Origin of the sequence: Salinisphaera sp. G21_0 (genome assembly GCF_017744115.1) — a bacterium.
Classification (GTDB): domain Bacteria; phylum Pseudomonadota; class Gammaproteobacteria; order Pseudomonadales; family Endozoicomonadaceae; genus Endozoicomonas.
In genome coordinates this window covers 57125-107685 of record NZ_JAGHQW010000016.1, presented here as the reverse complement: position 1 = coordinate 107685, position 50561 = coordinate 57125, and the positions used below count along the sequence as shown (strand labels likewise).

Below are 50561 nucleotides of genomic sequence, written 5' to 3'. Positions count from 1 at the left end.
TTTTAGTGAGATAGAATATGGCATTCAATATCAGACGATAACTCCAGTCACGTGGTCGACCATTTTTTGGAGTATCATAGCCAGGGTCAGGGAATAGAGGCTTGAGGGTTGCCCACTCGTCATCAGTAAGGTCGGATGGGTACATAATTATCCTCCTTCTTCAGCTAATCAGATACTGTAGTTATAGACGACTTTGAGTTTTTATCCTGAGTTAATGATCAGTAACTTTTACAACAGTCTCTCATCAAAACGATGTCCCAGTGCAGCCAGGCACTATCAGGTCAATTTATTGAATAAAGTCGAACATAACGTGTAAAGGGAACTTATGTTAATGAAACCCGACTAACTTGTTCCACGTAACAACTTAGTGATGGGGGCTTTAACATGAATCCAATGACGCGTTCTTCCGGTCAGCTTCCGGTACATCCACAGACTCGTTCACGCAATACCGAGTCAAGTGATGACAGCAGAGTAGCGGATCTGCAAGAGTCACTCAGCCGTGTGAGTATTCTTGATGACCAGCCAGGTGCTGGCAGCGCACCAAGGCCGGTTAACATTGCTGACCGATCGGCCAGTATTCCTGCCAGTCCGACGACCTACGACTATTTCTGTGATACTGATGGTAACACTTACAAGGTGCTACCTAAGCAATTTACCCATAGTGATGGTTCTTGCGGCCTTAGGTTAAAGTTGGAAAATGGCGAAAGGTTTATGCAGTGCTCAATACGATTTTCCAGTTTTTCTCAGGATGTTCGCAGTTATACCGAGCCTGATTTTGATGAAGATCAACATATAGTAAAATTGATGCTGATCAAGGACTATGCAGAAAACGAGGGATGCCTGGATTTTCTGATAAAGAACGATATCGTAAAAGTAGTGGGCAAGGTGGAGTCCGGGCTCGTTGACTTTCCCATAGTTCAGTTAACAGCAGATAGAAAGTTAACTAAAAAAAGTATTGCATTTGGTTCGGCTGATTCTTTATCGGTCCGAATTGCTGCCTTTTCCAGCAGAGTTCTTGTTCCCCGATCCAAAAGATTTCAGCAATTTCTTTCAGAAGGAGCGAAGGCTAAGGAAGTATTGTCTGAATTACAGTCGAAAGTGCTTAGTAATTACATTCGTGAACCTAAGCTGAAAACACTTGAGAGCTCTTCTTTTAAACACATTGCTATCTTTGTGGATAGTGGTCAACAAACACCCAGACTTGACGTTGCCTGTTGTGATTTCGGCTACACGTTACAAGAACTGAAACAGTTTCGTCTGGAAAATAAAAGTCCAGTGGATGTTGCTGTTGATGCGCTATCAAGGTAGTGGCTTTTCGGCCTTGAATTATCTTCTTTTCATCTTCCGGGAGTGACGGGATATTCAACGTTTTAAGTTGGCCTGATAGGGCATGGCCGCTTTTCTGTCGTTAATTGCAACAATGATTTTTCTGAATCGATGCTCAGAATTAGAATAAAGAGGCTGTTATGACTTACGGAACTATTGCTGATAGATACGCTTATGAATCACCCTGGTTAAGGAGCCGGGCGAAGGAAGCATGCCCTGATAATGACCAAAAGTCGCACATGGGGGCACGTTCTACTGAATCCGTCGAGCCTGATAGTTATTTATCCCTGGCTAAGGATCTTATTTGTTCTGTCCCCGGAACCTGCTATTCAATTTTATCAAGATCTGCGGTTGTCCTGACGCCTTTTCATTGGATGATTGAAAACAGGCTGGGGGTTGCCAAGGTTGTTGGTGTTGCCCTGGTGCGATCGCAAGTGTTTCCATGGCTTGGAAAGACTTTTCCTGATAAGTTCCCGGGTCTCCAGAAATTTCCGGGCTTACAGGAAAGCCGTGAGATTGTTAAGGAAGCCTGTGATGCAACCAATACCAGTGGCTTTCGGTTTGAGCAGCTCCCAATTAAACATGATTCGGGCATATTGCACGGCGTGATTTGTTATCCCCCCGACTGGGACCCGAGTAATAGTCAATGCATTCTTTATCACAATCCAAATGGTATGGTTCTTTCACAGCTACTGGGTAGAGGTTGTCTTCATCCGGGGTCAGCACCCGGCCGAATACAGTCAGAAAAGAAATGCCCGGTCATTCTTTATGACTATAGGGGGACGGGGTTAAACCAGAGTGATGGAGTGTCGGGTTATCTGCCTTTCTCAACCTATGAAACCATTGTTCAGGATGGTGCTGCTGCCCTGGGATATGCGTTGGAAAATTTTGAACATGTATACGTAGCTGGCACTTCTCTTGGCGGAGGTGTGGCAACCGTCTCGCTTGCCAGACACCTTGAAGCCAGCGGAGGGCAGGATGATTCAAGGGTCGAGTTACTGTCCCATGACTCTTTTACCACAGCGCCAAGAGTTGTTATGCCAGACAGGCCCCGACTTGCCAATTTTCTGGGGTGGCTGGTAGGTGGGAATCTGGATGCTGAAGCCTCTATGCGTAAACTGATTGATCGTAAGATTTACATTGTGTCACTGAACCATCGTGATGATCCGGTTATCCCGAAAGGGGCTCGTATGTCAGAATTTATTAAGTCGCTTCATCCTGGTGAGATGGATCCCAAGCGGGTATTTGCCAAAGAATTTTCCGGCAATAGCCACGCGGTAATGACTTATGAAATGGTAAAGTACCTTTGAGTGAATCAATGTTACTATGTCTGCACCCTAAGTAGCTAACCATATGAAATCACATATTTCTGACTACTTATAATTAGTAACCCGATTGGGTTGGAGTCTTATGAATCGAATTCCCCTGACTATTTTCTTGCCTGAAGCCAGCAGAATCGCCGCAGGCTGTATGGGGTTGGGTGGAGGCTGGGATAATAACCCGGTTTCAAAGGGTCATATGATGCAGGCGCACCAGTTTCTGGATAGTGCCCTGGAGAGCGGCATAAACTGCTTTGACCACGCCGATATCTATACCTTTGGCAAGGCTGAACAGGTATTTGGTGGCGTGCTGGGTGATCGACCAGAGCTGAGGGAGAAGATATTCCTGCAAGGCAAGTGCGGCATTCGCTTCGCCGAAGGGAACATTCCCAATCGCTACGATTTCTCCCGGGATTGGATTCTGCACAGTGTGGAAAAGAGTCTTGCCCGTTTAAACACCGACTATCTGGACCTTCTGCTTCTGCACAGACCGGATCCGCTGATGCAGCCAGAGGAGGTTGCCGGGGCGTTTCATCAGCTGCAGAAAGATGGCAAGGTCAAACATTTTGGTGTGTCAAACATGAATGGCCACCAGATCAAATACCTTCAGTCATTCCTTGATCAACCTATTGTGGTCAACCAGTTGCAGATGAGCCTGACCCATCTGGACTGGCTGGATGAAGGTGTGCTGTTCAATCACCCGGAAGGGCCGGCGGTCAGCTTTACCCCTGGCACCGTTGAATATTGTCGCAGCCACAATATTCAGCTGCAGGCCTGGGGCTGCCTGAGCAACGGTGTGTTCACCGGGAAAGATACTCATGGTGAGCCCGAGGCTATTCAGAAAACGGCTGAGCTGGTCAAAGCGTTTGCAGAGCAGCTGGGTGTTTCCAGAGAGGCTATTGTGCTGGCCTGGCTGATGCGCCACCCCGCAGCTATCCAGCCGGTGATTGGCACAACAAATGCCGAGCGTATCAGGGCTTGTAGCGAGGCTGAGACTATTCAGTTAAGTCGTGAGCAGTGGTATCAGCTGTACGTGAGTGCCCGGGGCCGGGCGCTGCCGTAGCCTGAAACGATTGGGGGAAAATCCCTGGATGTGATAATCCCCTAGTTCATTCAGGGATAAAAACAGTATTCACTGTCTAAAAAACACGCTAGACTAGCAGACCTTTTTCTATCCCCATGTGCAGTCCTACTTATGGACACAGGGGTTTGTTGGGAAGTCCTGGCACTTCGTTTCCTGCATTTAATCCGGCAACTGTCCGCTCCTTTGAAAAGCCTATGGCAATCAAGAGCTCAGCCACTGGAAGATCAATAGATCTTATTATCCTCTGCCAATGCAGGCCAAGCTTGTTCATCAAGCCTCTCCAAACGCAGTCGTGGACCTCACAGGCGATTCGGTAACGTCTTTCTGTATTCGATCAGAGGGGAGTTCCGGATAGCGGCACCAGGAAGTCCATGGCTGCAAATTTTCCGAATGCTACTGGAACAGCGTCGGAAAAGTATACTGCCATCCTATTTCTGTTTGCTCCAAACGTCGCCAGCACCAAGCAGCCATGAGCCGGTTTACCGGACGATCAAATGCCGTCTGATCCTGACAGCTTTTGACAGCAAAATGGCGGCATTTTTATGGCAAAGAATGAATTTACGGAGTATCAAATGACTGATACCAACAACGCGATGACTTTTGCGGACCTGCCCCTGTCGGAAGCGGTAATCAAGGCTGTTCAGGATGTCGGCTATGAGAGCCCGTCACCCATCCAGGCACAAAGTATTCCTCACCTGCTGGAAGGTCGTGACCTTCTGGGTCTGGCGCAGACCGGTACAGGTAAAACAGCCGCATTTGCATTGCCATTGCTGTCAGCCATTGATTTGAAGCAGCGCGATCCGCAGGTTCTGGTCTTAACGCCGACCCGTGAGCTGGCTATACAGGTGGCAGAAGCCTTTCAACGTTACGCCCGTCACATGAAAGGATTCCATGTGTTGCCTGTTTACGGTGGTCAGGATATGCGCGGCCAACTGCGCAGCCTTCAGCGTGGAGCCCATGTGATTGTGGGCACGCCGGGCCGGGTCATGGATCACCTGCGTCGTGAAAGCCTGAAGCTGGATAGCCTGAAAACCGTGGTTCTGGATGAAGCGGATGAAATGCTGCGCATGGGCTTCGTGGATGACATCGAATGGATCATGGAGCAGACGCCCGCTGACCGTCAGGTGGCCCTGTTCTCTGCCACAATGCCTTACCAGATTCGCAAAATTGCAGATACTCACTTAAAAGAGCCTGCTACGGTGGAGATCAAAGCCAAAACGGCGACGGTTGACACCATTACCCAGAAGGTCTGCATGGTCAGCGGTTTCCACAAGCTGGATGCCCTGACACGCATTCTGGAAGTGGAATCATTTGATGCCATGATCATTTTCGTGCGCACCAAAACCGCCACGGTGGAACTGGCGGAAAAACTGGAAGCCCGTGGTTTCGCTGCGGCGGCGCTGAATGGTGATATGAGTCAGGCGCTGCGTGAGAAAGTGGTGGATCGTCTCAAGAAAAAATCCCTGGATATTCTGATTGCTACCGACGTAGCGGCCAGGGGCCTGGATGTTGAGCGTATGAGTCACGTAGTGAACTACGACATACCGTACGATACAGAAGCCTACGTTCACCGTATTGGCCGTACCGGGCGTGCTGGCCGTCAGGGCACTGCGATCCTGTTTGCCACCCATCGTGAGCGCAGGATGCTTCGTGCCATCGAAAGTGCTACACGACAGCGTATTGATACCATGCGATTGCCTTCCATGAGTGACGTGCGTGATATTCGTATCCGTCAGTTCAAGGAAGATGTCATCAAAGCGATTGACATGGGCGAAGAGCTGGATGTGTTCCGTGAGATTGTTGCCGAGCTTGAGCAGGAAAATGCCCTGAGCTATGAAGACATGGCAGCAGCGCTCTGCTTTATGGCCCAGAAAGAACGCCCGTTCCCGGATGCCAAAGAACCGGAGCAGCCCCGTCGTGAAGGCCGTGATCGTGGTGATCGTGATCGTGGCGAAAGACGTCGTGATGGCGAAAGGCGTGGTGAGCGTGGCCGTGAACGTAACAATGATGGCATGGTGCGTTATCGTGTCGAACTGGGTCGTGACCAGGGCATCAACCCGGGTGACCTGGTGGGAGCCATTGCCAATGAAGGCAAAATTTCCGGACAGAGCATTGGCCATATCCGACTGTTTGATAACTGCTCGTCAGTCTACCTGCCAGAAGGGATGGACAAGAGCGTTATTGAAGCCCTGAAAGGTGCCAGGATTCGCAACCGGCCAATGGAGTTGAAACTGTGGACCGGTGACGAGCCTCAAACAGAGCGCCGTGGCCGACGTGATGGTGGCCGTGGCCGCCACGAAGGTGGTCGCCGTGAAGGCGGTGCCCGTCGCGAAGGTGGCCGTGGTGGCGATCGTCGTCCACGTCGTGATAATAGCGGCACTCGTTAATAGCATTCCGGGCTATTGGTTCTTCCAGTAGCCCGGACTTTCTGAAACCGGGAATTTATCAGTTTGCTATCCGCTGTTTCACCTGAATGGCGTCTTTATCCCAGGATGTCTTAAAAGCATCCCGGCTGATCTCAACTTCCCAACCGTGGTATGGGTCTCGAATAAGAACAGATGTGTCTGTAACCGCATCAACAATAATGTCATGCATTCCCCCTTCCAAACTACTTACTGTGACTATTGCAGACCCATCCCGATTAACTGCAATGGCCAGATCTTCAAGATTTGAATGCCGGGTTTTAAAGGGGGATAGGCCTGCCGTAGATAATGCTTGAAATATCAGCTTGTCATTGCCAAGGTTGGTTGAGCGTAAGTCACTAACCGAAAAAGTGCCGTGATGCTGATGTATCAGCATTGCTGCAACAGCGTAACTACAGCCTCTGGTTGCCTGTTGTTGAATGATGGGTCTGCCATTACAGGTGTATTTGACTTCAATCGGTTTAAACTTCCCAGACTCCTGAATATGTTCTTTTCTTATCGGTTGATGCACTGTCAAGATTTCATGGTCAAGATATGTGAGCACATAACCATGCGCTCCAGAAAACGATATATTTTTGAGAACAGGGTCAAACCGGAAAGTATAATGGACAACAATTTCCAGAAGAGAGGCCGGTCTATTCCACATAAAATGATTTTTATCAAACATCTCCTCTCTCAGTCTTTTCGCTGCCAGATATTTTTTAAAACCTCTATCCTCAAGTAACTTGTAGGAGGCAATAATATCTTCAACCGTCTTTTTGGTTTGTTCACAGGTTGTATCGTCGCCCCCACGAACGGTGTCAACATTGGATACTGGTGGGTATTGTCTCTGGTAAACGGAAGAGGGGATGCCAGCCAATTTTAACAGTGTGGCCAAAAGTTCCGGCGTTGGTTTATAAAAGGGGTTACTACTCTTGCCAGAGGGAGAATTAAGCGGCGTACGCCGACCGGGTGATGTCAGTTCTGGCATTTGTGAGGCAGGCTTGCCTGACAGCCCACTGGCCTTAATTTGAATAATGGGAAGCCTGGCATTGTGTAGCCTTGTTTTTTCATGAAATGGTTTTCGGCCATTGGAGGAAAATGACGGACCTTGTTTCAGGGTAGAAGATATTGGTGGAACCTGTTTGACCAGATGGCCACTGGAATCTGCTGTTTGCTTACATGGAGAAATAACTTCGTCTTTCAGAGCGATATCTGTTTTCGGAGCAGTATAGCCGGATGAGGGCTCATTCAAGGGGATCATAAACCAGTATCTTCAAAAAGTGCTTTGTTACCAGTACACGGTTTCGATGCAATTGACAGGCTCCTTCATAGAACTCAAGGCTCCATTCACCCTGAGTGGAGTCGAAAGACGCTCAGGGTGAACAGAGATTATACACATCAAACTCATCGAAATGGTTTGATGACTTTGATTGATTAATCGCCAAATAGTTTCCAGAGAAGCTGAAAAAATTTATTTTTCTTCAGGCTGGCGGTAATACATGGAATAAAACCGAAAAGAAGTGACAGGCCGACCCACCTAATACAAAGAGATGCCAGATTGCGTGATTGAAAGGCAGCTTTTTCCATAAATAAAAGATCACGCCAACGGTATAAAGCAAGCCACCGGCAACCAGCCAGTATATGCCATTGGTTGACAAGTTCTCTGCCAGCTCTTTGGAGGCCGCCAGAACCAGCCAGCCCATCAGAATGTACGTGGTTAACGACAGTTTTTTGTACCTGGACCCAAACACCGCCTTGAAGATAATGCCCAATGCAGCCAGGGTCCAGATGACAGCAAAAAGAATCCAGCCAGTCACACTTCTCATGCTAACCAGAAGAAAAGGCGTGTAGGTTCCGGCAATCAGCAGATAGATGGAGCAGTGATCCAGTATCTTGAAGACGCGCTTGGTTTTTGGATGTTGAAAACTGTGGTAAAGCGTAGAAGCCAGAAACAGCAGAATCAGGGTGCTGCCGTAGATGCTGAAACTGACCACCCGCCAGACATCAGCCTGATGGGCGGCATAGGTGACCAGTAGCGTCAGACCGGCGACACTGAGCAGAGCCCCCAGACCGTGAGTAATACTGTTGGCAATCTCTTCAGCCAGGCTGTAGCCACGGCTGATCAGTTGGTTTCCTGCGGTAGATTTCGGGGCCATAAAACGTTTTTAATCAGTGCCAGTGCTGATCATACTGAATCTTATGCCCTGATGCATGGGAATTATCAGGTCATCCTGAATGTAGCCCGGGTACCAGGTCCGGGTGGAAAATTAGAATGGCAGCAATACCTGATGATCGACTACTTTAACACTATCAGTTTCTGCTTTGCTGGCTGATCAAAGGTTTTTTTTCCAAGGTCATCTGCCCCCGGCAGTCACCCTCTACAGGCTATCGCTGATGGCTGTGCCGCAGGAGACTCTCGAACTTAGACGACTCTTGCCACACACGCTTAAGTTCGACAGCCTGCAAGTTTATCTTTATTCCCGTTGCTGGAGTATGACATGAAAAGGTTGATTCACTCTTGTATTGTTTTGGTCACAGGCGCTGCCCTGTTTGGGTGCGGATCCCACAAGCTGACCAGTGTAGACCCCCAGTTGGTTGAGAACAAAACCTGGGTGTTGACGACAATGAACAGTCAGCCGGTATCGGGCCCGAGAGTCACCATGGAGCTTCGCCCTGCCACTGCCCTGGATGGACGTATTGGAGGCCAGGCACCCTGTAACCGCTACTTTGGTAACTATCAGGTTGCCAGCCATAAAATTCACTTTACCTCAATGGGGAGCAACAGAATGGCCTGTCCGCCACCATTGATGACCAGTGAAGCTGAGTATCTGGCAATGTTCCCAAAACTGGACAATATCACCATAAAAGAACATGGACTGGTATTGAACAGCGCAAGCGGTGACCAGGAACTGACCTACGTGACCGAATCAGCCAATGTGAGCGGTCAGATTACTGCCAGTGAAGGCACTTTTGCACCAGGCTCTGAAGTTATTGTGGTTCTGCAAGATAGCGCCATGCCCGATGACCCGGCTGGCATCATTGGCATTGAGCGAATCCGCGTAGGCAGGGCGGTGGATGTCGTGGATTATGTGGTCTACTATGCACCTGAGCTGGTGAAACCGGGCAGCAACTATGAGCTGTTGGCGGAAGTGATCCAGAATGGTCAGGTGATGTTTGCCACTGCGGTGAAGCCCTCTGTTCAGCTTAAGACTGCTCCGGCAAATCACTGAATCGTTTGCGGGTAAAGTGCGCCCTGTTAAGGTGCGCACTTCACTGCATCAAGCCATTTCCAGCACTTCTGACTCCTTCTCTGCCTTGATATGGTGCGGAGTCGGAGTGCCCATTTCGTCAACACAGACAAACACAATACGATCAACGACGATAATCACCTGTCTGTTGACCTTATTGCGTACCACACAACAGATGGTCAGTGAGGTCTTACCGGTACTGACTACTTCAATACCGAACTCCAGAATATCACCGCAGGCGGCTGAGCTGACAAAGTCGATTTCTGACATATATTTTGTCACCAGCAACTTGCCAGGGCCCATTTTGCAGGAAGCATAGATAGCGGCTTCCTCATCAATCCAGGCCAGCAGTGTGCCACCAAACAGTCGGTATGCAGGGTTGAGGTCACCGGGTTTTACCGCGCGGCGTGAAAAATACTTCATTCTGATGCTCCTTGCCTGGTTATTATGAAAACAGATTTATTGTGAATAATTTATATGACATTAATAAGGCAATTCTCACGCCATAAATAACGGACACTATTTTTGCTGGTGATAACAGCAGAGCCTTCACGGCAATGATATAATCCCCGCCCGCTTTTATTGCCGGACAGGCTCATGGTTAGAATAGGTCGCATGAACCACCTGAAGGTGGTCAATCTTCTGGATTTTGGTGCATTTCTTGACGGGGGGATGCTGGACGACATCCTGCTGCCCAAACGCTTTGTGCCACAAGGGTGCCAGGTTGGGGATGAGCTGGATGTTTTTATCTACCTGGACTCTGATGATGTCCCCATTGCGACGACACTCCGCCCCAAGGCTCAGGTAGGGCAATTCGCCTGCCTGAAAGTCACCGATGCCAACCGTATTGGTGCTTTCCTTGACTGGAATATGCCAAAAGAGCTGCTGGTGCCTTTTAGTGAACAGAAAGAGCGCATGGTCAAAGACCAGTTTTATGTCGTGTATATCTATCAGGAACAGCAGAGCTATCGGATCGTTGCGTCGTCAAAAATAAGCAAGTTTCTGGCTACCATCTCGTCCAAAACACCCCATCGGTACAGTAATGGTCAGGCAGTTTCTCTGATGGTTTGTGACCGTACGGATATTGGCTATACGGCAATTGTCGAGAATAAATACCTTGGGGTTATTTTTGACCAGGATATCGACCAGCCAATCCGGATGGGCATGAAGTTTGACGGATTTATCAAACGGGTCCGGCCCGATCAGAAACTGGATTTATGCCTGAAAAAGCCCGGCTTTGATAAGCAGGAAATGAGCGACCTGGGTACGGTGATTGTTGCCAGGTTAAAGGCTGAGAAGGGCTTTTTGCCGTTTAATGACCGTACTGACCCTGCGATTATCAAAAGAGAATTTTCGGTCAGTAAACGGGTATTCAAAATGGCGATTGGTGGGCTATACAAAGAACGCCTGATTAGCATTGATGAAGATGGCATTCGTCTTTTATAAGCTAGGAGGCTGTCCGAGAATAGCGCCCGTAGCGAGGATGGCAGAAAATTGAGGATAAAAATTCCGTTTTGTGAGGTGAATAGCGGGGCTATTTGCCGAACAAAACGGAATTTTTAGACCAATTTGCTGCCACCGCAGTAGGGCAGTCTATTCTCGGACAGCCTCCTAGGTATGCCGGAAAGAATTGGTCGGTGGCTAATGACAGGCACTTCCAGTAAACTGCTCCGGTTTTGCATTTCCCTTTTGCTCTCGTTCCGAGAGGTCAACATTTTCCAACTTAACAGGTGATCAAATGGGCAAATTTTATACCCAGACCAATCTTCAAATTGACGATAAACAGGCCTACCGGGTTTTCGACGGTAAAAAACAAGCCCGTCTCGGAACAGAAAAGAATCCTGCCGTTCTTACTGTGCAGACCGAAGAACGCCGGGCTGAGCTGGAACAAGAGTTTCTGGAGAATGGCTGGTTCTGCCAGATTCACGTGGATGAAGAAGCCGCAGAGGATATCTCTGCCCTGCAGTTGTTGAAGGATACGCCCAAAACTACGGTACTGGAAAAAATGCCGGGCCGGAATGATCCTTGCCCTTGTGGTAGCGGGAAAAAATATAAAAAGTGCTGCGCTTGATAGCCAGGGTCTATTAAGGGTTTGCTGCGAGCTCTATAGGCCCCCGGGTCAACCCCCCTTCAGATTTCTGGCAAAAACACCTGATAAGTAGAAAAAATTCTAATTCAGTCCATTATTAGTACTGGCAGGTTATTTATAGAGCCATGTTGTCGATCTATTTTATATAAGTTTCCCACTTTCAAAAGCCACTTTTAGTGGCTTTTGTTTTATCAAACAGGTGGACCGAATATGAAAAGTCAGACGTTGGGTAGCAGCCTTCTGGTCGCCGGTACTTCCATTGGTGCAGGCATGCTGGCATTGCCGCTGGTGTCCGCACTGACCGGTCTGGTCTGGGGCGTATTCCTGATGTTTTTGATGTGGGGGTTATCAACCTACGGCGGTCTGTTAATTGCCGAGGCCTGCAGGGCCTGCCCGGAAGCAGAGAATCTCCATGGCGTTATGGGGCGTTTAATGGGGCCGGTTGGTCAGGGTATTGCCGTCGTCGCCATGCTGTTTCTCTATTATTCCCTGTGCGCAGCTTACATTTCCGGTGGTGCCAACGTGCTGGGCAGCCTGCTGGCCAAAGAGGGGATTCACCTGCCTTTTCGCATCACGGCAACGGTGGTGGTGTTGCTGGTTGCCATTCTGGTGGTGACCGGTACCCGGGTGGTTGATGTGGCCAACCGGGTGATGTTCGCACTGATGCTGGCCCTGCTGCTGTATATCGTGGTGTCACTGTTGCCCGAGGTCAGTTTGAGTAATCTTGGGTTGGAGAACAGTACCCCTGGCATTTTATTCGCGGCGCTGCCGGTGTTATATACCTCATTTGGCTATCACTGTGCGGTACCCACCGTGGTTCAGTATGTGCAGGGAAAACCCCGGCGGTTTCGCTATGCCCTGATTGGTGGCAGTGCCCTTCCGTTCAGCATTTACGTGATCTGGATGGCGGTGGTGATTGGTGTGGTTTCCTCTGCGGTGGTGGTGACCATGGCACACCGTCCGGACGGTGTAACATCGCTGATGGATGCCATAGGCAACCATTCCGGAACATCCAGTTTTGATTATATGATCAGTGCCTTTGCTGCCTTTGCCCTGGGCACGTCATTCCTGGGTGTGGCTCTTGGGTTATTTGACTATCTGGCAGAAGTGTTTGGTCGCTCTCACGGTATTTGGGGGCGTATCGAAACCATCACACTCACGCTATTGATTCCGCTGCTGGCGGCTATTTTTATGCCGGGGAGTTTTGTCACTGCCCTGGGTTACGCCGCTGTGGCCCTGGTGATTCTGGCGGTATTTATTCCCGTGGCCCTGGTCTGGAAGGTTCGCAAGCTCCATATGGAAGAACCCTATCAAGTGGCTGGTGGTATTCCGGCCCTGGCCATTGCCATTATTGCGGGACTTTTGGTGATCGTTGCCCAGTTTGGGGTGATTGGTGGTGTGTTGCCCTCTATTGGCTAAAAGGCTTTCTGAGAATAGACTCACTATTTCAGTAGCCCCGGACAGCCTCCTGCCGTGGTCAATTGGATCAAGAAGCAACTCGGAATCGTTCAGGAAGAGCAAAGAATGTCGGATGGATGTTGGTCGGTTTACATTATTCTTGCCAGTGATAGCAGCCTTTATACTGGCATCACCACGGATATTGAACGGCGCTGGCGTCAGCATTGCGGTACTGCTGGGGGAGCCAGGTATTTCAGGGGGCGGAAGCCACAGCAGTTGGTCTATCTGGAAGGTAATCATGACCGTTCTTCGGCCAGCCGACGGGAAGCGGCCATCAAAAAGCTGACTCGCCCTCAAAAGCTGAGTTTGCTTGCCTCACCGGAAAATTGCTGTGATCTTTGGACCGTAAAGCTGGTTAATACCAATCACTAAGGCATTGCCCCTGAAAAACTTCCTCTTTTTGCCACGGAGACACGGAGTCACAGAGGAAAAGATTTTTCTTTTCTCCGTGCCTCCGTGGCAGGATTTGCATCTCGTTCCCACGTAGAGCGAGGGTGTGCATTGTATGGGGACTAGCGCTTTCCTGCACTATCGTCCCGAGCAGCTCATGGCTTTTTAGCACAAAAAGAAGCATAAATTATCATTTTTGGTTCAAGGTTGAACGTTTAGATAGTATGATCCTCAGAAATAGATGAAGCAAAAAGGATTTTTGTAAGACACCTGCCTCATAAAAAGCAGGCCAGGGAAATATAACTGTTTCATCGCCTTCCGATAACAACAAAAAATAAGTATGAGGTGTTCATGGAAGCCAGTTTTTGGGATGGCAAACGCGCCCCAGGCATTGCAGACCAAATTGATCTTGAAAAGTTCAAAAACCTGGGCGAAGTCATTGAACATGCAGTCCATCAATACGGCGACCGGCCAGCCTACACCAGCATGGGCAAAACGGTTACCTACAACGAAATCGATCAGCTAAGCACCCGGTTTGCTGCCTATCTCCAGAACCATACGACACTGAAGCCCGGTGACAGTATTGCTATTCAGCTGCCGAACCTTATTCAGTACCCCATCGTCGCTTATGGCGCAATCAAGGCTGGTCTGGTTATTGTTAATACCAACCCGCTCTACACCGCCAGGGAGATGAAACATCAGTTTACCGACTCAGGAGCCAGGGCGCTGGTCTGCCTCAATGTGGTTGGCCACCTGGTGGAGGAAATTATTCAGGATACGCCCATCAAGCACCTGATTGTCACTGAGCTGGCCGACCTGCTGCCCTGGCCGAAGCGGTCACTGATTAATCTGGCGGTAAAGCACGTCAAGAAGATGGTTCCCTCTTACCAGCTGCCCCAGGCGCTGAGTTTCAATCAGGCCATGAAGCTTGGGGAAAAATCCCGGTACAGCAAACCGCTGCCGGCCAATCCTGATGATGTGGCGGTGTTGCAGTATACCGGTGGCACCACCGGCGTGGCCAAAGGCGCTATGCTGACTCAGCGTAGCCTGGTCAGTAATGTACTGCAGACTGCCGGTACGTTGTCTCAGACCGATGATAATGGTGTGCCGCTGTCAAAGCCCGAAGGCAATACCGCAGTTGCGCCCCTGCCTCTTTATCATATCTACGCGTTCACCGTGCATCTGATGGCATTCTTCCATCAGGGTGGACACAGCATTTTGATTGCCAACCCACGGGATATGGATACGTTTGTCAAGTCCCTGAAGCCCCACAAGGTGAATATCTTCATCGGCCTGAACACACTGTTTGTTGGCTTGATGAATCACCCGGAATTTAAAGACCTGGACTTTTCCGAACTGCAGTCAACCATGTCCGGTGGTACTGCCTTGCAGGCGGCGGTTGCCAACCGCTGGCAAACGATCACGGGATGTTCGATTTCCGAGGGTTATGGCCTCTCTGAAACCTCGCCCGTGGTATCCCTGAACCCTGCAGGCAGTTACGCCAGGCTGGGCACTGTCGGCTTGCCAATGTCCGGCACGGCCCTGAAGACCATTGATGATGAGGGCAATGAGCTGCCATTGGGAGAGCGTGGGGAACTCTGTGTCAAAGGCCCGCAGGTGATGAAAGGCTATTGGCAGCGCCCGGAAGCAACGGCAGAAGTGATTGACAGCGAAGGCTGGTTTAAAACCGGAGACGTGGCCATTATCGATGAACAGGGTTATGTGCAAATCGTCGACCGGGTTAAGGATATGGTGCTGGTCTCAGGCTTTAACGTGTACCCCAACGAAGTGGAAGATGTGGTTTCCAAGCACGATAAAGTGCAGAACTGTGCCGTTATTGGTGTACCCGATAAGAAAACCGGCGAGGCCGTCAAACTCTTTATTATTCCACAGGACAAAAGCTTAACGGCGGAAGAGGTCAAGGAGTACTGCCGACTGAACCTGACCGCGTATAAAGTGCCAAAGCAGGTTGAATTCAGGGATGTTCTGCCAATGACGCCAGTGGGTAAAATTCTGCGGAAAGATCTTCGCGCCGAAGAGATGAAGAAGCACGAAACGGCTGCCTGATTTTAGGCATCAGCAAAGCCCCGGTACGTGTTCCGGGGCTTTGTAATTAAACTGACTTTTAATATGCTTGAAACTTATTGCTTCAATCCATTGATTCAGTTTCAGCCAGAATTCCGTTTTTTTGGCGTATTTTTGAATATGAATTAAACTCAGTAATCAGGCTTTCATGAAGTAAGCAGGCGGCCACTTTTTGTTTTTTACCTGAAATGCGAGTAAATGATTATGTTGGCAGTGTTTTGATCAGTATTCTGGCTTTAATTAATCTTCCCTGTTTCATGCTGCTGATTTCTACCTTAACTGTTAACCTTTGCTGACTCCCCAAACCATGTGATGAGGAACCTGATTCTTCGTATTACCTTATGATTCATAGCTTCGTTGTAATGTAATTGGCCGTTACGCTTAACGATGTCTGAAAACACATTTTTGCGAGGTGATGGGAAAATATGCTCATTTTTTATCAACAATGCACGGGCTTTTGTCTATTTACAGGCAGAATTGTCAATGTTAAGTTTTTTACCAATTTTAAACCCTGCGTTTAATGGATCCTTTGATTTACCAGATTGGTTCAAACCATGAATATTTTTGATGAAGCTCTCGGTGTTCTGAAGTCTAAAGTTCAGGTGCGCAAGCTCTTTCACGATATGCACGCTGAAGACCTTCAGCGCGTCATCGGTCGCATTGAAGCCATTTACGAAGAAAAGGTGATGGCTCAAATGGAGGTTGAAGAGGAGCAGGCCCGCAAAAAAGAGGCGCTGGATGCGGTGGTTAAACAGATGAAAGAGCTGGGTCTCTCCCTGGGTGATATCAAAGACCTGTCAGAAGAGAAAAGCAGTGGTGGCCGTAAAGGAAAAACACGCCAGCGTTATTTGTTTCGCTACGAAGCCGTTGATGGTTCATCAGTGGATTGGGAAGGGGCAACAACCGGACGTATTCCTGCGGACTTCTCAGACTATCTTGAGCGAACCGGTAAAAATCGCAAGGCCTGTATCGTTTCTGAACTCTGATTGTTTAAATCCTTGCTGAAAAAAGAGCTTCTTACGTTAGACATTAAGCATCTTCTATTTAAGTGGTTCTGTGTTTGAACCACAAAGGCACAGAGGAAAAGAAAAGCTTTTCTTAGTGTCTTTGTGCCTTTGTGGTTCCAATGCAAAACCAGCAACACCGATCAACCAACCGCCAGCACCCCTCGTCAGACCCAGGGGCAGGTTGGTTTCACTCCTGCCTACCTGGTTTGCCTGAGCCTTTTATCAATCATCTCCTTCAGAACATTTTCCTGGTTAAACCCCCTAACCACTTCATCGGGGAACACCAGTGCCGGAGTACCGGTAATGCCCAGCCTCTGGGCCAGCATGATATTACGGTCCAGCTGTTTGTAAATCTCATCATCTACTACAGCGTTTTTCAGAGCCTCCAGATCCAGCCCCTGTTTTCTGACAATACTGGCAATGGAATCCGAGTCATGCCGGGCACGATGAGACATCAATTCTTTATGCAGCGCAAGATAGGCGTCATTCCCTTCAGCCCTGGCTGCTAATAAGAGCGCAGCCGCCTCTCTTGAACTTGGCCCGAGGATTGGCATGTCTTTATAGATAATTTTCAGGTCAGGGTAACTGTTGACCAGCACTTCCAGAATCGGGTCCTGCCGTTTGCAAAATCCACAGTTCACATCACCAAAGTAGGCAATGGTCAGTTTGGGGGTTGAGGAACCGGCAAAGGGATCATCACCGTGAAAAAGCTCAGCCATATTGCTGGTGAGCACCGAGTTTTGCGCCTGTGATTTGGCTAACTCTTCCCGTTTTTTCAACTCATTGACAACATCGATAAAAATTTCAGGGTTTTCCATCAGGGCTTCACGCACCAGCTCTTTGACCTGTTGTTGCTGTTCCCGGTCCAGCGGTGCGGCCTGACTGCTGATTGGCAGGATAAGTGCGGTAGCGGCAATGGCCAGCAGCTTTTTCATGGTTCACGTCCAATGTAATGTTCAGGATTGTTTTTACCATCATACCGGTTTGACGGGCGGTAATGGAATGCAGTCGCCATTGGTTAAGGCAATAATCTTGTAAATATTGCTATTTTTATTCTGGTTATTTATTAATCGCTGCCTTTGCTGATCAAAAAAGCCGGGATTTCGGAAAAAGATGATCCAGATCAAAGTACATCGGGTACAGCCTGCGTATGGTTTTTATAGGGATAGCTTGAAGAGACCGCTTGAAGGCGTAGCGTCAAGACCGCTGGAGTACCCGAAAGAACAGATTATCGGTATCAGCCAGTGAGATAGGAGAAGCCAAATATACTTCATCACAGGTGTTGTATTGGCGTCTCAGGCATTTGCCAGAAAAACGTACTAACCTGCTAAATGATCGCTGCCGGGGCCGATAACAACAGTTCCTTAAAAACACACGTAAAGGACTGAAACAATGAAAGTAATTGCTGTTGCTGTAGCGGGAATGTTATTGGCCGGTGCTGTTCAGGCTGCGGATAAAGCGGAAGATCTTCAGAAACAGGGTATGGTCTGTTACTCAATGGGCCAGGTCAATTCCGAAAGACAATCCGGTGGACGTGGAATGGCTCCGGACCTTACTGTCAATATTGCTCCGACTTTTTATATTACCAGTGACCGTGACTATAAAGCCTGTCGTAAAATGGCGGCGGAAAAGGGCGCTCATGTGATTATTGATCCGAATGCTTGATTTTTTGTTGGAAGCGCAATGGACAAAGATACTGAGTGAAAATGATCTCTTAGTATTTCAGGCCAGCGTTTAGGTTCTGACCTTGATCCCACGGGTTTCCGTGGGATTGCCTGCCACAAGCCCCTGTCAACTACCTGCGAGAAGAATATCTGCGAACTTTCGTATCCATCCGACGCACAGGAGCAAGGCTCTTAAGTGTGCTGTTCAGAGTTGAGGCTTATTCTGTCGATATTCTTTAGTTGGGCAGGCACTGTTAGGAAGGTTATTTAGCAGGAATCCATTCCCACGCTGGAGCGTGGGAGCCAAGTTAAGCTTGGGAAAGTGGCCAGAACTACTAAAGAGTAGCAGCATCAAAAGTACAGCCAGATGGCAAGTACTGATCTGGAATATTAGATATGCATGACCAAGTACCAGCATTATTACGCTTGAAGTTGAAAATACCGCCACGTAATGCAGTGTTCAATTGGGCAGCACCTGTTGCAACAGTTACAGTAACTGGATTTCCAGCTTCATCTGTTTGAGCAGAACCATCTTCATTTAATACTGGACGCTCTTCTGTTGGATCAGTAACAAGAGTAACTTTAACGTAACCCGTTGTACTATTTGCTCCACCTGTTTGGACACTTACCGCAGAAGCAATTGAACCTGCTGTAGAAATGCCCATACCAGCAGCTTGAGCAAACTGAGGGAAGGCACCGTCAATTGCTACAGTTTCTTCGATAGTAGTTTTTGCTGATGACAGGTTAACCATAACCTCAGATAGCTGAGAGCGTGCAATATAGTTTTGATACTGCGGAATAGCCACTGCCGCCAAAATACCAATGATCGCCACAACGATCATCAATTCAATCAGCGTAAAACCCTGTTGTTTTTTCATTTTTCTGTCCCCCGGGAACATCATTTATAGTTTTTTTAGCATGCATCTTCATACAAGACATGCGTCTTTTAACCACCCTACCCTGGGTACATCGTCCTTTCTCAGTGTGTATTCCGCTAAAAGCTTATGGTTATCATCTGTATAGCTACGCAGAACACGAAAAAAGTAACATGGTTTGATATGTGTCACAATACTAAAACCAGAGATTTGCTAAGCGTGGCTTTTGTAGATCGCTCCCCTTGCGAGCCGACACCTGCTCCAACCCCCAAACTCCGTTCGTCCTGAGTGGAGTCGAAGGGCGTAAGCTCCATGCCCTGAATAAAGACCAATGGCACTGACTTAAGAGTGAAAGCTCTGCCATACGCAGGCTTCAAGGCACCCTACGATTTGAACCACAAAGCACACAAAGAGCACAAAGGAAAAGAAAAGCTCTTCTTAGTGCTCTTTGTGTACTTTGTGGTTCCAATTCAAACCTCTCAACCTGTATCAATCCCCATGTTTACGGGGCTTTTAAGCTTAAGTCAGTGCCATTGGAATAAAGACTGTGCCAATCACCCTTCGACTCCGCTCAGAGTGAACGGAGATTGTACACATCAAACTCATCGAATTGATGCACTAATCCCCATCACTTGAGTTAAAACCCAAAGGCACCTGAAGCCTGCCCGCCGTTGTGACAATCTGCTGGCTAAGTGCGTTAATGTGCTCTTTCAGCTGGTAAAGCTCTTCAATTCTTCCCTGTTCAATCGCAGTGGTGAAATCATAAGGCAGGTGTTGCATGGCTAATAAGAGACGATCCAGCACCTCAACAATGCCTTGCCACAACTCAGCCTGTTCCTGATTAACGGATTGTTCAATGGCCAGGGCAACCAGCGAATCAGCAGTTGCAAGCACCGTCCGGATATTTTCCAGAGATTGTTGGCTGCGCCAGGATTCCGCCAGAAAAAGGTTGGTGCGATGTTTCCCCAGGGGCAGGGCCAGCTCTTTTTTTAGCCGTGAAGTCTGGGCATCTAGGCTGTTCAGCACCCAGCCATTCAGGCCCAGGGCATGTTGGCCCCGCTCCATTGCCATTAACTTGAGGGAGTAGTTACCGGACTTTTCCCAGTTCTGCTGCAACTCCATGCTATTGGCAAACAGTGCTTCCGTGTTTTCCATCAGAAACTGGCAATACTCGGTTTTCTTCAGGGCCAGGGCATCATTGGCCCGGGAATCAAAGAGCAGGTATTCGGAAGCGGAAAGCCCCTGGAGAATAACGCTGTCTGACAATAATGGCACAGGGGCTGCACTTTTGAGCCGCGCTTCAACTTTGCGGCCGGTCAGATTTTTCTTATCTGGCCAGAACTGAAAACGCCAGCCTTCCATATTCTCTTCCAGCATCAGTTGGCTCACCGCTTCCGCTGACTGCCAGCTTAACATGGTCGTACGCCACTGTTGCTGCAGGAGCCCGAAGTTTTTGTTATCCGGATTAAGGCAGAACTCCGAGGCAAGGTTTCTCAGGTTCAATGCCTCAGAAACCAGACTGGTATAACGTGGCTGGATCTGGTCTTCCAGCAAGACGGTCATGGGCGAACGGGATAAATCCGGTATTTCAGGGAAAAACTGATCGCACCCGCTCAAGCCCACCGACAGCATGATCAGTTTCAGGTATTTGTTCATAAGTTATGAACTGCCCGCTCTAAGGAAGAAGGCTGTCAGGAAGCGGTTGCCGTCAGGCGATGCGCCCACTTGGTTTTTGCTGCCAGCTGCATATCCACCACTTCGTCACTTTCATCGACGATTTCGCGGCCAAGCAGTGTTTCAATCATGTCTTCCAGTGTCACGATACCACGGATATCGCCATATTCGGTGACCACCATGGCGATATGGCTGCGTTTTTCCAGGAACGTTGCCATCAGTTTTGGCAGCGGCTCTTTTTCCAGCACGGCAATAATCGGACGTTTCAGGCTTTCCAGTCTGGTACTGCCGCCTTCCCGAAGGTGGGAAAGCAAAATGTCATTTCTCATGACAAAGCCGTTGATATCGTCCGGGTCTTCACCGTACACAGGGATACGAGAGAAGCTGGAACCGGTGAACTCCTTCATATAAGCATCAGTGGTGGTAGATTCTGGCAATGAAAACAGCACTGAGCGAGGCGTCATGATTTCCACAATCTGGAGATCACGAAACTTCAGCATGTTTTTCATCAGCTCAGACTCGACACCCTGAAGTGCACCAACCTGGAAGCCAAGGTCGGCCATCGCCTGAATTTCATCACGCAGATAGGGGTTAGTTTTGTCTTTTGGACTCAGCTTACTGGTCAGTAACTCGGTGATCCAGATAATGGGCAGTAGCAGCTTAACCATAAAGCGCACACCAACAGCCATGACCGGAACCAGGGATTGCCACCAGGACGCACCAATGGTTTTTGGAATAATTTCAGACAACACCAGGATCAGTAAAGTCAGCACGGCGGAAAAAACACCAACGGCGGCATCACCAAAGACTTTCGCTGCCTGGGCACCTGCACTTGCCGCACCAATGGTATGAGCAATGGTATTCAGGGTGAGAATAGCGGCCAGAGGGCGGTCAATATGATCGTGCAGCTCACGGACAATCTTTGCCCATTTGCTGTTTTTCTGCTCAAGACTAACCACATAGGCCGGGGAAATACTGAGTAGGACGGCTTCAAACACCGAACAAATAAAGGACACCGCAATAGCGATGACAACATACGCAACAAGCGTAACCACGCATGGCTCCAAAGGTAGTCAAGGGAATGCTATTCTAGCCTGAGAATTTAATCTTTGGCGATAGAAATTTCCGAATATTACATTGAGCCGGAATTCCGGCTGCTCGCTACCAGGGTGCTACATCTGCATACATATTAAGGTACCACGATCTGTAAGTGTTGAAATTTGCGGGATTCGCTCACTCACCACCGCATCCACCACCATCACCGCCGCCGCAGCCAAAGTCACCACCACCATAACTGCTATCGCAGTATCCGCCGTGACTACCCATGAGAACTGCAGGATAATATGCGCCTGTATATGTGACATGCGGTGAGTCTGAGTTTGAGTCGGAGTCGGAGTCGGGACGGGGGAAACGGATTATCGTGTCTGGTTGCCTGGTGACCATTCTGGAATTAATGGAAGTGTTTTGATGATTTTGGGTATCGTCCTGACCTTTGCAACAAAAGGCAAGGAAGGTCGCCGCTGTTGCAGTGCCGACAACTGCTCCTCCGGCCGCACCCACTACGATACCACAAACTACTGCCTCGCCAGCTGTTAATGTCGCAATTTCAACGCTAAGGCCGGCGAACAAACCGCCAACTCCACCAAAGAATGCACCCATCCCGGCTGAACATGGCCAGCACTCCCGGCAGTCGGGGCGAAGTAACGTGTAATCAAGACAAGATCGAATCGAGTCCATAATATTCTCCTAAATCAGTTTTTTTTGCTGGCAAGTTAGACAGTTTTTTTCCTGAAAAGTTTCAACAACGGTTTTTCAGGTGTGCATAAATTGTTAGCCAGTAATTTAAGGCGCGTTCTACCTGCTTTGGTCAGCCAATGGGCGGTGATCAATGGATGGTAAAGTAAAGATACGGAACATTCTTGCGAAATTGTGGTCAGAACTTATGGATCATTTGGCCAACTTCTGACTGGGGAAGACTTACGAATATGAATGTTTTCGAAAGAATTTCCGGTTTATTCCCTGGTGGAATCTTACCCTCCAGTCCTCCGGCTGTTGGCAATCAATCATCAAGTGAAGAGTTACCTGATGAATACACTCCATTTCTTCAGATGTCACCGGAAGATGATATTTCTTCCAGTGGCCCGGGCAGTGAAAGACGACCAATTCATAGTTTTGATATTGCCGCAACAGAAAAAAAGAGAGCTGATACCGCCAACCCGGTGAAGTTTGACTGTATCATCATGCCGCCTGATGATCACGTAGATGCACTTTTGGACAGGCTGTCTACCTTTGAGTACCAACGTGCACAAAATGGAGAGGCCGGTGCTGAGATTCACCTGATACAAAGTTTTGAAGATTTGTCCAGGGACAACCTGCGCCAGCGTATTCATCTGGAAGTTGGTGGCAAATGCCAGCGTTCACCGGGCAAGCTATTTGACAACAGTCGTCCGATCCGGTTGGTGGTTGATTTACAGAAGATGCATCCCAGCGATACCGTGGCGCTCAATGACCTGCTTGACCCGGAAAACCCTTCGTTAAATAAAATCAGATTAGGCAGTCATGTCGAGATACTGGTTCTGGTGCAAAAAAAACAGCTTCATACCGGTAATACCTTTTCATTGGGAGCCGATACCTGTCGGCGCATAAACCGGGTAGACAATACCTGGGATTATCAAAAAAAGCTGGCATCCCTCACCAGCGTTCCTGAAGCACATCCTTCTATTCTTGATATCTCTCCCTGCGCCCCGGATGAAAATAACCCGGCACATGAAAATGAAAAGTGCTCCATTAATTTGTGTCACGGCAGTGTTCCCTGGCGGCCAACACTGCTCGGGAGCTACGGTGTAAAGGCAGATCATGGATTCGGCTGGGAGTCGGGAGTCATTGAGAGAGAGGTACCAAAAAAACTGTGGATAACCGATGCCCCCGAAGAGGATCCGGCATTTACCCAGGCTCTGCGTAATATAAAAATCACCCGGGAAATCGAAGTGCAGGGCGAAAAACTGTCACTGCCTGAAGAGATGTTCTTCCGGGTCAGACAATCCGGGGGGGAAGACAGGTCCCGGCTCCTTGGCAGTATCAGGCTTGCTGCCAATATCCCTGACGGTCCGCTCATCACCATCAATTCCGCTAATGTGAAAAGCTGGCTGAGTACCGTGGGGATTAACGACAAAGGAGAGAGTTGCGAGCACCATCCTCTGGAAGAAGCCATTCAGGCAGGAGGGTCAATAGTGGTGACCTCTTCATTGCAGGAGGCGCAGTGGACACAATTACTCCATCGGCTCACAACGCTGATGGAAGCTAAAGAAACGAAAGTCCCGCTGACATTGCTCGAAACCAGGCAACCCGACTCTTTCTTTCCTGCCAGGCCTGACAGTTCGCCTCAATTAGCTGGTGAAGCATTTGAGCAAATGATCCGGATCCTGCGCAGTGAGGATCACGAAGGTCTGGTGAATGATCTGTTCAACAGGCACCCGGAGGCTGAGATTGTCCGTGTCAATCCTGAAACGACCCTGACGCAGCTGGTTAATAACCCACATATAACCTCTGAAGCCAGATATCAATACGGATTCCGCTGGTCCGGCATGATGAAGGCTTTGCAGTCAAACAAACCGGTTATTTTGTGTGGCCTGGAGCAAAACCCCAGGTTGCAGCTTGAGCTGGAAACCCTGCTTTTGAAACCGGGCCATTTCTTTGTCAACGGCAGTAAAGAGCAGATACCGGCTGATTCCAGAATTTACCTGGTATGGCCTGAAGGTGTCAGAACGGAATCGCTGGTATGGCACAGTGCAATTGCCCGGGAAGTCGCCGTGACTCCGCCGGTTCCTGAACACTCCCAAGCCTGGATTGAGCTGAAAGAGGGGCTGGAAAAACTGCACAGTGCTTTAAGGACGCTGCCGGAAAGGTTTGCCACTATTAATTGGCCAGCGTTGTCGGATGCCCTGGTGCAATCGGTACTCAATGAAGCCAATGCCATCGTCACGGAGGAAGGCGGCACCGAAGCACTTCCTGTCCACTACCGCAAAGCCATTGCCACATTGGTGACACATGTCGCCAGGAAAGAAAAACAAGTCAGAGCGTTCGCAAAGTCAATTACCCGGCAAATATGGCCCGACCACAATGGCTATTGGGTGGATATTGATAAACTGACCGCTGTTCTTGGGGATGGTCACCTGATCAACAGTGCCTATATTACCAGCAACGGATGGGAGCTGGTTGATATGTTCGGAGAGGGATTTTTCTCACACCCTGAGCCAATGGCGCTTGATTATAACCAGCCTGGCCACAGGAAAACACTGATCGCGCTTCTATGTCGCCACGCCCCCAAAGTTTACCAGCGAGCGCTGAAAAAAAGGCTTGGGTGTGATGATGAGCTCTTGAATACACTGCCTGAGGCGACTTACCGCTCATCCGTAATTACCCGGATTCTGAACAATGCCCTTTACGCCGGCTGGGATTTTCGGAAGCAACAGAGTAGTCCGGTTCAGACGCGACTGGACAACCTCTCCACCAGTATTCTGAGAATCCAGCAGAATGCCTCCGCAAACCAGCAGCGAAATTTGATCCGCAGCCTGCTGGAACGGCAATTTATTAATGCCAGTGATGATGATCCGTCAGTGCTGGAGCAAATACTCTCAAAACGCATATCCCAGCACAGCAGGGGCCTCAGGAGACTGGCCCGACTCAGGCGACGAATCCGTGGCAATAAATTGATCACCCTTGAGGGCACCACCGGTACGGGCAAAAGCTATCTCGCCCATCAGGCGGCAAAATCGTCAGGTCCCACGTTTACCCTGACGATTGGCCCCGGCGCAGAAGAGAGCCATCTCCTCAAGCGGTGGGTCTGGCAACATCAGGGTGATGACCGTGGGATGACAGAGCAGGCGGGAATTATCCTGAAATGGGCCAGAACAGAGCCCCGGCCCGGTGAGATGGTGACCCTGGTGGTGGATGAGGCGAATCTTGCCGCCAACCTTCTGGATAACGTGCTGGCCGGTATCTGGTCGGCAAATCCCCATATATTCTGTGGTTCCGAAAGAGTGGATATTTCACCCCAACACCGGGTTGTGTTCACCTGTAATCCCGGTGCCTACTCCGGTCGCAGTGAGCAAACGGTCCTGCAGGATCGGGGTATAAGGGTTCACTATCCCGCTTTAAGCCCGGAGTTCCTGAAAGAACAGGTGGTCTTGACTGCACTGAACAGGCTATTTCATGGGGCCTCTTTGACAGGGCTTGATGACGCTGTGGCCCGGCAGACTGCCGACACGGTGATGGAGCTGCAAAAGCAACTGAAACTGCTGCTGCCGGACCGGGTCTTCAGTCCCCGGGATCTCACCGATGTCTGTGGCTGGATGGCCTGTCAGCTCCATTACACTGCCTGGCGTGTCACGCAAACCCGGCTTGATGATATGGTCTGGAACGGGTTTGACAGTGTCATCGCTCACTCACTGAATAAGCAGACTCAAGCGTCTTACCAGATTTTAAAGCTGTGGTTTGAGCACCGCTATGAGGCCCGCAAACTGCCAACCACCGTGACAGGATACGACCTGCGTCTTGATCAGCTTTACGAAAAATTCTGTTGCTACGTTAACCGGGCAAAACCTGAATTTGATACATCATCACAGTCCGTTAAATCATTAATGCAGACGCTGGCCCAGGATCTTGATCGTCTCCGTCTTGAGCATGAAAGTGGTGTTCGCCATTCAGGGCGCAGGGCGACACTGGTTGAAGGCCCGGCCGGCAGAGGCAAGGACGCAACATTGAAGTTGCTGCTGGATATGTGGGATGACAGTGATGAAACGAGCAGGCCCACCGAAGTTCGTTATTTCAATGCCGGAGACTGTGACTGGGCTGAACTGAAGCAAGCCATCAGGGAAGCCCAGCAGGAAGGGACGGTTCTGGTGGTTTCAGAATTGAACATGATCAGCAGTGCCGACCTTGAAGGTGAACTCAATGATGTACTGACCGAGCCTTGCACGCCCGGCTTCCACCTTTTTGCCACCACTAACCCACCGGAATACAGCGGGCGCAGCGCATTTTCACCGGCACTTAATGATCGTTTCCGGATTATCAGAATCGATGATTACAATGAGCAGGAGCTGGGCAAGATTGCCCGGCAATTATTACCCCCGGAAAACCTGGATCAAACCGCTGAGCATATTGCCGCCCTGCATTGTTACGTTTACCAACGGTTAGAAAAATCCGGGCAGGCGCTGTTCCCGGTTTGCCGTGATCTGCAAAATCTTGCGGCAGCAGTCACGCCTCAATCGGATTTAATCGCATTATTCTGTCAGCATTACTTCCTCTATATGGAAGCCGGAAAAATCTCCAAAGAGGAGGTTGCTGGTTTCCTTCGGGATTCAACGCCAGAGCAACCAGCACCTGTCGATGGCCATCGTTACGATCACGGGTTATGCCGTTGGCTTTTTCAAACCATTCCCGACCTGGACAGACCAATATTTATCCAGCGCTCAACATCCGGTGGTTTTGGTGTTACGCCGACGCGGGAACTCGTTATTGATGAGAAACTGTCGGATAGCGATGCCAGGGCAGAAATTATCAAGCGGGCTGCCCAGTGGTTATGGCGGCAAGAGACCGGCCTGCCAGATGATCTGGAAGTAGGTGGTGATAATCAGAGCAGGGCGCTCTATGTTATGCAGCAGCGACAGTGGTTTCGTGCACGCATAAAAGGCAGCGACGTTCTCCCTTCGGAGGTATTTAAGCTCAGTGGCTGGGAGTCTGGTCCTGCCGAGTCGCAGGTTTCAGCCGGGCACATGGATGTTCTGAGGTACCTGGATGGGTACCGACACATTTTTTCAGAAAGAGAGATCTGGGAACGCTTATTGCGCGGGGACCTGCAAGTGGACATCGACAAGCCAGTGTCAGTCTGGGAGGCTTATCTGAAGCCTGCCTGTCTGCCGGTTGCGGTGGTTTGCTGTCTTCCCGTTCTTGCCATTGCACAGTGTTTGCCTTACTTGAGTCGAACAGCTGGCGAGAAACTTGACGGTAATGTTTCTTCTCTTCTTAGAGAGCAGCCCCGGCAACGTGGGGTTAGGAGATATAGTGGGGGTGGCTACCAATCCATAGAAACCAGAGCGGTCATTGGATGTTTCGGGTCTGAATCCGGGCCCATAAGGAAGGAAAGGACATTCTACGGTCAGGACATCAGGAGTTATCGGTTAAATTTCATTGATTATAAAGTGACCGATAATGGCAATATTTACAGGAACAAATGGAAACCCGAAAAGAGAGATTTAATCAGGGTCTTTCCTGAGGCAATGAATCCACCATCGGCAAATAATAATGTTCGACTGCATCCGGGAGAAACTTATGGGTGTCACACGATCAAAGTCGGACCAAACCATAAATTATTTCCTCTGCCCAGCAGATTCCCCAGGGAGGAGATAACGGAACTTCGAACGGAGCCGGTGCGGGCTCACCAGGTATTCCTGGATAACTATACTGGCCAGCACTGGATTCAGTTTTCAGGTTTAATAAACCGCAGTATTCATGTTCACTATAAACTGAGCAAAAAATGTAGTAGCGCTGGTCTGCTTGAAAAAGCTGATGTTAATAAAGTGCATGATACTCAACCAGTAGAGATAGAGACTCAGAAACAAGACAAATGCTGTTGCCTCACGGGAGAACTGTTCAAACCCCATGATCATAATCAGCGTGATGACCTGATCTCCCCACAGGGCAACCATTGTCCGGAACCGATCAGGCATCGCGTCGATGTCCTGTTCAATACGGTGCGGGCAGCTGCACAAGCCCCCATAACAATGCTGACCAATAATCAGCAGTTGGTACTGGATATTATCAACGCAACGGATGATCAGGGGCGAATTGCCGCAGCAGTGGAATATTGTCGTCAGTTTGACACTCAAAGTAACCTTGAGATCAAAGATGATTTGGCACAGACTCTTCTCTCTGAGGCTGTTGGCTCTTGCAGGCACCGTGCACCTGTTTTCAAGTTTATTCTGCAATATTTTGGTATCACCTGCCGTATTGTTATAAGTGAGATCCATGACTGGGCAGAAGTCTGGAATGGCCATGATTGGGAAACCTATGATTTGGGAGGTGCTTATTCGGAAGAGGATACTCATGGCCACAACCCTTACTTTCCAAAAATTGATGTTCATGATTTCGCAGCGCGGGAGACTGACAAGAACTCCCTTGCTGCTTTAGCCCCCGAGGTAATAGGGCATTTCCAAAAAGCCAATCTGGAAGGCTTTAGTCAGGGATGTGAGCGCTTGTCAACCTGCAAACAATATGGCAGCTCCTTCATCGAAGAACAAAGGCTGGTTGAAGAGTCATTATTGGCTGGTTTGAATCAAATGGCTGAGTCGGGTTCAGATGACTGCAGGCAGGTTTTGGAACATATTGATCATTGTCAAAATCAACTTGATGCACCGTCTCGCTACCATCATCCTCCGAAGAAAATGTGGGGTTTCCTTGAATCGGTACTGACTAATCACTTGAAGCACTGCATTGAAAAAAAAGTGACCAATATCGGATGGTGTTCTCTTTTGGCTGCCTTTATTGTCCAAAAAAAGTGGATTGAACCTAAAGTAGAACATTCATTTAATCTCTTTCTAAATCTCAAACAATGGCGCTGGATTGAAGCAAATGTCCCATCGTTGGGAATGCTTGCCAACCAGAATATTGAAAATTGGTATAATCTCTGGAAGCACAATGAACGCCCTTTCATTTTCTCGAGTCGTTATAACGAACAGCTCAACGAGATGGTGACAGAGATAGATGAAGACACCATGCCCACCGGGTGCTCGGAAACCTTTGAAACGTTGCTGGGCGCTTCAGCCAAAATTGAGCAGTGGACTGATCAGCCAGAAGATGGAATACCCGATATCAGTCGCCTTCTCCATGGAATCCCTGCCTACAGAAAAGTGGCCTCAAGCCAGTCCCAGGTGGGTAAGCCACTCTTTCTTATGACCAATGGCTTTATCGATACCCGTAACCAGCCGGAAGAGACTCAAACCCGTTTTGCACACTATCTTTACAAGCGTGCCCAATCTTTGAAGGCACCCATGAGCATTGGTCTGGCCGGAAGAGAGGGTTTTCGTTTCAGACCGTTCCATGTGTTTAAACCAACAAGCACGGTTCACGTTAAAAATCTGCTACTCAACTATGATAAGGTCTTTACTCCAGATAAGCACTGTTGTGCTGAAAACGTCTCTGGATTTGTCGCCAAACAGAAAGACAATGTTGCAATGTTGGAAAACACCAGAATCAAAAAAATGATGGATAGCGAGGATCTGGTGGTTATCAGGTCAGAAGATGTGCAGAAGATTTATGATGAATATTTCGAAAGCCTGGGGGTGCAAAGCTGAAGTGGGTGGGCGCTGTTCAGCCAACTCCGGTCACATAGCTACGGCTATGCTCCCTCCGTTATGCCTCGCATAGTACCAGTCCAGGTAGCTAGAAATATTCGATTCCACATAGCCAGCTACTTACTTTTTGAAATCGATTTCGTTTTTCGGTTTATAAGTGTGGTTTTTCATACTTTTAGTGGGTTTTTCTTGTACTTCTTTTTCTTTTGATTGATAGAAACTCTAATACTACGAAAGAGCATAGAAAATTATTTTGTGTGTTGGTAATGCAGTTCAACGTTGTTGGAGTAATTGAGAATGGGAAGGGCGCTTCCCTCATCTGAATGCACACATTATAAAGAGAGTTTCTATGTGGAATAAACTGAACAAGTCGATGATGTTCTGCCAAATGATGTTTGGCTTATCCTTTTATGGCGTAATGGTCATTTTGACCCGTTTCTTCCTTGAAGAGCTGCAATACAGCGAAGCAGACACCATGATGATTGTTGGTGCCTTCTCTTCCATCGGCCCTCTGTTCGCCATTGCCGGTGGTTTCATTGCTGACAAATTTCTGGGGGCCAAACGCTCACTGACGCTGGCTTACACTGCATTCGCATCAGGTTACGCACTGCTGGCATTTGGTGCTTCCATCGCCAATGCTCCAGTGGCTCTGCTGGGTATTGCTCTGGCCAGTTATGCCCGGGGCCTGATGTCTCCTTCTTACCCAAGCCTTTACAAGCGTACTTTCAAATCTCAGGAAGACTTTGAAAACTGCTACCCAATTAACTACTCGGTTAACAATATTGGTGCTCTGCTGGGTCAATATCTGTACCCAATGCTGGTGCTGGTTATTGGCTTTAAAGGTGGTTTTGCGCTTTCTTCTATCATGGCGGCTCTGGCGGTTACCATGCTGGTTATTTTCCACAAGCCACTGGTCGAGATTGGTGAAGATATCGACAGGCAGCCATTGAGCACTATGAACATTGTTATCTTCCTGGCGCTGTCTGTTGCCATGCTCGGTATGGTGTTCTTCATGTTCTCCGACATGGAAACCGGGAAGTACGTTGTATACGCCATTGGTGGTACTGCACTGTTATATTTCATCTCCCTGATGTTCAAAGCCAGTCAATCGGATGCTCTGAAAATGGGTACCATTCTGATCATGGCATTTCTGGCGACTGCATTCTTTGTGTACTACGGCCAGATGATGACTTCCATGACCATGGTGACTATCAATACCATGCGTGGTGAACTGCTTGGTTTTATCCCTCTGGCTCCAGAAGCATCCATGGCATTGAACCCTCTGTGGTGTATTGTTGCAGGTCCGGCCATTGCCGCGAGTTTCACTGCCCTGGAGAAGCGTGGTATTAACCTGTCTACTGCCAGCAAGGTATCCATCTCTTTCGTACTGGTGACTATTGCGTTTGGTATTCTGACCATGGCGGTTAAAGGTATTGGTACCGATGTTATCATCAGCCCGGATGTATTCCTGGTTATCCACGGTTTCCTGGCCTTTGGTGAAGTTATTGTGGGTTCTCTGGTGGTTGCCTTTATTCTGTCTGTAACACCTAAGAAGATTGAAGGCTTCTCAGTGTCCCTGTTCTACATTGCCATGGCTCTGTCTGGCATCATCGGTGCGGTGATCTCCGGCAGCATTGCAATGGAAAAAGGACAGGAAATCACCCAGCAGTTTGTTCAGGGTGTGTACGGTGACTACTTTGCCATGCTGACTGCAGCCGCGGTGGTGATGGTGATTATTGCCCAGGTGTCTTCTTTTGTTATTCGCAAGATGCTGGACAGTGCAGATCGGCCTGAAAATGAAGAAGCGCTGACTTCTGCGTCCCGGACACCGCTCAGGCAATAACTGGTTATCCCCTGAACTCATCATGGAGCAGCACAAACTTCCAGTTTGATGCCATCGAACCACATTTCGAGAGGTATCAGCTTACTTGTGCTCATCTCCTGATCTCACACCTGACGCAGTCAAGCTGCGTCTTTTCCGTAACGCTCACCACAGTGGTTCTGTCTTTAGCTTCCCAAAGCAGTGGGTCGTTATAGTTCTGATGGCGGGCATTAAGGAATCTTCCTGACCATCAAACCCTGTCACTTGCTCTGTTGAAGATAAAACCTGAGCCAACTATCAGCGGCAAGTAATGCCTTTTATTCTTCCTTTTCTTATGAGTGGAATAAGCAATAGTTTGGAGTTTATAGAACTTTTTGCGTCCAGGAAGGTCAAAAGGTCATGAATGTTTTATCAGGAATACGCTATAACCTCATTCAATGCATTTCTCCTGTATCCTTACACGCAGACGTTGTGGAGGTGTGTTCTGTTTGCCTGGAAGATATTTCCGGCTCCCGGAGAGTTTCTGTAAGTATTTGCAATCATCATTATCATACATCGTGTATTAAGAAATGGCTGAAGATAAGTAAAAAAGCAAATTGTCCATTGTGTCGTCGTGATCTTTTTATTATTGCTGACACCAAGGTACCTCTTCACTATGCAGCTGCTCAAGGCCAGCAGAAAACCATTGGTGCTCTGATTGACAGAGGTGCGAACGTCAACTCTCGAACCAAAGACGGGAGGACGCCCCTCCACTATGCAGCCGCTCAAGGCCAGCTGGAAGCCATTGGGGCTCTGATTGCCAGAGGTGGGGACGTCAACTCTCGAACCAAAGACGGGAGGACCCCCCTCCACTGTGCAGCCGAGAAAGGCCAGCTGGAAGCCATTGGGGCTCTGATTGCCAAAGGTGCGGACGTCAACTCTCGAACCAAAGACGAGAGGACGCCCCTCCACTTTGCAGCCGAGAAAGGCCAGCTGGAAGCCATTGGCGCTCTGATTGCCGCAGGTGCGGACGTCAACTCTCAATCCAAAGACGGTAGGACGCCCCTACACTGTGCAGCCGAGAAAGGCCACCAGGAAGCCATTGATGCCCTTATTGCCAGAGGTGCCAATGTCAACGCTCAAACCGTGAAAGGAGTTACGGCCCTGAAAAGTGCGAGCGACTGTAAAAAGATAAATATCCCAATGATCAAGAGTTTTGCTGATGCGGGATTTGATGTTAATGCGCCATGTAATAATTCAGGTTCAACCATGCTTGCGTGTGCCGCTGAGGCTTGTGATTGGGGGTTCGTCGACGAATTGATGGGCAAAGGTGCTGATATAAATGGCCCCAGGAATATAAGGACTAAACTTACGCCCCTCCACTATGCAGCCGCTCAAGGCCAGCAGGAAGCCATTGATGCTCTGATTGCCAGAGGTGCGGACGTCAACGCTCGAACCGTGAATGGAGATACCGCCCTGAAAATGGCCAGCGACAATCTAAAGATAAATATCCCAATGATCAAGAGTTTTGCTAATGCTGGATTTGATGTTAATGCACCATGCAATTATTTAGGTTCAACCATGCTGGCGTGTGCCGCTGAGGCTTGTGATTGGGGGTTTGTCGACGAATTGATGGCCAAAGGTGCTGATATTAATGGCCCCAAGCATATAAAGACTGAATATACGCCCCTCCACTATGCAGCCGAGGAAGGCCAGCTGGAAGCCATTAAGGCTCTGATTGCCAAAGGTGCGGATGTTAGCGCTCAAACCGAAAAAGGGGTTACGCCCCTCCACTATGCAGCCGCTCAAGGCCAGCCGGAAGCCATTGATGCCCTTATTGCCGCAGGTGCGGACGTCAACGCTCGAACCAAAAACGGGTTTACGCCCCTCCACTATGCAGCCGCTCAAGGCCAGCAGGAAGCCATTGATGCTCTGATTGCCAACGGTGCGGACGTTAACGCTCGAAGCGAGAAAGGATATACGGCCCTGAAAAGTGCCAGCGACAATGAAAAGATAAATATCCCAATGATCAAGAGTTTTGCTGATGCTGGATTTGATGTTAATGCACCATGTAATAATTTAGGTTCAACAATGCTTGCGTTTGCTGCTGCGGCTTGTGATTGGGTGTTCGTCGACAAATTGTTGGACAAAGGGGCTGATATTAATGGCCCCAAGAATAAAAATACTAAATATACACCCCTCCACTTTGCTGCCGAGAAAGGCCAGCCGGATGCTATTTATGAACTGATTGCCAGAGAAGCAGACGTCGATGCTCGAACCAAAAACGGTTTTACGCCCCTCCACTATGCAGCCGCTCAAGGCCACCAGGAAGCCATTGATGCTCTGATTGAAAAAGGTGCGGACGTCAGCGCTCGAACCAAAGACGGGGTTACGCCCCTAAAAAGGGCCAGCGACAATAAAAAGATAAATGTCCCAATGATCAAGAGTTTTGTTAATGCTGGATTTGATGTTAATGCACCAGGTAATAATTTAGATTCAATAGTGCTTGCGTGCGCCGCTGCGGCCTGTGATTGGGAACTCGTCGACGAATTGGTGGCCAAAGGTACTGATATTAATGCCGGGAATATAAATAAATATACGCCCCTCCACCATGCAGCCGAGGAAGGCCAGCAGGAAGCCATTGATGCTCTGATTGCCAGAGGTGCGTACGTCGACGCTCGAACCAAAAAAGGGGCTACGCCCCTCCATTATGCAGCCGGGAAAGGCCAGCTGGATGCCATTTATGCTCTGATTGCCAACGGTGCAGACGTCAGCGCTCGAACCAAAGACGGGTTTACGCCCCTCAAATATGCAACCCAGCAAGGTCAGCAGGCAGCCGTTGATGCCTTGATTGCCTACGCTGCAAAGCTCAAGAAGAGAGCCACCGGTGCTCATGTCCGAAAAAACACAGTAAGACAATGATAAGTCAGCTAAAAATCACCGCAAAAATAGCAGTAACTCAGCCATCATTTAATTGAAGCCCCTGATAACAGAGGCCTTTTGAGGGGGGAATCAGGAAGTCATATCGTCAAAGAACTTCTTGACGCCTTCAAAGAAGGACTGCTTTTTAGGCGACTGGTGACCGGCACCTTCTTTTTTGAAGGTGTCATCCAGCTCCCTGAGCAACTCTTTCTGGCGTTCCGTCAGTTTCACCGGAGTCTCAACCACAACCCGGCACATCAGGTCTCCGGCACTGCCGCCACGGACCGGGACAACACCCTTGCCACGCAGACGAAACAGTTTACCCGTCTGGGTTTCCGCTGGAATCTTCAGCTTCACCCGGCCTTCCAGGGTGGGGACTTCCAGTTCACCGCCCAGTGCTGCATCCACAAATGTGATGGGTACTTCACAGTAGAGGTGTTTGCCGTCACGTTGGAAGATAGGGTGATCAGCAACACTGACCTGAACGTAAAGGTCTCCGGCTGGCCCACCATTGACACCCGCTTCACCTTCACCGGCCAGACGAATACGGTCGCCGGTATCAACACCGGGAGGAATCTTGACGGAGAGGGTCTTGTATTCCTGAACGCGGCCTTCACCGTGGCAGACGTTACAGGGATCCTTGATCATTTTGCCCGTGCCGCGACAGTCAGGACAGGTTTGCTGTACAGAGAAAAAGCCCTGCTGCATACGCACCTGACCAATACCACCACAGGTTGTACAGCTGACCGGCTGAGTGCCTTTTTTTGCGCCGGAGCCATCACACCCGGTACAGCCGACCAGTGTTGGAATATTGATTTTCTTGGTGACGCCACGAACGGCCTCTTCAAGGCTGAGTTCCAGCTGATAGCGGAGATCGGCACCACGCTGGACGGAACTGCGGCTGCGACCACCGCCAGCACCGAAAATGTCACCAAAGACATCGCCAAAAATATCGCCGAAATTACCACCGGCAAAACCACCGGCACCGCCCATGCCGCCCATGTTCGGGTCGACACCTGCGTGGCCATACTGATCGTAGGCCGCTTTTTTCTGGCTGTCGGAAAGAATTTCAAAGGCTTCGTTGATTTCCTTGAAGTTCTCTTCCGCTGCTTTATCACCCGGGTTACGGTCGGGGTGATATTTCATGGCCATACGACGATAGGCCTTTTTTATGTCCTTGTCCGAAGCGCTCCTTTCTACACCCAGCACTTCGTAGTAGTCGCGTTTTGACATCAGAAAAACCCTGAGCTACCTGCATTCACCAGTCGAGCATGAAAACACAGAGCTAACTGGATTCATGGTCAAGTCTGACAAAGCCATTATTTTGATATATACGACAACGCGGGAATGAATCCCGCGTTGTGACCTTATCATCAGTCATTGATGATCGAGTTGGTCTTACTTCTTGTCATCCTTTACTTCTTCAAACTCAGCGTCAACGGCGTCGTCAGCGGCATCCGCCTTTTGCCCGGCACCGGCATCAGCCTGGGCTTCGCCCTGCTGCTGAGCTTCAGCATACATCTTCTGGGCCAGACCGGCAGAGGCTTCAGACAGTGCCTTGGTCTTGGCTTCGATCTCTTCCTTGTCGTCACCTTTGACCGCAGCTTCAACGTCTTCAATCGCCTTGGTGATGGCCGCCTTCTCTTCTTCAGTGGCCTTGTCACCGGCTTCTTCCAGCGTCTTGCGGGTAGCGTGAGCCAGGCTATCAGCCTGGTTACGGGAAGCCGCCAGCTCTTCGAACTTCTTGTCGTCTGCCGCGTTGGCTTCAGCATCCTTGACCATTTGATCGATCTCTTCGTCCGACAGACCGGAAGATGCCTTGATCACAATAGACTGTTCTTTGCCAGTTGCCTTGTCTTTTGCAGAAACATTCAGAATACCGTTGGCATCCAGGTCGAAGCTGACTTCGATCTGTGGCATGCCACGGGGTGCTGGCGGAATGTCTGCCAGGTCAAAACGGCCCAGGGACTTGTTATGAGTCGCCTGCTTGCGCTCACCCTGCAGTACGTGAATGGTGACTGCGCCCTGGTTGTCGTCGGCCGTAGAGAACACCTGGGACTTTTTGGTCGGGATGGTAGTGTTCTTTTCGATCAGCGGAGTCATTACGCCGCCCATGGTTTCGATACCCAGGGTCAGCGGAGTAACGTCCAGCAGCAGAACGTCTTTAACGTCACCGGCCAGAACCGCAGCCTGGATGGAAGCACCCATGGCCACCGCTTCGTCAGGGTTAACGTCCTTGCGAGGCTCTTTACCAAAGAATTCGGCCACTTTCTGCTGAACCAGTGGCATACGGGTCTGACCACCCACCAGGATAACTTCGTCGATGTCAGACAGATCCAGGTCAGAGTCCTTGACCGCGATGCGGCATGGCTCCAGAGAACGGGCAACCAGGTCTTCTACCAGGGATTCCAGCTTGGCACGGCTGACTTTAACGTTCAGGTGCTTGGGACCGGTGGCATCGGCAGTGATGTAAGGCAGGTTGACGTCTGTCTGCTGAGTAGAAGACAGTTCAATCTTGGCTTTCTCAGCGGCTTCTTTCAGACGCTGCATGGCCAGTGGGTCGCCTTTCAGGTCGATGCCCTGGTCTTTTTTGAATTCGTCGGCAAGGTATTCGATCAGGCGCAGGTCGAAGTCTTCACCACCCAGGAAGGTGTCACCGTTGGTGGCCAGTACTTCAAACTGGTGCTCGCCGTCTACGTCAGCGATCTCGATGATGGATACGTCGAAAGTACCGCCACCCAGGTCATAAACAGCGATGGTCTGGTCGCCTTTTTTCTTGTCCATGCCGTAAGCCAGCGCCGCAGCGGTTGGCTCGTTGATGATCCGCTTAACCTCCAGACCCGCGATACGGCCGGCGTCTTTGGTAGCCTGACGCTGGGAATCGTTGAAGTAGGCAGGAACTGTAATAACCGCTTCAGTCACTGGTTCGCCCAGATAGTCTTCAGCGGTTTTCTTCATCTTCTTCAGGATTTCGGCAGAAATCTGTGGTGGTGCTTTCTTGTCGCCCTTAACCTCAACCCATGCATCGCCGTTGTCCGCTTCGATGATTTTGTACGGCACCATCTTGATGTCTTTCTGAACAACGTCGTCTTTAAAGCGACGGCCGATCAGACGCTTGATGGCAAACAGGGTATTGTCAGGGTTGGTAACCGCCTGTCGCTTGGCTGGCTGGCCTACCAGAATCTCGCCGTCATCGGTGTAGGCGATGATGGAAGGCGTAGTCCGTGCGCCTTCGGCATTTTCGATGACTTTGGATTTATCGCCGTCCAGGATAGCCACACAGGAGTTGGTGGTACCCAGGTCAATACCAATAATCTTGCCTTTACTCATTTTGAGTCTCTCCATTGCCCATAATCAGGGCGGAAAACTTTGAAATCTTTGTTCGCTGCCCAATGGTTTCAACCGACGTTGAGTCTGGTGAAACAGCGTTTAGGTGGTGATTACCACGATCTTGGTTTGCTATATGGGAGCGGTCTTTCCTTTTTCAAGGGGCTCTTGCAAGATTCTCGATCAGCCTCCCGGAGCCCCTCTTTGGTTAAGCCGCTTTGGAAACCACCACCATGGCCGGGCGGATAACACGACCGTGCAATGTGTAGCCCTTTTGGAAGACATTCATCACGGTGTTGGGTTCCATATCCGGGTTGGGCACCATGGAGATAGCCTGATGGAAGTTCGGGTCGAACGGCTGGCCTTCAGGATTAACCTGCTCAACATTGAATTTTGCCAGGGCATCCAGCAGCTGTTTGAGGGTCAGGCGCATGCCTTCGAGCATGGTCTCGTGCTGACCTTCACCCTGTTCTGCGCTTTCAATGCCTTTTTCCAGGCTCTCGACCACAGGGATCAGTTCGTTAACGAACTTCTCCAGGGCAAATTTGTGCGCTTTTTCGACGTCCTGCTCTGCGCGGCGCTTGGTGTTCATGGCTTCGGCATGAGCGCGCAGAGCCTGGTCTTTAGCCTGGGCAAGCTGCTCTTCGAGTTCTTCAATGCGTTTGGCGCTATCGTCGTTGGCCTGCTCTTCGGCCTGATCTTCTGAATCAGCTGCTTCTTCCATAATCGGGTCAACAGCTGCTTCAGCGTCAGCAGAAATTTCAGTTTCGTTGGCTTCAGGTTGCTCAGCCTGATCTTCTGCTTTGGTGTTTTCTACAGTCATTCCAACGTTTCTCCGGATGTCAATCCAGCCTGAAATGCTGGCTGGAACGTGTCTTCGTGTTATGGGCCGTGGTGCTTCCGTAGGAGGCTGTCCGAGAATAGACTGCCCTACTGCGGTGGCAGCAAATTGGTCTAAAAATTCCGTTTTGTTCGGCAAATAGCCCCGCTATTCACCTCACAAAACGAAATTTTTATCCTCAATTTTCTGCCATCCTCGCTACGGGCGCTATTCTCGGACAGCCTCCTAGGGCCCCGGGGCAAAAGTAAATATTAAGTGATAGCCTAATATGGGGTTCATGGCAGCTTATTCAAGGGGAAATTTGCTTTACCAATTCGGGTTTTAAGTTTACTGTATAAATAAACAGTAACCCGATATGCGATTGGGATCGTGAGAGCTGCCATGCTGAACCAAATTTCCATCAGCAACTATGCCATCGTTGACCACCTTAACCTGGACATCAATCCCGGGATGACCGCCATCACCGGGGAAACCGGTGCCGGTAAATCCATTATGCTGGATGCCCTCGGGCTGGCCCTGGGAGGCCGGGCGGGCAGCGACTGTGTGCGTGATGGCGCTGATCGGGCCGATATCCGCGCCTGCTTTGACCTTCAGCGCATACCTGCCGCAAGAGAGTGGTTGCAGGAGCGAGATTATGACGGTGAGCATGCTGGCGGTTCTGAATCCCCGGCGAGCGAATGTATTCTGCGCCGGGTGGTTACCCGTGAAGGTCGCTCCCGGGGCTATATCAATGGCATCCCGGTCACACTTTCCGAGCTGAAGGGGCTGGGGGAGCTGTTAATCGATATTCACAGTCAGCATGCCCACCAATCATTGTTGAAAAAGAGCAATCATGCTGAGCTGCTGGATGAGTTTTCCGGCTCGCTGGCGCTGTCCCGGGAAGTAGCGGATATTGCCGCAGATTACCGCCAGACCTGTGCACAGTTGCATACTTTACTGTCCGATCAGCAGGACCGGGTAGAGCGGGTTCAGTTGCTGAGTTATCAGTTGCATGAGCTGGAGCAGTTAAACCTACAGCCCGGGGAGGTTGAGCAGTTGGAGCAGGAGCATCGCCAGCAGTCCCAGGCCGATGCAACCTTATCGGCCTGCCATCAGATCACCCGGGTTTGTACCAGTGACGATGGTGATAATTTGCTGCAGCAGCTCTCTTTCTGTCTGCACCGCCTCAGTGAACTGCAGGTTGAGCATGCGGCCATCAATAATTCTCTGGAGATGCTGTCATCCGCGCAGATTCAGGTGGAGGAAGCGGTTGGCGAGCTGAATCATTTTATTGATCACTTTGATGCCGATCCACAAAGGGCCCGGGAAATCGAAGACCGGCTCAGTGCTATTTTTGATCTGGCCCGCAAGCACCGTATCCAGCCGGAAGCGTTGCTGGAAAAACAACAACAGATCAGCGAAGAGCTGGAAAAAGTTCAGTGTCATGATGAACAGGTAGCCGACCTGGAATTGTCCCTGGAACAGCTGCAGAAAAAACACAATCAGTTAGCCGAAAAACTGTCTGCCAGACGCAGGGCCGCCGCACGAAAACTGGAAAAACAGGTGTCTGAGCGCATTGCCTTGCTGGGTATGCCCAAAGGTAAGTTCTGTGTTGAACTGGCAGATATTCCTGATCGCACGGTTGCCTCCCAGGGCTTTGAATCCATCGAGTTCCTGGTGACCACCAACCCGGGACAACCTCCGCGTCCCCTGGGCAAAGTGGCTTCCGGTGGAGAGCTTTCCCGTATCAGTCTGGCCATTCAGGTGATTATTGCGCAAACCGCATCAACGCCAACGCTGGTGTTTGATGAGGTAGATGTCGGTATTGGCGGCGGCACAGCAGAAATCGTGGGCAGCATGTTGAGAGAAGTGGGTAAAAAAGGGCAGGTGCTGTGTGTTACCCATCAGCCCCAGGTGGCATCCCAGGCCCATCAACATCTGCACGTTAGTAAGAAATTCAGTCGGAAAGCGTCCAGCACCCGTATTCTCGAGCTGGATGGTGAACATCGCGTACACGAAATTGCCCGAATGCTGGGGGGCGTTGAGCTGACAGCACCAACATTGAGTCATGCCCAGGAGATGCTGTTTCAGGCGCAGGTGCAAGCCGTGTAAATCCTTCCGGTAAAGTTGCTTTAAATGAATTAAAGCAACCTTACAGGTTTGGATGTACCAGAGTTAGTGGAAATTTTTACCTGGTTTGCTACTTTTTTTGTCAGCTTCATCATCTGATTCTGGTTCTGTCTCTGTCTCTGCATCAGCCTTAGCCTTTGCTTCGGTGTCGAGCTGAACCTTAATATCAATTTCAAAATCACCTTCAACCGGCTCAAGGGCTACGATTGGAAAGGTTGAATGTCTGAGTTTTTCATATTCGAACCACTCGCAGCAGTAACTATAAGTACCATCCTCCATCGGGTATTCATAGGTAACGCAAAGTACCGGGCCACCGGCTCTCAGGCGGACGAGTTGACCGATTTTTGCTCTTATTTCCATATCTTTGAATCCTTATGCAAGTTTGATAGTTTTTTTAATAGACATTGTTTAATCATATTAGTTCCATCGTTTGTTCTTGAATGAGTATTAGTGATAGTTTTTACCAGTATCGCCCTCTTCTGTTTCGGCTTCTGCTTCTGTATCTACTTCTGCTTCTGTATCTACTTCTGCTTCTGTATCTACTTCTGCTTCTATTTCCACTTCGGTACCGGGCTGACCCTTGATACTGGCTTCAAACTCACCTTCCACAGGTTCAAGGGCTACGATTGGAAAGGTGTAATCTCTCAGTGTGTCATCTTCAAACCACTGGCAGGTATAGCTATAAGATCCATCAGCCATAGGGTATTCGCACGTAACACAAAGTACGGGACCACCGGCTCGTAAGCGGACAAGTTGACCGATTTTGGCTCTTATTTCCATTTGTTTGATTCCTTTTGTTTGAAAGTCTTTTTATAGACATTTTTTTATTATGTTAGTTCCATCGTTTTGCACTTGACTGAGTTTTTGATTGGAGAGGAATGTTTAACCATTTGGTTTGGCCCAAACATCAAGAGATCGATTACGGAACGAATGTTGATTTATTCGTTCTGATCAATTTCACTAACCAATTGAAGAAAATAAAAAATAATGAATCCCCCTCGGCAGAAGCTGAGGGGGGCAAGTGATCTCACAGGTTAGAGGTTAACTCTTGTTTTTTCTTCTTGATTAAATGCTGCTTATTTTTTCTTCTTTGGACGTACATAGATCACCAGATTGTGATCGACAATTTCAAAGCCGTGTTTTTCAGCAATGGCGTACTGACGTTTCTCGATTTCTTCGTCAATAAACTCGATAACGTCTCCGCTCTCCATGCAAACCATATGGTCATGGTGCCCCCCGCGGGCGAGTTCAAACACGGAATGACCGCCATCAAAGTTATGGCGAACTACTAAGCCGGCACTCTCAAACTGGGTCAGTACCCGGTAGACAGTGGCCAGACCCACATCCTCTTCTGCTTCAAGCAGAGCCTTGTAGACATCTTCCGCCGACATATGCTTCTCTTCGGCACCTTCAAGGATCTGCAGAATCTTCACACGAGGCAGGGTGACTTTAAGTCCTGCTTTGCGTAACTCTTGATTTTCCAACACGTTTCCCTAACCCTTTGCAAGATAATCCTGCTATTATCACATTTCCGTGCAGCTTTTTCATTTTGCTCTGCGAGCAGGCTGCTAGTCATTTTTGAGCAAGATAGTGGAAGTCTGAAACCGATGCCAAAAACCACGATCGCCTTGGCCGCCGCACTTTTCTCAGCCACCCTTCTGACAGGGTGTGCCAGCTCCACGGACAGTGGTTCGAAGCTTATCAGTTTCCCCGGTGCCTATAAAATTGATATTCAGCAGGGAAATGTCATTACCCGGGAGATGGTTAACCAGCTCCGTCCGGGAATGACCCGTGCCCAGGTCCAATATGTCATGGGTACGCCATTGATCGAGGATACGTTTAACAGCAATCGCTGGGATTACATCTACAGCCTGCAGCCCGGTGGTAAGAGCCGGGAGCAGAAGACGGTTACGCTGTTTTTCGTAAACGATCAACTCCATTCCATTCAAGGTGACCTGGTACCCGGCAGCGATCAGCAGTAATCACTGCTGATACCACTCCTGAAGAACATCACCCTCAGTTATTACTGTACAGAATTCTTCTGTTTCGCCTGTTCTGCCCTGCGTTTGCGAACCTCTTTCGGGTCGGCAATCAAGGGGCGGTAAATCTCAACCCGTTCGCCTTCTTTTAGTGCCTGTTCTGCGGGCTTTAACACGGCCTTGCCAAAGATACCCAGTTTCGCCTCGGCCAGATTAATCTCCGGAAAGTAATCAACTATGCCCGATTCCCTGGCAGCTTCCAGTACTGTAGTTCCCTCTTTGACCTTCAGCGCGATAATCTTTTGCTCATGGGCTCTTGCATAGGCCACTTCTACGTGGATAGAGGGTTCATCCATTAACATCTTAGCCATAAATCTGTTTCGCTCTCTTGCCAAAGGCATCGACCATGGCATTCATCATGTGGCCAATCAGACCACCCAGCGTTGCCTGAGTCAGCTTATTGCTCATCTCAAACTCCAGCTCAAGGGAGACCTTGCAGCCATCCTCAGCCAGGGGCTGAAATGTCCAGATACCGGATAAGTGTTTAAATGGCCCTTCCAGCAGTTGCATCTCAATAGACCTCCCGGGAATCATTTGGTTCCTTGTGGAAAAACTATGATGTAATCCGGCCTTGCCAACTTCCAGGGTGGCTTCCAGCTGTTCGCCTTCCTGACGGTCAATACGGCCTCCGGCACACCCCGGCAGAAATTCTGCATACGACTCAATATCGCTGACCAGATCATACATCTGTTCAGCGGAATACATGACCAGTGCGGAACGGGAAATCCTTGGCATAGAAAGAGCCTTTCATAAAAAAAGGCCGGATAGAATAACCTATTCCGGCCCCCGGATTAATAGACAGTGTCAGGGTCTGTTTAGGTCTAGAGCAGCGCGGTAATCAACACTGTCAATACACACAGCGGCACGATCACACGAATCATGGCGCGCCACAGGTTGAATATTCCCACGCTCAGGCCCAGCTCATGCATCATGGTTGAACGCTTCATTATCCAGCCAGCGAAGATGGAGATCAGCAGGCCACCCACAGGCAGCAGGATATTACTGGTGAAATAATCCAGCAGGTCAAAGAAGTTCTTCCCGAACAGCGTGAAGGTCAGGTCACCACTCATGGAGAACACGGTACCCAGGCCAACAAACCAGATGGCAGCACATAGAATCACCGTGGCGACGGTACGGCTCAGTGGTGTGCGCTCGATCAGCCAGGCCAGTGCCGGTTCAACCAGGGAGATAGCAGAACTCAGCGCCGCAATACCCACCAGAACAAAGAACAGGAAGCCAAACAGTTCTCCCATCGGCATGTGCACAAAGGCGGCCGTCAGGGAAACAAACAGCAGGCCGGGGCCGGCAGAGGGCTCCAGACCATAGGCAAATACGATCGGGAAGACAATCAGACCTGAGATAATTGCCATCAGGGTATCCAGAGTGGCAACGTTAATGGCGGTTCTTGGAATGGAGTTGTTGGCAGGCATATAAGCGCCGTAAGCCATCAGGCAGCACATACCCAGGCTCAGGGTGAAGAACGCCTGACCCAATGCAGCAACAAACGCTTCACCGGTCACCTTGGAGAAATCCACGGAGAACATAAAGTCAAAGCCGCGCATAAACTGTCCGGTTTCCAGCATGCTGTAGCCCAGCATGATCAGCAGCAAGGCGAACAGGGCGGGCATCATCACCTGCAGACCTTTCTCAAGACCTTTGTGGATTCCTCTGGCGGTAATCACCAGGGTGATCACCATAAAGACGGTGTGCCAGAAGATCTGACGTGGTGCCGATGACACCAGCCCACCAAAAGCATCACCCACCTGATCGGTGTTCATGCCGCTGAAGGCCCCGGTCACAATATCCCAGGCATAAGAAAGGGACCAGCCAGCAATGACGCTGTAGAAAGAGAGAATCAGGAAGCCTGCCAGCATACCCATCCAGCCGATAATGCCCCACAGTTTGTTGGCCCCCAGATCACTGGTCAGCTTGCGAATGGCATTCAGGGGGCTCAGGCGGGTATGACGGCCAATGGCCGTTTCTGCCATCAATAGAGGTACACCCATAATGGCGATGCACAGCAGATAAAGCATAACGAAGGCACCACCGCCATATTGCCCGGCGATGTATGGAAATTTCCAGATATTACCCAGGCCGATGGCAGAGCCGGCGGCGGCCAACAGGAAGGTCCAGCGGTTAGCCCAGGTTTTTTTCGATGTCGTTGGATTTTGTCCAGACATGAGTTCCCCAATGAGTCGAATTATTTTGCTCAGAGGCTGTTTGAAAGGCAGGTAAGGTCAGACAACACAGAATAATTCTTATGGATAGCCCGCTTTGATACAGCTGAGACCATCTTTATCAATCAGGGCCGGTTGTCGAAAACCAGAACAGCAACGCTGCTTTTCAGACGGCTTCTTGCTTCTTGAACAATTGCCACGCGAGATTTTCACGGGAACAACACAATCCCGGCAAACCTCCAAACCGAACAACCAGCGATAAAGACTACCTCAGATGAAACAGCATGCTGATGGAAGAGCGGAGAAGATCACACAGGTTGGCCGTCATTGTACCGGTTAGGCACTACATCTCAACCGTTTTTGCCGTCTAAACGGTCAAAATAGAGTTTTTTGAATATGGTGGTTATTAAATGCAGAAATATTCACTATGCTAAACATTCATTGATCCGGTGCTATTGTAGAAATCAGTCCGGATCCCGCAGAATTAGTGACTTTACCTTAAGCTGCTCCTATAATCCGCGCCATGGCAAAAAGTTCAAAGAAAGGCAAACAGGGCGACTCATCCATCGTCGTCAACAAGAAAGCCCGTCACGATTTTCACATCGACGAGACTTTCGAAGCAGGCATTTCCCTCGCCGGTTGGGAAGTGAAAAGCCTCCGGCAGGGCAAAGTCCAGCTGGTGGACAGTTACGTCCTGCTCAAAGATGGCGAAGCCTGGTTGATTGGTGCCCAGATCACACCGCTGATCACCGCATCCACCCATGTTGTGGCGGATCCTCTGCGTGACCGTAAACTGCTGCTGCACCGCAGAGAACTGGCCAACCTGTTCTCGGTAACCCAGCAAAAAGGCCACGCCTGCATCGCCACCAAACTCTACTGGAAAGGACATCTGATCAAATGCCAGATTGCCCTTGCCCGGGGTAAGAAAGAGTTTGATAAGCGTGCAGCTACCAAAGAGCGTGAGTGGAATATTGAAAAGCAGCGGGTTATGCACCGCGGCTGATAACTCAGGCACACGGTTTCACTGTGTGCCGCTTACTCCCTTTCCTTAATGCAATTCACCTGGCTATTGGATTCGGGATTCGTTCTTGAGCGGTGCCTGTGCCTTTGCAGTGAATAAAAACAGCTGCTGATCGGTTCCCCGGCTCAGTAACTCATACAGAAGGCGCTTAAAGTCTTTCTCAGGAAAATTTAACGACAATGGTATTTTTTGCAGTGTAAAAATACTTATGTACTAAACGCAGTTGCATTTGCTATCCACTTTTGGCATAAATACGGCGAAGTTTTGTTACTGGGGGCGATCAGGATTCGACGACGGTTACGAAACCCAAGGTGCATGTCGAGGGCGTAGCGGCTCTCGTAAATCAAAACGCTACAAACGTGTAGTTGCTAACGATAATAGCTTCAACGGAGCAATGGCTGCCTAATAACAGCTTTCTCCCGATCACTCTGTCTTGTCTGTTGGGTGGAAATTGATCGTTACCGAAAATAGAATCGCCACATCGGTCTTCCTGGAGCCGGTGGGTTAAATCCACAGGATCGCGCAGTGTCACCCTGACCGTTGGGTCGTTCTGCGTTAACTTAATAACGGAAACTAAGCATGTAGAGCCGAAGGCGTAGAGCTGGCGGACGCGGGTTCAAGTCCCGCCGCCTCCACCACATACAAACCCTGTAGATCATTGATTTACAGGTTTTTTTTATATGCGCCGTGCACAAATTAGCAGGGTGTCGAAAAATGTCGAATGGCTATGGCAGCGCAAGAGGCAACAATGATTTCAGGGGGTACTGAAGCTACCTCCAGGACATCGACAGTTTCCGCTGATTGGCAGCACAATCTTTAAGGTAGAGATTAATCAGGCTCTGATAGGGTATCCCCATTTCGTCAGAGAGGGCTTTAAAATAATCAATCACATCCTCATCAATGCGAATGGTCATCTGCTTTTTCAGCTTCTTGGCGTAAGGGTTTTTTTCGCCCTGGCTAAAATCATACTCTTCTCTCATGGCTTCATTCTCGCTGTGTAGATGTCGGTTTCTTTTTTGGTTGCACTCCTCGCGGAAAAAATCCGGATCACCTCATCCGTTCGGTAACAGTGACAGGCAACTAAAATTTTCAGGCTTGCACTCATGCCAATAAGGATAAAACGGTCATCCATTTCCGAGTGATCCGGGTCGCCTATGAGCAAGCCATTCTCATCAAAAAAGACGCTTCTGGCTTCATCAAAGCTGATACCGTGCTTTCTGAGATTACTACGGGACTTATCATCATCCCATTCAAAGGTAAGGTGCTTCATTCAACAAAGTGTAACTACAATGTAGTTGTTTTCAAGTGGTCAATTCGGAATTTTCAGGTATTAGCAATAAGTTCCTGAAAGCTTATGGTCTGGGCTTGGAAGAAAGCAGGTAGATACCATGAACAAAAAGCCCACCCTCGGCGAAATCGCCCAAGCCGACCACGGCATTCTGATGAGCAAAGCCTACACCCATATGCTCATGGAGAACCCAGACAGCGTCCTCCAGCAGCGAGGCAGAGACATGCGGCTCTATGACGAGTTGCTACGGGATGACCAGGTGAAACCCTGCTTTCAGCAACGACGACTGGCAGTCACCCAGTCAGAGTGGGATGTTGCATATTCTGGCCCATCGTGAACACTGATTCTGGCCAACCGTGAACACTCATTCTGGCCGAGCGTGAACACCCATTCTGGTTTTACCGTGAACACTTTTTGGAATTTTCCAGAATCACTGTTCACACCCTCCAGAATCGGTGTTCACAGTGCCAGAATGAATTGTAAAACCAAACGAAAAACCTCTCTTAGGTATTGATTTTACTCACATTGTGCCGCTTGCACTAATCCATGAAAAAAAGGATTCAGCGGCATGAAAAAGAAAAAGGGGTTATCAATGCGTAAATTACGGGAAATCTTTCGACTCCGGTTTGAGTGCCAGCTCAGCACCCGGCAAATATCCAGAAGCACTCGCGTCAGTGTCGGGGCGGTTAACAAATACCTTAACCGGTTTGAGGCTGTCGGCTTGTCCTGGCCACTGCCTGAGAGCATGGACGACACGGCCCTGATCAACAAACTGGCTCCAGCACCGGTTACCTGCCCTGAGCAGAATATGGTCGACCCCGACTGGCAGGAGGTTCATAAGGAGCTGAAGTCTAAGGGGATGACCAAGCAGCTGGTGTGGGAGGAGTACTGTGAGGCCTACCACACAATGCCTACAGTTACTCTCAGTTCTGTCACCGTTACCGGCAGTGGAATAACAAACAAAAGCGTTCCATGCGCCAGCATCACCGGGCCGGTGAGAAGCTGTTTGTTGATTACGCTGGCCTGACCGTGCCTGTGGTGAACAAGACAACCGGAGAAACCGCGCCCGCACAAATCTTCGTTGCCGTCCTGGGTGCCTCCAATTACACCTTTGCCGAGGCTTCCTGGACCCAGGGCTCTGCCGACTTTATCAGCTCCCAGGTGCGTGCCTTCAAGTTCTTTGGCGGTGTCCCTGAAATGCTGGTGCCGGATAACCTGCGCAGCGCCGTGACCAAAGCCTGCCGATACGACCCGGACATCAACCGAAGCTACCTGCACATGGCTGAACACTTTGGTTGCTCGATTATGCCGGCAAGGCCTTATAAACCGAAGGATAAGGCCAAGGTAGAAGTCGGCGTCCAACTGGTGGAGCGCTGGATCCTGATGCGCCTGCGTCACCACAGGTTCTTCTCCCTGTCAGAGCTGAACTGGGAAATAGGACGCTTGCTGGAAGACCTGAATAACCGGCCATTCCGGCAGCAAAAAGGCTGTCGGCGCAGTCTGTTTGATGAGCTGGACAGACCGGCCCTGATGCCATTACCCAGACAGGCCTTTGAGCACCTGGAGTTCAAGGTGGCCAGGGTCAGCATTGATTACCATATCCGGTTCAGCGACCACTTCTACTCCGTACCACACCAGCTGGTAAAAGAAGAGGTGGAAATCAGGGCCAGTCACCGCACGGTCCAGATACTCTACAAAGGCAAACCGGTCACCAGCCACGTACGGCAGTATAACAGCGGAGGCTTTACCACCCGGCCTGAACACATGCCAACCCGGCACCAGAAACAGCAACAGTGGACATCCGGTCGGCTTAAGAACTGGGCACAGAAAATCGGGCCTGATGTGCTCGGATTTACCCAGCAACTGTTGGATAGCAAGCAACACCCGGAACAGGCTTACCGGGCCTGTCTCGGGCTTCTGAACATGGAGCGGGAATACGGTACCCAGCGTCTGAATGCTGCCTGCCATCGGGCCATTGCCTGTGGCGGACGACGGGTTGCCAATGTGCGTTCCATCCTGCAGTCCGGACTGGACAAGTTTCCGTTAACACCGGCGAAAGAACAGGAAACCCGTGTCACCGTCAGCCACGAGAACATTCGTGGTGCTGACTTCTTTCAATGAGGGTTAAGGGCATGATCAATCAAACCATGACCCGTTTACGTGCCCTCAGACTCAGCGGTATGGCCGATGCCCTGCAGCTTCAGCAGGAGCAGCCAGGCACCTATGAGGGGCTCAGCTTCGAAGAACGACTTGACCTGCTGGTTGACCAGGAAGATGCCGACCGCAACAACAAGCGGTTGGCAAGGTTGCTCAGGGCTGCACGCTTCAAGCTGGCGGCCACCCTGGAAGACATTGACTACGAGCAGCCACGGGGCATCAGCAAATCGAAAATAGCGACACTGGTCACCTGTGACTGGCTGCGCCGCAAGCAGAACCTGCTGCTGACCGGCCCCTGTGGTACGGGTAAAAGCTGGTTGAGCTGTGCCTTCGGGCACGGTGCCTGTCTGCGTGGTTACAGCGTTCGCTACTTCCGCACCTCCCGGTTGCTGGAAGCCATGACCATAGCACACGGCGATGGCAGTTATACGAAACAGCTCAGGCAACTGGCCAGGGTTGACCTGCTGATAGTTGATGACTGGGGCCTTGAGCCCCTGAGTCAGAGCCAGCGCAACGACCTGCTGGAAATCATGGATGATCGGCACAACCAGAGCTCAACCATCGTCACCAGCCAGCTGCCGGTGTCGAAATGGCACAGTAGCATAGGCGATGCCACCCTGGCCGATGCGATTCTGGATCGGTTGACCCACAACGCCCACCGGATAGAACTCAAGGGAGAATCCATGAGAAAAACGAAAGCAAAACTGGCGGACCGTGAACACTAAAGCTAGAAATTAAAGGAGACGATGCTTAAGGGAGTGAAGGTGTTCACGATACACCAGAATGAGCGTTCATGTTCGCCAGAATACGCACCATTGGCATCCACTAACATCTGGCAACAGTTTATTAAGGTGCTCATTTCTGAAAGGGGCGGGGTGTCGCCAACATCAAGGGAATAACGTTAA

Annotated in this window: 40 protein-coding genes, 1 other RNA gene and 2 pseudogenes; 23 read left to right on the top strand and 20 right to left on the bottom strand. The window is 49.7% G+C overall.

Annotation, left to right across the window (positions count from 1 at the left end; translation table 11 throughout):
- The coding region (locus tag J7439_RS27045) for a transposase (protein WP_209201620.1) at positions 1 to 145 on the bottom strand (145 nt) is incomplete at its 3' end.
- Between the two features lie 239 nt (positions 146 to 384).
- On the opposite strand from J7439_RS27045, the gene J7439_RS09660 reads away from it, so the two are divergent.
- From J7439_RS09660 to J7439_RS09645, 4 genes are all read left to right on the top strand, one after another.
- Positions 385 to 1308: a hypothetical protein gene (locus tag J7439_RS09660; RefSeq protein ID WP_209201615.1), complete on the top strand. Its 924-nt coding sequence runs from the start codon at positions 385 to 387 to the stop codon at positions 1306 to 1308.
- Between the two features lie 158 nt (positions 1309 to 1466).
- A complete protein-coding gene (locus J7439_RS09655; RefSeq protein ID WP_209201614.1) occupies positions 1467 to 2636 on the top strand; it encodes an alpha/beta hydrolase in 1170 nt (389 codons plus the stop codon).
- 100 nt (positions 2637 to 2736) lie between these two features.
- Entirely contained in the window at positions 2737 to 3708 is a 972-nt protein-coding gene (locus J7439_RS09650) for an aldo/keto reductase (RefSeq protein WP_209201613.1), read from the top strand.
- A 593-nt stretch (positions 3709 to 4301) separates the two neighbouring features.
- The gene (locus J7439_RS09645; RefSeq protein ID WP_209275466.1) at positions 4302 to 6116 is read left to right on the top strand and encodes a DEAD/DEAH box helicase; all 1815 of its coding nucleotides are present in this window, start codon (positions 4302 to 4304) and stop codon (positions 6114 to 6116) included.
- A gap of 58 nt (positions 6117 to 6174) precedes the next feature.
- On the opposite strand, the gene J7439_RS09640 is transcribed toward J7439_RS09645, so the two are convergent.
- Both J7439_RS09640 and trhA read right to left on the bottom strand, forming a co-directional pair.
- The gene (locus J7439_RS09640; protein ID WP_209201612.1) at positions 6175 to 7122 is read right to left on the bottom strand and encodes a cysteine peptidase family C39 domain-containing protein; all 948 of its coding nucleotides are present in this window, start codon (positions 7120 to 7122) and stop codon (positions 6175 to 6177) included.
- Positions 7123 to 7615: 493 nt separating this feature from the next.
- Positions 7616 to 8290 carry a PAQR family membrane homeostasis protein TrhA gene (gene trhA / locus J7439_RS09635; RefSeq protein ID WP_209201611.1) on the bottom strand — a complete coding sequence of 225 codons (675 nt, stop codon included), beginning with the start codon at positions 8288 to 8290 and terminating at the stop codon, positions 7616 to 7618.
- A 51-nt stretch (positions 8291 to 8341) separates the two neighbouring features.
- On the opposite strand from trhA, the gene J7439_RS26425 reads away from it, so the two are divergent.
- Both J7439_RS26425 and J7439_RS09630 read left to right on the top strand, forming a co-directional pair.
- Complete coding sequence (locus J7439_RS26425; protein ID WP_286196372.1) at positions 8342 to 8467, top strand: hypothetical protein; 126 nt, start codon at positions 8342 to 8344, stop codon at positions 8465 to 8467.
- Positions 8468 to 8632: 165 nt separating this feature from the next.
- The gene (locus tag J7439_RS09630; protein ID WP_209201610.1) at positions 8633 to 9364 is read left to right on the top strand and encodes an META domain-containing protein; all 732 of its coding nucleotides are present in this window, start codon (positions 8633 to 8635) and stop codon (positions 9362 to 9364) included.
- A 48-nt stretch (positions 9365 to 9412) separates the two neighbouring features.
- On the opposite strand, the gene J7439_RS09625 is transcribed toward J7439_RS09630, so the two are convergent.
- A complete protein-coding gene (locus J7439_RS09625; protein ID WP_209201609.1) occupies positions 9413 to 9805 on the bottom strand; it encodes an acyl-CoA thioesterase in 393 nt (130 codons plus the stop codon).
- 174 nt (positions 9806 to 9979) lie between these two features.
- Here J7439_RS09625 and J7439_RS09620 point away from each other — a divergent pair, with 174 nt between their 5' ends.
- From J7439_RS09620 to J7439_RS09595, 6 genes are all read left to right on the top strand, one after another.
- Positions 9980 to 10828 (top strand): CvfB family protein, encoded by an 849-nt coding sequence (locus J7439_RS09620; RefSeq protein ID WP_209201608.1) that lies wholly within the window; start codon positions 9980 to 9982, stop codon positions 10826 to 10828.
- A gap of 292 nt (positions 10829 to 11120) precedes the next feature.
- A complete protein-coding gene (locus J7439_RS09615; RefSeq protein ID WP_209201607.1) occupies positions 11121 to 11453 on the top strand; it encodes a PBPRA1643 family SWIM/SEC-C metal-binding motif protein in 333 nt (110 codons plus the stop codon).
- 228 nt (positions 11454 to 11681) lie between these two features.
- The gene (locus tag J7439_RS09610; protein WP_209201606.1) at positions 11682 to 12890 is read left to right on the top strand and encodes an aromatic amino acid transport family protein; all 1209 of its coding nucleotides are present in this window, start codon (positions 11682 to 11684) and stop codon (positions 12888 to 12890) included.
- A gap of 105 nt (positions 12891 to 12995) precedes the next feature.
- Entirely contained in the window at positions 12996 to 13301 is a 306-nt protein-coding gene (locus tag J7439_RS09605; RefSeq protein ID WP_209201605.1) for a GIY-YIG nuclease family protein, read from the top strand.
- Between the two features lie 369 nt (positions 13302 to 13670).
- Positions 13671 to 15386 (top strand): AMP-binding protein, encoded by a 1716-nt coding sequence (locus tag J7439_RS09600; protein ID WP_209201604.1) that lies wholly within the window; start codon positions 13671 to 13673, stop codon positions 15384 to 15386.
- Between the two features lie 572 nt (positions 15387 to 15958).
- Positions 15959 to 16390, top strand: a complete 432-nt coding sequence (locus J7439_RS09595) for an H-NS family histone-like protein (protein WP_209201603.1) — start codon at positions 15959 to 15961, stop codon at positions 16388 to 16390.
- Between the two features lie 218 nt (positions 16391 to 16608).
- Here J7439_RS09595 and J7439_RS09590 read toward each other — a convergent pair whose 3' ends face one another.
- A complete protein-coding gene (locus J7439_RS09590; RefSeq protein WP_209201602.1) occupies positions 16609 to 17346 on the bottom strand; it encodes a DsbA family protein in 738 nt (245 codons plus the stop codon).
- A gap of 457 nt (positions 17347 to 17803) precedes the next feature.
- Here J7439_RS09590 and J7439_RS09585 point away from each other — a divergent pair, with 457 nt between their 5' ends.
- Positions 17804 to 18076, top strand: a complete 273-nt coding sequence (locus J7439_RS09585; RefSeq protein ID WP_209201601.1) for a hypothetical protein — start codon at positions 17804 to 17806, stop codon at positions 18074 to 18076.
- Between the two features lie 334 nt (positions 18077 to 18410).
- On the opposite strand, the gene J7439_RS09580 is transcribed toward J7439_RS09585, so the two are convergent.
- From J7439_RS09580 to J7439_RS09565, 4 genes are all read right to left on the bottom strand, one after another.
- Positions 18411 to 18953, bottom strand: a complete 543-nt coding sequence (locus J7439_RS09580) for a pilin (protein WP_209201600.1) — start codon at positions 18951 to 18953, stop codon at positions 18411 to 18413.
- Positions 18954 to 19568: 615 nt separating this feature from the next.
- The gene (locus tag J7439_RS09575; RefSeq protein WP_209201599.1) at positions 19569 to 20606 is read right to left on the bottom strand and encodes an imelysin family protein; all 1038 of its coding nucleotides are present in this window, start codon (positions 20604 to 20606) and stop codon (positions 19569 to 19571) included.
- 35 nt (positions 20607 to 20641) lie between these two features.
- Positions 20642 to 21679, bottom strand: a complete 1038-nt coding sequence (locus tag J7439_RS09570) for a CNNM domain-containing protein (RefSeq protein WP_209201598.1) — start codon at positions 21677 to 21679, stop codon at positions 20642 to 20644.
- A gap of 117 nt (positions 21680 to 21796) precedes the next feature.
- Positions 21797 to 21988, bottom strand: coding sequence for a hypothetical protein (locus J7439_RS09565; protein ID WP_209201597.1), 192 nt, complete (start codon positions 21986 to 21988; stop codon positions 21797 to 21799).
- A 621-nt stretch (positions 21989 to 22609) separates the two neighbouring features.
- Between J7439_RS09565 and J7439_RS09560 the strand changes: the two genes are divergently transcribed.
- From J7439_RS09560 to J7439_RS09550, 3 genes are all read left to right on the top strand, one after another.
- Positions 22610 to 29974 carry a transglutaminase domain-containing protein gene (locus tag J7439_RS09560; protein ID WP_209201596.1) on the top strand — a complete coding sequence of 2455 codons (7365 nt, stop codon included), beginning with the start codon at positions 22610 to 22612 and terminating at the stop codon, positions 29972 to 29974.
- A 349-nt stretch (positions 29975 to 30323) separates the two neighbouring features.
- Entirely contained in the window at positions 30324 to 31817 is a 1494-nt protein-coding gene (locus J7439_RS09555; protein WP_353623028.1) for a peptide MFS transporter, read from the top strand.
- Positions 31818 to 32195: 378 nt separating this feature from the next.
- Positions 32196 to 34697 carry an ankyrin repeat domain-containing protein gene (locus J7439_RS09550; RefSeq protein ID WP_286198270.1) on the top strand — a complete coding sequence of 834 codons (2502 nt, stop codon included), beginning with the start codon at positions 32196 to 32198 and terminating at the stop codon, positions 34695 to 34697.
- A gap of 90 nt (positions 34698 to 34787) precedes the next feature.
- On the opposite strand, the gene dnaJ is transcribed toward J7439_RS09550, so the two are convergent.
- From dnaJ to grpE, 3 genes are all read right to left on the bottom strand, one after another.
- On the bottom strand, positions 34788 to 35930 hold the full coding sequence (gene dnaJ / locus J7439_RS09545; protein ID WP_209201593.1) for a molecular chaperone DnaJ: 1143 nt from the start codon (positions 35928 to 35930) through the stop codon (positions 34788 to 34790).
- Between the two features lie 165 nt (positions 35931 to 36095).
- The gene (dnaK, locus tag J7439_RS09540) at positions 36096 to 38027 is read right to left on the bottom strand and encodes a molecular chaperone DnaK (protein WP_209201618.1); all 1932 of its coding nucleotides are present in this window, start codon (positions 38025 to 38027) and stop codon (positions 36096 to 36098) included.
- 205 nt (positions 38028 to 38232) lie between these two features.
- Entirely contained in the window at positions 38233 to 38847 is a 615-nt protein-coding gene (gene grpE, locus J7439_RS09535) for a nucleotide exchange factor GrpE (protein WP_209201592.1), read from the bottom strand.
- A gap of 399 nt (positions 38848 to 39246) precedes the next feature.
- Here grpE and recN point away from each other — a divergent pair, with 399 nt between their 5' ends.
- A complete protein-coding gene (gene recN, locus J7439_RS09530) occupies positions 39247 to 40956 on the top strand; it encodes a DNA repair protein RecN (RefSeq protein ID WP_209201591.1) in 1710 nt (569 codons plus the stop codon).
- Between the two features lie 63 nt (positions 40957 to 41019).
- Here recN and J7439_RS09525 read toward each other — a convergent pair whose 3' ends face one another.
- From J7439_RS09525 to fur, 3 genes are all read right to left on the bottom strand, one after another.
- Positions 41020 to 41334: a DUF2158 domain-containing protein gene (locus J7439_RS09525; protein WP_209201590.1), complete on the bottom strand. Its 315-nt coding sequence runs from the start codon at positions 41332 to 41334 to the stop codon at positions 41020 to 41022.
- Positions 41335 to 41421: 87 nt separating this feature from the next.
- The gene (locus J7439_RS09520) at positions 41422 to 41754 is read right to left on the bottom strand and encodes a DUF2158 domain-containing protein (protein WP_209201589.1); all 333 of its coding nucleotides are present in this window, start codon (positions 41752 to 41754) and stop codon (positions 41422 to 41424) included.
- 296 nt (positions 41755 to 42050) lie between these two features.
- The gene (gene fur, locus J7439_RS09515) at positions 42051 to 42461 is read right to left on the bottom strand and encodes a ferric iron uptake transcriptional regulator (protein WP_101745083.1); all 411 of its coding nucleotides are present in this window, start codon (positions 42459 to 42461) and stop codon (positions 42051 to 42053) included.
- A 120-nt stretch (positions 42462 to 42581) separates the two neighbouring features.
- Here fur and J7439_RS09510 point away from each other — a divergent pair.
- Positions 42582 to 42941, top strand: a pseudogene (locus tag J7439_RS09510) (outer membrane protein assembly factor BamE); the annotation flags it as partial.
- Between the two features lie 56 nt (positions 42942 to 42997).
- Here the strand turns inward: J7439_RS09510 and J7439_RS09505 are convergent.
- From J7439_RS09505 to J7439_RS09495, 3 genes are all read right to left on the bottom strand, one after another.
- Positions 42998 to 43309, bottom strand: a complete 312-nt coding sequence (locus J7439_RS09505) for an RnfH family protein (RefSeq protein WP_353623032.1) — start codon at positions 43307 to 43309, stop codon at positions 42998 to 43000.
- Positions 43310 to 43316: 7 nt separating this feature from the next.
- Positions 43317 to 43748: a type II toxin-antitoxin system RatA family toxin gene (locus J7439_RS09500; protein WP_209201586.1), complete on the bottom strand. Its 432-nt coding sequence runs from the start codon at positions 43746 to 43748 to the stop codon at positions 43317 to 43319.
- Positions 43749 to 43834: 86 nt separating this feature from the next.
- Positions 43835 to 45193 carry a sodium-dependent transporter gene (locus J7439_RS09495; RefSeq protein ID WP_209201585.1) on the bottom strand — a complete coding sequence of 453 codons (1359 nt, stop codon included), beginning with the start codon at positions 45191 to 45193 and terminating at the stop codon, positions 43835 to 43837.
- Positions 45194 to 45713: 520 nt separating this feature from the next.
- On the opposite strand from J7439_RS09495, the gene smpB reads away from it, so the two are divergent.
- Both smpB and ssrA read left to right on the top strand, forming a co-directional pair.
- Positions 45714 to 46193: an SsrA-binding protein SmpB gene (gene smpB, locus J7439_RS09490; protein ID WP_101745079.1), complete on the top strand. Its 480-nt coding sequence runs from the start codon at positions 45714 to 45716 to the stop codon at positions 46191 to 46193.
- Between the two features lie 290 nt (positions 46194 to 46483).
- Positions 46484 to 46849: a transfer-messenger RNA gene (gene ssrA / locus J7439_RS09485) on the top strand.
- Positions 46850 to 46981: 132 nt separating this feature from the next.
- On the opposite strand, the gene J7439_RS09480 is transcribed toward ssrA, so the two are convergent.
- Both J7439_RS09480 and J7439_RS09475 read right to left on the bottom strand, forming a co-directional pair.
- Entirely contained in the window at positions 46982 to 47191 is a 210-nt protein-coding gene (locus J7439_RS09480) for a BrnA antitoxin family protein (protein WP_209201584.1), read from the bottom strand.
- Positions 47188 to 47481 carry a BrnT family toxin gene (locus tag J7439_RS09475; RefSeq protein WP_209201583.1) on the bottom strand — a complete coding sequence of 98 codons (294 nt, stop codon included), beginning with the start codon at positions 47479 to 47481 and terminating at the stop codon, positions 47188 to 47190. The genes J7439_RS09480 and J7439_RS09475 overlap by 4 nt, the downstream gene beginning before the upstream one ends.
- A gap of 118 nt (positions 47482 to 47599) precedes the next feature.
- Here J7439_RS09475 and J7439_RS09470 point away from each other — a divergent pair, with 118 nt between their 5' ends.
- From J7439_RS09470 to istB, 3 genes and pseudogenes are all read left to right on the top strand, one after another.
- On the top strand, positions 47600 to 47836 hold the full coding sequence (locus J7439_RS09470; protein ID WP_209201582.1) for a phage portal protein family protein: 237 nt from the start codon (positions 47600 to 47602) through the stop codon (positions 47834 to 47836).
- A gap of 255 nt (positions 47837 to 48091) precedes the next feature.
- Positions 48092 to 49620 (top strand): annotated as a pseudogene (gene istA, locus J7439_RS09465) (IS21 family transposase).
- An 11-nt stretch (positions 49621 to 49631) separates the two neighbouring features.
- On the top strand, positions 49632 to 50381 hold the full coding sequence (gene istB, locus J7439_RS09460) for an IS21-like element helper ATPase IstB (RefSeq protein ID WP_209201581.1): 750 nt from the start codon (positions 49632 to 49634) through the stop codon (positions 50379 to 50381).
- Positions 50382 to 50561 lie beyond the last annotated feature (180 nt).

What these genes read in the sequence shown, in the direction of transcription:
- J7439_RS09520 (WP_209201589.1), bottom strand. Translation starts at nt 41,754, where the DNA reads ATGGAAATAAGAGCCAAAATCGGTCAACTTGTCCGCTTACGAGCCGGT.
- J7439_RS09575 (WP_209201599.1), bottom strand. Translation starts at nt 20,606, where the DNA reads ATGAACAAATACCTGAAACTGATCATGCTGTCGGTGGGCTTGAGCGGG.
- dnaK (WP_209201618.1), bottom strand. Translation starts at nt 38,027, where the DNA reads ATGAGTAAAGGCAAGATTATTGGTATTGACCTGGGTACCACCAACTCC.
- trhA (WP_209201611.1), bottom strand. Translation starts at nt 8,290, where the DNA reads ATGGCCCCGAAATCTACCGCAGGAAACCAACTGATCAGCCGTGGCTAC.
- grpE (WP_209201592.1), bottom strand. Translation starts at nt 38,847, where the DNA reads ATGACTGTAGAAAACACCAAAGCAGAAGATCAGGCTGAGCAACCTGAA.
- J7439_RS09615 (WP_209201607.1), top strand. Translation starts at nt 11,121, where the DNA reads ATGGGCAAATTTTATACCCAGACCAATCTTCAAATTGACGATAAACAG.
- J7439_RS26425 (WP_286196372.1), top strand. Translation starts at nt 8,342, where the DNA reads ATGCATGGGAATTATCAGGTCATCCTGAATGTAGCCCGGGTACCAGGT.
- J7439_RS09605 (WP_209201605.1), top strand. Translation starts at nt 12,996, where the DNA reads ATGTCGGATGGATGTTGGTCGGTTTACATTATTCTTGCCAGTGATAGC.
- J7439_RS09480 (WP_209201584.1), bottom strand. Translation starts at nt 47,191, where the DNA reads ATGAGAGAAGAGTATGATTTTAGCCAGGGCGAAAAAAACCCTTACGCC.
- J7439_RS09475 (WP_209201583.1), bottom strand. Translation starts at nt 47,481, where the DNA reads ATGAAGCACCTTACCTTTGAATGGGATGATGATAAGTCCCGTAGTAAT.
- J7439_RS09600 (WP_209201604.1), top strand. Translation starts at nt 13,671, where the DNA reads ATGGAAGCCAGTTTTTGGGATGGCAAACGCGCCCCAGGCATTGCAGAC.
- J7439_RS09640 (WP_209201612.1), bottom strand. Translation starts at nt 7,122, where the DNA reads ATGCCAGAACTGACATCACCCGGTCGGCGTACGCCGCTTAATTCTCCC.
- J7439_RS09625 (WP_209201609.1), bottom strand. Translation starts at nt 9,805, where the DNA reads ATGAAGTATTTTTCACGCCGCGCGGTAAAACCCGGTGACCTCAACCCT.
- J7439_RS09595 (WP_209201603.1), top strand. Translation starts at nt 15,959, where the DNA reads ATGAATATTTTTGATGAAGCTCTCGGTGTTCTGAAGTCTAAAGTTCAG.
- smpB (WP_101745079.1), top strand. Translation starts at nt 45,714, where the DNA reads ATGGCAAAAAGTTCAAAGAAAGGCAAACAGGGCGACTCATCCATCGTC.
- J7439_RS09630 (WP_209201610.1), top strand. Translation starts at nt 8,633, where the DNA reads ATGAAAAGGTTGATTCACTCTTGTATTGTTTTGGTCACAGGCGCTGCC.
- J7439_RS09555 (WP_353623028.1), top strand. Translation starts at nt 30,324, where the DNA reads ATGTGGAATAAACTGAACAAGTCGATGATGTTCTGCCAAATGATGTTT.
- J7439_RS09610 (WP_209201606.1), top strand. Translation starts at nt 11,682, where the DNA reads ATGAAAAGTCAGACGTTGGGTAGCAGCCTTCTGGTCGCCGGTACTTCC.
- J7439_RS09495 (WP_209201585.1), bottom strand. Translation starts at nt 45,193, where the DNA reads ATGTCTGGACAAAATCCAACGACATCGAAAAAAACCTGGGCTAACCGC.
- J7439_RS09550 (WP_286198270.1), top strand. Translation starts at nt 32,196, where the DNA reads ATGAATGTTTTATCAGGAATACGCTATAACCTCATTCAATGCATTTCT.
- J7439_RS09645 (WP_209275466.1), top strand. Translation starts at nt 4,302, where the DNA reads ATGACTGATACCAACAACGCGATGACTTTTGCGGACCTGCCCCTGTCG.
- J7439_RS09500 (WP_209201586.1), bottom strand. Translation starts at nt 43,748, where the DNA reads ATGCCAAGGATTTCCCGTTCCGCACTGGTCATGTATTCCGCTGAACAG.
- J7439_RS09560 (WP_209201596.1), top strand. Translation starts at nt 22,610, where the DNA reads ATGAATGTTTTCGAAAGAATTTCCGGTTTATTCCCTGGTGGAATCTTA.
- J7439_RS09590 (WP_209201602.1), bottom strand. Translation starts at nt 17,346, where the DNA reads ATGAAAAAGCTGCTGGCCATTGCCGCTACCGCACTTATCCTGCCAATC.
- recN (WP_209201591.1), top strand. Translation starts at nt 39,247, where the DNA reads ATGCTGAACCAAATTTCCATCAGCAACTATGCCATCGTTGACCACCTT.
- J7439_RS09655 (WP_209201614.1), top strand. Translation starts at nt 1,467, where the DNA reads ATGACTTACGGAACTATTGCTGATAGATACGCTTATGAATCACCCTGG.
- J7439_RS09505 (WP_353623032.1), bottom strand. Translation starts at nt 43,309, where the DNA reads ATGGATGAACCCTCTATCCACGTAGAAGTGGCCTATGCAAGAGCCCAT.
- J7439_RS09620 (WP_209201608.1), top strand. Translation starts at nt 9,980, where the DNA reads ATGGTTAGAATAGGTCGCATGAACCACCTGAAGGTGGTCAATCTTCTG.
- dnaJ (WP_209201593.1), bottom strand. Translation starts at nt 35,930, where the DNA reads ATGTCAAAACGCGACTACTACGAAGTGCTGGGTGTAGAAAGGAGCGCT.
- J7439_RS09470 (WP_209201582.1), top strand. Translation starts at nt 47,600, where the DNA reads ATGAACAAAAAGCCCACCCTCGGCGAAATCGCCCAAGCCGACCACGGC.
- J7439_RS09580 (WP_209201600.1), bottom strand. Translation starts at nt 18,953, where the DNA reads ATGAAAAAACAACAGGGTTTTACGCTGATTGAATTGATGATCGTTGTG.
- J7439_RS09565 (WP_209201597.1), bottom strand. Translation starts at nt 21,988, where the DNA reads ATGTCACATATACAGGCGCATATTATCCTGCAGTTCTCATGGGTAGTC.
- J7439_RS09660 (WP_209201615.1), top strand. Translation starts at nt 385, where the DNA reads ATGAATCCAATGACGCGTTCTTCCGGTCAGCTTCCGGTACATCCACAG.
- J7439_RS09525 (WP_209201590.1), bottom strand. Translation starts at nt 41,334, where the DNA reads ATGGAAATAAGAGCAAAAATCGGTCAACTCGTCCGCCTGAGAGCCGGT.
- J7439_RS09650 (WP_209201613.1), top strand. Translation starts at nt 2,737, where the DNA reads ATGAATCGAATTCCCCTGACTATTTTCTTGCCTGAAGCCAGCAGAATC.
- J7439_RS09585 (WP_209201601.1), top strand. Translation starts at nt 17,804, where the DNA reads ATGAAAGTAATTGCTGTTGCTGTAGCGGGAATGTTATTGGCCGGTGCT.
- istB (WP_209201581.1), top strand. Translation starts at nt 49,632, where the DNA reads ATGATCAATCAAACCATGACCCGTTTACGTGCCCTCAGACTCAGCGGT.